The following is a 57,671-nucleotide window of genomic DNA, read 5'->3' on the forward strand; positions in this document are numbered from 1 at the left end:
GGCGCGGCGGGACCGGTGGCGCCCGACCCGCGCAATCGAACGGGTTGAGGGGTCCTAAGGGGGCATGGCGGATCCGACTCGTTCGATTGAACGGGTTGGTGGGCCCTGAGGGGTCGGGCCGGCGCCGACTCGTTCGATTGCACGAGTTGACCCCGGACTTAAAGTCAGGCTTGACTGTTTGTTGATCGGTGCGGCATCGTCGAGGACGTGACCACCGTCCCGACCACCCGCGTCCCGCAGGAGGAGCGCACCCGGGCAATGCGGGCGCGGCTGCTCGAGGCGACCGTCGACTGCCTGGTCGAGCGCGGCTTCACCGGTACGTCGACCACGCTGGTCTCCGAGCGGGCCGGGGTGAGTCGGGGTGCGCAGCTGCACCACTTCCCGAGCAAGAACGCCCTGGTGCTGGCCGCCGTCGAGCACCTCACGGTGGTGCGCGGCGCCGAGCTGGCCGCCGCCGCCGCGCGGCTGCCGACCGGCGCGACCCGCACCCGGGCGGTCCTCGAGATGCTGGGCGACCACTTCGCCTCGCCGGTGTTCTTCGCCGCGCTCGAGCTGTGGGTCGCCGCCCGCACCGACGAGGCCCTGCTGGCCGCGGTCGCCCCGCTCGAGCAGCGGGTCGGGCGCGAGGCACACCGGCTGGTCGTCGACGCCCTCGGTGCCGACGAGGCGCAGCCCGGCGTCCGCGAGCTGGTGCAGGCCACCCTCGACCTGGTCCGCGGCCTCGGCCTGGCGACCACCATCACCGACGACGCCAAGCGCCGCGGTCGCATCCTCGACCAGTGGGCCCTGGTGCTCGACACCCATCTCCAGGGGAGCCCGTCATGACGCTGCTCGACGACCTGCTCGCCGACCTCGACGCCGAGGGCGACCGCCTGCGTGAGGTCGTCGCCGTCCTCGACGCCGACGGGTGGGCCACGCCGACGCTGGCGGAGGGTTGGACCGTCGCCACCCAGGTCGCCCACCTGCTCTGGACCGACGAGGCCGCCACCGCCGCCGCCCGCGCCCACCTCGAGCCCGAGCCCTGGGACGCGATCGTGCGGGCCGGCGCGGCCGACATCGACCACTTCGTCGACGACGGCGCCCACGAGCTCGCCGCCCTCGCCCCGATCGAGCTGCTCACCGGCTGGGACGCCGCCCGCGTCGCCCTGGCCGACGCCCTGCGCGCGGTGCCCGCGGGGCAGAAGATGCCGTGGTTCGGTCCGCCGATGTCGGCGGCCTCGATGGTCACCGCACGGTTCATGGAGACCTGGGCCCACGCGCTCGACGTCCACGCCGCCCTGGGGCTCGAGGCCGAGCAGACCGACCGGATCCGCCACGTCGCCCACCTCGGCGTACGCACCCGCGGGTTCTCCTTCGTCAACCGCGGCCTCGACGTGCCGCCGGCCGACGTACGCGTCGTGCTGACCGCGCCGAGCGGCGACACCTGGGAGTGGGGCGACGCCGACGCGGCCGAGTCGGTGACCGGCAGCGCGCTCGACTTCTGCGCCCTGGTCACCCAGCGGGTCCACCGCGGCGACACCGACCTCGTCGCCGTCGGTCCCGGCGCCGACGCGTGGCTCGACGTCGCCCAGGCCTTCGCCGGGCCACCCGGACCCGGCCGTGTGTCTCGACAGGCTCGACAGCCGAGGGAGTCATCGTGAGCGTCCTGCGCATCGGCAACTGCTCCGGCTTCTACGGCGACCGCCTGTCGGCGATGCGCGAGATGCTGGAGGGGAGCGTCGACGGCCAGGGCCTCGACGTCCTCACCGGCGACTACCTCGCCGAGCTGACCATGCTGATCCTCGGCAAGGACACGATGAAGGACCCGAGCCTCGGCTACGCGCGCACCTTCGTCCGTCAGGTCGAGGACACCCTGGGCCTGGCCCTCGAGCGTGGTGTCCGCATCGTCAGCAACGCCGGGGGGCTCAACCCCGCCGGGCTCGCCGAGCGGCTGCGCGAGGTGGCCCGCGGCCTCGGCCTCGACCCCGCGATCGCCCACGTCGAGGGCGACGACGTCCGGTCGCTCTCGTTTGACGGCGCCCTGACCGCCAACGCCTACCTCGGCGGGTTCGGCATCGCCGCAGCGCTGCGCGCCGGCGCCGACATCGTGGTCACCGGCCGCGTCACCGACGCCTCGCTCGTCGTGGGCCCGGCCGTCGCCCACCACGGCTGGACCGACACGTCGTACGACGAGCTCGCCGGCGCGGTGGTCGCGGGGCACGTCCTCGAGTGCGGCACCCAGGCCACCGGCGGCAACTTCTCCGGCTTCAAGGACCTGCCCCTCGACGGCCGGCCGCTGGGCTTCCCGCTGGCCGAGATCGCCGCCGACGGGTCGTTCGTGGTGACCAAGCACGACGACACCGGCGGCGCCGTCACCGTCGACACCGTCACCGCCCAGCTGGTCTACGAGATCCAGACGACGCGCTACCTCGGACCCGACGTCACCACCCACCTCGACACGATCCGTCTCGCACCGGCCGGGCCCGACCGGGTGCGCGTCGACGGCGTCCGCGGCGAGGCCCCGCCCGAGCGGCTCAAGGTCTGCGTCAACACCCTGGGTGGGTTCCGCAACACCATGGAGCTCGTCCTCACCGGCCTCGACATCGACGCCAAGGCCGACTGGGTGCGCTCGCAGGTAGACGGCGCCCTCACCGCCGCCACCGTCAGCTGGACCCGTACCGCCCTCCCGACCCCAGGTGCCGACACCGAGGAGGGCTCGTCCTGCCTGCTGCGCGTCACCGCGATGGACGCCGAGGCCGGCCCGGTCGGCAAGGCGTTCACCGGTCCGCTCGTCGAGCTCGCGCTCGGCTCCTACCCCGGCTTCACGATGACCGCGCCGCCCGGCCCGCCGACCCCCTACGGCGTCTACCGCCCCGAGTACGTCGACCGCGCGGCCGTCACCCACACCGTCGTCCACGCCGACGGCACCCGCGAGGTCGTGGCCGACCCCCCGGCGTACGCCGTCGTCGACGAGAGCATCGGCCGCCGACCCTCGCCCTTCCCGGCCCCGCACGACACCGTCACCCGTCGGGTCCCGTTCGGGTCGTTCGTGCACGCGCGCTCCGGCGACAAGGGCGGCGACGCCAACCTCGGGCTGTGGGTCGCCCACGGGGTCTCGACAGGCTCGACCACCGAGGACGGCTCGACCACCGAGGACGGCTCGACCACCGAGGACGGCTCGACCACCGAGGACGGCGCCCTGTACGCCGCCCGCGTGACCTGGCTGTCCAAGTTCGTCACCGCGCGCCGCGTGCGCGAGCTGGTGCCGGAGGCCGCCGACCTCGAGGTCGAGGTCTACCTGCTGCCCAACCTCGGCGCCGTCAACGTGCTGATCCGCGGCCTCCTCGGCGAGGGCGTGGCCGCCTCCACCCGCTTCGACCCCCAGGCCAAGGGCCTGGGCGAGTGGGTCCGCTCGCGCTCCGTCCACATCCAAGAGGGGTTGCTGTGATGCCAGGTCGTCCCACGTCGGTCGAGGTGCGAGGAGCGCTGGCTCCGAGCCTCGAGACCGCGGCAGGAGCACACCGGCTCGACCATGACGCTGCGGTGGTCTCGAGGCTCGGCCGCGGGCGGCCTCGCACCTCGACCGACGTCGGGAAGGACCTGGCATGAGCGATCTCCACGACCTCGGCGCCGAGTTCACCCGTCGCGAGGTGCTGCCCCACCTCGACCGGTGGGAGGACGACGGCACCCTGCCGCGCGAGCTGCACCAGGCCGCGGCCAGGCAGGGCCTGCTCGGTGTCGGGTTCCCCGAGGAGGTCGGCGGCGGCGGGGGAGACCTGCTCGACACCACCGACCTGCAGGAGGGCATGTTCGCCGCGGGGGCGTCGTCCGGGCTGATGGCGGGGCTGTTCACCCACGGCATCGCGCTGCCCCATGTCGTCTCGGCGGCGATGAAGTCCGGTGACCACGACCTCGTCGACCGGTTCGTGCGCCCGACCCTGGCCGGTGAGCTGATCGGCTCGCTGGCCGTCACCGAGCCGGGTGGCGGGTCCGACGTCGCCGCCGTACGGACGACGGCCGTGCGCGGCGGCGACCACTACGTCGTCAACGGCGCCAAGACCTTCATCACCTCCGGCACCCGCGCCGACTACGTGACGACCGCCGTACGCACCGGAGGCCCGGGTCATGCCGGCCTCTCGCTGCTGGTCGTCGAGACGGACACGCCCGGCTTCACCGTCGACCGCAGTCTGCGCAAGATGGGCTGGCACTGCTCCGACACCGCCGAGCTGTCCTACGTCGACGTCCGGGTCCCGGTCGCCAACCTGGTCGGGGTGGAGGGCCACGGCTTCTACCAGATCGCCGAGCAGTTCGTCGTGGAGCGACTCGGGCTCGCGACCCACGCCTACGGCATCGCCGGCCGCGCGCTCGAGCTCACCGCGGCGTACGCCCGCCAGCGCGAGACCTTCGGCAAGCCGCTCGTCGCCAACCAGGTCGTGCGACACAAGCTGGTCGAGATGCGCCGCCAGGTCGAGGTCGCCCGGGTCTACGCCCGCGAGGTCGCGCGCCGCCACGTCGCCGGCGAGAGCGTCATCGCCGAGGCGTGCCTGGCCAAGCAGACCGCGTGCGACGCGGCGACGTACGTCGTTGACCAGGCCGTCCAGCTGCACGGCGGCGCGGGATACATGCACGGCACCGAGGTGGAGCGGCACTACCGCGACGCCCGCATCCTGCCCATCGGCGGCGGTGCGACCGAGGTCCTCACCGACCTGGCGGCCAAGCTCATGGGCTACGCGTCGTGAGGCAACGGGGTCTCGAGGCTCGCTCCGCTCGCACCTCGACCGCCGTTGCGTCCACCACTGCAGTGAACGGGGATCAGAAGCATGAGTGACAACAGAGCAGCGATCCTGGACAAGATCAGTGCTCTCGATGCCGAGCACGCCAAGGCGGTCGCGGGCGGCGGGGAGCGCAGCGTGCAGCGCCACCACGCCCGCGGCAAGCTGATGCCGCGCGAGCGCATCGAGCTGCTCGTCGACGAGGGGTCGGCGTTCCTCGAGCTGAGCCCGTTGGCGGGCTGGGGCTCCGACTTCACGGTCGGGGCCTCGGTGGTGACGGGCATCGGCGTCGTCGAGGGCGTCGAGTGCATGATCACCGCCAACGACCCGTCGGTGAAGGGTGGCGCGAGCAACCCCTGGACCGTCAAGAAGATCTTCCGCGCCTCCCAGATCGCCGCCGAGAACGGGCTCCCGACGATCTCCCTCGTCGAGTCGGGCGGTGCCGACCTGCCGACGCAGAAGGAGATCTTCATCCCCGGGGGCAAGCTGTTCCGCGACATCACCCGCGCCTCGGCGGCCAAGACGCCGACGATCGCGCTGGTCTTCGGCAACTCCACCGCCGGCGGCGCCTACGTGCCCGGCATGAGCGACTACACCGTGATGGTCAAGGAGCGCGCCAAGGTGTTCCTCGGCGGTCCGCCCCTCGTCAAGATGGCCACCGGCGAGGAGTCCGACGACGAGTCGCTGGGTGGCGCCGAGATGCACGCCCGCACCTCCGGCCTGGCCGACTACCTCGCCGACGACGAGCGCGACGCGATCCGCATCGGCCGCCGCATCGTGGCGCGCCTCAACTGGCGGGTCCCGACAGGCTCGACCGCCGCGGGGCGGTCGACCGCGTCGTACGCCGAGCCGGCGCTCGACCCCGACGACCTGCTCGACCTGATCCCCGCCGACCTCAAGGTGCCGTTCGACCCGCGCGACGTCATCGCGCACCTCGTCGACGGGGTGTCACCGACCAACGGCGCGGTGTTCGACGAGTTCAAGCCGCTCTACGGCACGTCGCTGGTCACCGGGTGGGCGCGGATCCACGGGCGCCCGGTCGGCATCCTCGCCAACGCCCAGGGCGTGCTGTTCAGCGAGGACGCGCAGAAGGCGACGCAGTTCGTCCAGCTCGCCAACCAGACCGACACGCCGCTGCTGTTCCTGCACAACACGACCGGCTACATGGTCGGCAAGGACTACGAGCAGGGCGGCATCATCAAGCACGGCGCGATGATGATCAACGCCATCAGCAACTCCACCGTCCCGCACCTGACCGTGATCCTCGGGGCGTCGTACGGCGCCGGCAACTACGGCATGAACGGGCGGGCCTTCGACCCGCGCTTCCTCTTCACCTGGCCCAGCGCCAAGTCGGCCGTGATGGGCCCGGCCCAGCTCGCCGGGGTGCTCGAGATCGTCGCCGAGCAGTCGGCGGCCTCCAAGGGGGAGCCGTTCGACCGCGAGGGCTTCGCCGGGATCAAGGCGGTGGTCGAGGCCCAGGTCGAGGAGCAGTCCCTGCCCTACTTCCTGTCCGGGATGCTCTACGACGACGGCGTCATCGACCCCCGCGACACCCGCACCGTCCTGGGCATCTGCCTGTCGGTGATCGACAACAAGGCCTTCGCCGGCACCGACCGTTTCGGGGTGTTCCGCCCGTGATGAGTCGCGATGGGGTGGTTTCGAGGCTCGTCGCTAGCGCTCCTCGCACCTCAACCACCGTTGCCGTTGCTCCGCCGGTCGAGGTGCGAGCGAAGCGAGCCTCGAGACCAGGGAGCTCCCGATGATCCAGCGCCTCCTCGTCGCCAACCGGGCCGAGATCGCGTCCCGGGTGTTCCGCACCTGTCGCGACCTCGGCATCGAGACCGTCGCCGTCCACTCCGACGCCGACGCCGAGCTGCCCTACGTCGGCGAGGCCGACCTCGCGGTGCACCTGGCGGGCACCGCACCGGCCGACACCTACCTGCGCGCCGACCTGATCGTCCAGGCGGCGATCGACAGCGGTGCCGACGCGCTCCACCCCGGCTACGGCTTCCTGTCCGAGAACGCCGACTTCGCCCGCGCCGTCATCGCCGCCGGCCTCACCTGGGTCGGCCCGCAGCCCGAGGCGATCGACGCGATGGGCTCCAAGATCGAGGCCAAGCGCCTGATGGAGGCGGCCGGCGTACCCGTGCTGACCAACCTCGACGCCGCGACCGCCACCGAGGCCGACCTGCCGCTCATCGTCAAGGCGAGTGCCGGCGGCGGCGGCCGCGGCATGCGGATCGTGCGCGACCTCGCCGACCTCCCCCGTGAGATCGAGATCGCCGGCGACGAGGCGCTGTCGGCGTTCGGCGACGGCACCGTGTTCGTCGAGACCTACGTCGAGCGCGGCCGCCACGTCGAGGTGCAGGTCTGGGGCGACGCGGCGGGCCGCATCGCGGTCCTGGGCGAGCGCGACTGCTCCTTGCAGCGACGCCACCAGAAGGTCGTCGAGGAGGCGCCGGCGCCCGGCACCTTCACCTCCTCGACGCGGACGGCGATGCACCGCGCGGCCCGCCTCGCGGCCGAGGCCATCGGCTACCAGGGGGCGGGCACGGTCGAGTTCCTCTACGACGAGGCCGGCGAGCGCTTCTTCTTCCTCGAGATGAACACCCGGCTCCAGGTCGAGCACCCGGTCACCGAGCTGGTCTTCGGCACGGACCTCGTCGAGCTCCAGCTGCGCGCGGCGCAGGGCGAGACGTCCGACGTGACCTACCCCGCCGAGCCCGACGGGCACGCGATCGAGGTCCGGCTCTACGCCGAGGACCCCGACCAGGACTACCAGCCCCAGAGCGGGCTGCTGCGGCGCTTCGAGATCCCGACCGGGCCCGGCGTCCGCGTCGACTCGGGGTTCGCCACGGGGACGACCGTCTCGACGCACTACGACGCGATGCTGGCCAAGGTGATCGCCCACGGCCGGACCCGCGACGAGGCGGCGCGGCGTCTTGCCGGCACCCTGCGCCGCGCCCGCATCCACGGCGTCACCACCAACCGCGACCAGCTGCTGACGATCCTCGCCGACCCGCGGTTCCTGGCCGGCGAGGTCAGCACCGCCTTCCTCGACGAGATGCCGTCGCGCCCCGTGGCCGCCGGTCACCCCGAGGTCGCGGCGACGATCGCGATCGCCGAGGCGGCGCGGCTGGCGCGCACTGTCCAACGCGGTACGCCCGTCGCCTGGCGCAACGTGGTGAGCCAGCCGCAGCGCACCGAGTTCGAGGTCTCGACAAGCTCGACCACCGAGGGCGGCTCGACCGTCGTCGAGTGGTACGGCGGCCGCGACGGCTACCGCGTCGTCGACGGTCCGCTCGTGGTGGCGGCGTCCCCGACGAGCGTGACGTTGGAGTCCGAGGGCGTCCGGACGTCATACGAGGTGGCGCTCGGGGCCACCGGTTCGTATGACGCCCCCGTCGTCGACGTCGACTGGCCCGGCGGCCACCGCGCGCTGCGGCGTACCCCCCGCTTCATCGACCCTGCCGACGCCGTCGCCAGCGGCAGCCTGCTCGCGCCGATGCCCGGCACCGTCGTGCGGGTCGCCGTCGAGGCGGGTCAGTCCGTGGTCCAGGGCGACACCGTCCTGGTCCTGGAGGCCATGAAGATGCAGCACACCGTGAGCGCGCCGACCGCCGGCACCGTCACCGCGGTCCACGTCCGACCCGGGTCCCAGGTGGCCTCGGGAGAAGTCCTCGCCGTCGTCGAAGGAGAAGACGCATGACCACCAGCCTGTTCAGCGAGACCGAGGAGCGCCAGGAGCTCCGCACGCAGGTCGCCAAGCTCGCCGGCAAGTACGGCCGCGAGTGGTTCACCGCCAAGGCCCGCGCCGGGGAGAAGACGACCGAGCTGTGGCTCGAGCTGGGCAAGAACGGCTACCTCGGCATCAACGTGCCCGAGGAGTACGGCGGCGGCGGCGGTGGCATCGGCGACATCGCCGCGGTGTGCGAGGAGCTGGCGGCGCAGGGCTGCCCGATGCTGCTGATGGTCGTCAGCCCGGCGATCTGCGGCACCGTGATCACCAAGTACGGCACCGAGGCGCAGAAGCAGCGCTGGCTGCCCGGCCTGTGCGACGGCACCTCGACGATGGCCTTCGCCATCACCGAGCCCGACGCCGGCACCAACACCCACAACATCACCACGACCGCGCGCCGCGACGGCGACGAGTGGGTGCTCAGCGGCCAGAAGATCTGGATCTCCGGCGTCGACGAGGCCGACCACGTGCTCGTCGTGGCGCGCACCGAGGACGCCCGGACGGGCAAGGTCAAGCCGGTCCTGCTCGTCGTGCCGACCGACGCGAAGGGCTTCGAGTTCCACCACATCCCGGTCGAGATGGTCTCGCCCGAGAAGCAGTTCCAGGTGTTCATCGACGACGTCCGGCTGCCCGCCGACGCGCTCGTCGGCGACGAGAACGGGGGCCTGGTCCAGCTGTTCGCCGGGCTCAACCCCGAGCGCATCATGGCCGCCTCGTTCAGCACCGGGCTGGCCCGCTACGCGCTGCGGCAGGCCACGGCGTACGCGAAGGAGCGCACGGTGTTCAAGGCGCCCATCGGCAGCCACCAGGCCATCGCCCACCCCCTCGCCCAGAGCCACATCGAGATCGAGATGGCGCGGCTGATGACCCAGAAGGCCGCCGCCCTCTACGACGACGGCGACGAGGCCGCCGCCGGCGAGGCCGCCAACATGGCCAAGTACGCCGCCGCCGAGGCCGCCTGCGACGCCGTCGACCGCGCGGTGCAGACCCACGGTGGCTACGGCGCGTCGCAGGAGTACGGCATGGCCGGCCTCCTCGTCGCCGTCCGGGTCGGGCGGATCGCCCCGGTGAGCCGCGAGATGATCCTCAACTTCGTGGCCATGCACTCCCTGGGGCTGCCGAAGAGCTACTGAGGCGCTCCTGGCGAGGGCTAGGCTCGCGACCATGTCCGATCCGTGGATCGTCGGCGGTGCGATGGCCCTGCAGGAGCACGCGCCGGCGGCGGCGGCCGCGCTCGGCCGGCTCGTCTCGCTGTGGCCCGAGCAGGTCGACGAGGAGCAGCTGGCCGCCATTCGCTCGGTCACCGCCGAGGGTCTCGGCCTGACCCCGCTGAGCACGCCGCCGACGTCGTCGTCGGCCGGTCCGGACCCCGCGGTGATGGCGTTCGCCGAGCAGTTCGCGGTCGACGTGTCGGTGCTCGACGACGAGCTGCGCACCGACTGGTGCGCGGCCCTCGGCCCGGCGACGTACGACGCCACGCTGGTCGCCTGGGTCGCCGACTACGTGCCCCGGGTCCGGGTCACCCTCGACGCGCTCTTCGGTGCCGACTCCTGGTTCGACGAGGCGCTGTCCCCGGCCCGGCACGCCCGGCTGGTGCGGGACGACTACCTGCGCGAGGTCGCCCTGCTCCGCAGTCTCGACCCCGTGACGACCGAGCTGGTGCGCCTGCGCGGCGCCCGCCACCACACCTGCCGCGCCGGCATGTCGCGGCGCAGCCTCGCGGCGATGGAGGCGGGGGCCGACGCCGCGACCTTCCAGGCCGTCGACCACTATCGCGCCAGCGACCTCGACCCCGCCCAGCAGGCCGCGCTGGCCCTCACCGACGCCATCACCTGGATGCCCGCCCACCTCCGCGCGCAGGACCTCGCGGGCGTCCGCGCGCACCTCGCCCCCGTCCAGGCGGTCGAGGTCGTCCTCGACGTGATGCGCAACGCGGTCGACAAGATCGCGGTGGCCCTGGGCGCCGACGCCGCCGAGGTCGAGGGCATCCAGCTCTTCGAGATCGACGAGGCGGGCGACCTGCACTTCCCCTAGGGCGTGGCTCCGATCTCGGACGACCCGCACTGGGCGTCGCCGGCTCCACCCCTGATGGCGAGACCCGCCCGGATCGGCGGCGGGTAGGTTCACCGCATGAGCGCCGTGGGTCGGGTCGACCGGACCCAGCGTCGCTTCACCGTGTTCGGGTTCCCGCTGGCGGTGATCTACAAGTTCTTCGACGACCAGGGCAACTACCTGGCGGCCGCGATCAGCTACTACGCGTTCATCGCGATCTTCCCGCTGCTGCTGCTGGCCTCGTCGATCTTCGGCTTCATCCTGCAGGGCAACCCCGGCCTGCAGGACCAGGTGCTCAACTCGGCGCTCGCCCAGTTCCCGATCGTCGGGCAGGAGCTCGGCCGGCCGCAGGGTCTGCGGGGCTCGACGGGCGCGGTCGTCGCCGGTGCCCTCGCGGCGGCGTACGGCTCACTGGGTCTGGGCCAGGCCATCCAGAACCTGATGGCGACGGCGTGGGCGATCCCGCGCAACAGCCGCCCCAACCCGGTGCTGCTGCGCGCCAAGAGCCTGCTGCTCCTGCTCTTCGCCGGCATCGCCGTGGTCGGCGTCTCGGTGCTCTCGGCGCTGGGCAGCAACACCGAGGTCTTCGGCGACGGCGTCAACGCGACCATCCGGCTGCTGATCCAGGTCGCGACGGTGCTCGTCGTCGGCCTGGTCCTCACCGTGCTGATGCGCTTCGCCTCGGCCCGCAGCCACCGAATCACCCGCGCCGCGCCGGGCGCGTTCACGGTGGCTGTGCTGTGGCAGCTGCTGCAGTACCTCGGCACGTTCTACGTCGAGAAGGTCCTCACCGGGCCGACCTCGCTCAACCAGACGTTCGGCTTCGTCCTCGGGCTCATCGGGCTGCTCTACATCGCCTCGGTGATGGCGATCCTCGGCGTCGAGGTCAACGTCGTCCTGGCCCGCCGGCTCTGGCCCCGGGCCCTGCTCACGCCGTTCACCGACGCCGTCGACCTCACCGAGGCCGACCGCCGCGCCTACGCGATGTACGCCCAGATGCAGCGCCACAAGGGCTTCGAGACCGTCGTGGTGCGCTTCGACGGCCGCGACGGCGACACCCACGAGATCGTCCTCGAGCCCGACAAGAAGCAGCCCGACCTGCACGGCTCGGTCGACCCGACGCCCCACCCGGACGCACCGCCGACCTCGGCGCCCCAGCACCATCGCGGTGAGGGGCGCGTCACCTAGCCCGTCGGGTCAGTGACTCAGAACGGGTTGTCGGTGTCCCACGGTGCCTCGAAGGTGTCGGTGTCGACGCCCTGCGCGGTGAGGTGGTCGACGGCCGCGTCGACGCTCGCGAACGTCGTACGGCGCAGCTCGACGAGGTCCTCGGGGGCCAGGAACGTGTCGGGGTAGACCTCGTCGATCGACTCGACCTCGATGAGCACCACGCCGTCGCCCTCGGCGGGCTCGAGCATCATCCACGCGCGCCGGTCGGGGACCGAGGGCGTCACCTCGGCGGTGACCATGCTGTCGAGCACGGTGACGCGGTCGCGGATCTCGGGGCGCATCCCCCGAGCATGACCTACGCGACGAGCCGCCGCCGCAGGGCCTCGCGCAGGTCGTCGGTCAGGCCGAGCCCGTCGCGCAGGTAGCCGTCGACCGATCCGTACGACGCCACCGCCTGCTCCAGACCGGCGTGGAGGTAGGCGAGGTCGGCGACCATGGTCGGCTCGAACGTCGGGACCCGGTCGGCGCCGAGGTGCTCGGCGACGAGGCCGAGGTACTTGTCGCGGGTGCCGGCGGAGCGGTCGTTGGTCAGCAGGTAGTCGGCCTCGACGACGTCGTCGGCGACCCCCGCGACGTGCAGGACGAGCGCGGCGACCCAGCCGGTGCGGTCCTTGCCGGCGGTGCAGTGGAAGAGCTGGGGGGTGCTCGAGGTGGCCAGCGAGGCGATCAGGGTGCCGAACGAGCGGCGGGCGTCGGCGTCGGTCACGAACCCCCGGTAGATGTCGAGCATCGTCTCGACCGCCGCCGCCGCGTCGGGCAGCTGCGCCCCGGCGCCCGGGGGGATGCCGACGACCTCGACATGACGCCAGGTCGCGCCCGGCACCTCGACGTCGGGGTGGGCCTCGACCTCGTCGGTGCTGCGCAGGTCGAAGACGGCCGTGATGCCGAGGGAGGCGAGGGTCGCGGCGTCCTCGTCGAGCAGCTGCAGCTCGTTGGAGCGCCAGAACACGCCGGCGGTGAGCGGCTCGCCCGCCGCGGTCCGGTAGCCCGGGCCGGTCACGTCGCGGAAGTTGTCGGCCGACGCCAGGCGCGTCAGCTCCTCGCCCCAGCGGGCGTCGTCGGCGGTCACGGCCTCACCCTACGAGTCGTCTAGTCACATCGGACCAGCCCGGGCGGGCCCTTCCGGATGAACATCCGGGGTGCCAGGATCTCCCCGGCGGCACTGGGGAGAGTCGCCAACCGCAAGGGAGGGAGGTCCGCCCCCGCAGGCATGCGGCGGCGCGGAGCTCCAGCATCTGGCCCCCGGAGGCATCCGGGGTCCGGGACAGCACGCCGGCTCGGGCCGGTGTCTCTGGCCTGCCTTCCGGTGGTCGAGGAAGGCGCGCTGGCGCCTGTCTCGAGACCACACGACCGCAGCCGATCAGCCCGGTCCCACGAGCACCCTGACCCGGTCACCCAGCGCCCGCAGCCGCGGGACGAGGTCGACCGGGTCGCCGTTGCCCAGGCCGGCGTACGCCGCCACCCGCGACGACCCCGTGACCAGCCCGATGTCGCACCGCACGTCGCTGTCGGTCCCGGTCTTGTTCACCAGCCCCGCGTCCCCGACCAGGGGGTCCAGGCCGCCGAGCCCGAACGCCGAGGCGACCAGCGAGTGGTCCACCCCGGCCGCCAGCCAGCCCAGGACCCGCTCGGAGACCGCCGCCGACACCCACGTACGCCGGTGCAGCGCGACCAGCACCCCGACCCACTCACGCGCGGTCCCCGTGCTGAGCGTGGGCGGGTCGCCGGGGCCGCGGTGGTCGCGGACGACGTCGTGGAGGGCGGTGTGCTGCAGACCGAACGCGTTGACGGCGTCGAGCCCGAGCCGCGCCACGAGCACGTTGGTCGCCCAGTTGTCGCTGACCGCGCCGACGAGCAGCGCCACGTCGCCCACCGGCAGCTCCGCGACCGCCATCCGGTGCCAGAGCCCGGAGTCGGCGACCGGGGGAGCGACCGTGCGCGACAGCACCTCCTCGCTCCCGACCTCGCCCGCCTCGAGGGCGCGCGCCAGGGCCGACAGCACCAGGACCTTGGCCACGCTGGCGGTGCGCAGCACCCGGTCGGGCTCGTGGGACGCCAGCTCCTCGCCGGTGTCGGCGTCGACGACGAGGTAGGAGACGTCAGCCACGACGACGCGGCGGCCGCGGGAAGAACAACGGCACGCGCTCGGCGTACTCGGGGAAGCCGGGGCGCTGCATCATCGTCTTCTCGAGCAGCTTGGCGCCGGTGACGTTGCGGATGAAGACGGTCATCGCGATCGGCGACAGGACCGTGGCGAGACCGACGACCCAGCCCGACCCCAGGCCGCCGACGAGCCAGAGCCCCCACCAGACGGTCGCGTCGCCGAAGTAGTTGGGGTGGCGCGTCCAGGCCCACAGCCCGGTCTCCATCACCTGGGGGCGCTGGCCCTTGGGCGTCGCCTTGTAGGCCGCGAGCTGTCGGTCGCCGACGGTCTCGAAGAAGAGCCCCACGGCCCACACGACCACGCCGAGCGCGACGGCGGGCCACCAGTCGCCGACGGTGAAGAACGCGCCGACGGCCACCGGGATCGCGATGAACCACTGCGCCACACCTTGCACCAGCAGCACCCGGCGTACGACGGTCGCGAGGCCGACCTCGGAGACCGAGCCGCCGAGCATCTCGGCGTAGCGCGGGTCCTCCTTGCCGCCGTGGTCGCCGACGGCGCGACCGCGGACGTGCCACGCGAGCCGCCCGCCCCACACCGCCACGAGGGCGACCAGCAGCCACGCGTGCCAGGCGTCGCCCTCGTCGCTCAGGGTCGCGACGACGGCTGCGACCAGCGCGACCAGCACGAAACCGGCGCCCCACGTCACGTCGACGACGGCCGCCTTGTCGAGCTGCTTGATGCGGACGGCGGTCACCGACATCGCGACCACGACCGTCAGCAGGGAGGCGCCCAGGGCGACCAGCACGTTGTCCATGGCTGCAGTCTCCCGTACGCCGCCTCACCCTTCTCGTCCGCCGACGCCCGATGTCTGGCACCGTGGAGGGGTGGAGCCCCTCGATCCCGTCGCCGACCCCACCGGCGCGGTGGCCGCCGAGTGGATGGTGCGCGCCCTGCCCGACGGGCTGTGGATGTTCGACGCGGACGGGGTGACGACGTACGCCAACGCCGCCCTGCTCAGCATGCTGGCGCGCGATGCCCCTGGGGCGGACGCCTTCACCGTCTTCGACGTGCTCGACGAGCAGGGGCAGGACGACTTCGCCCGCCACCTCGCCGCCCGCGACCGCGAGGAGGGGCCGGATCACGACCTCGAGTGCTGCCTGCACCGGGCGGACGGGTCGGAGTTCTGGGCGCTGGTCAGCCACGTGCCGCTGCTCGACGACGACGGTGAGCGGCGGGGCTGGCTCTACCGCGTGCGCGACCACTCCCGGCAGCGCACCCTGCTCGACGACCTGGTGCGACGCGAGCAGCAGGCCGCCGAGGCCCAGGTCATCGCCGGGGTCGGCAGCTGGGAGCGCAACGTGGCCACCGGGGTGGTCGACTGGTCGGAGCAGGCCTACCGGCTGTGCCGCGTCGACCCGGCGACCTTCGTGCCCAACAGGGACTCCTTCATGAGCCTGATGGACCCCCGCGACCTCGAGCTCATCCTGCCCCTCTACATCGAGATGCTCGACGGCGGCGAGCCGCTCGACGTCGAGTGCCGGCTCGCCGGTGAGCCCGAGACGTGGCTGCGGGTCCGGGGTCGCGTCGTCGTCGACGGGGCCGGCGAGGTGGTCCGCATCGGCGGAACCCTGCAGGACGTCACCGAGTCCAAGCGCAACCGGCAGGGGCTGGAGTTCCTCACCGCGATGGGGAGGGCGGCCAACGAGTCGACGACCCTGCGCGAGGTGCTGATCAGCTCGGAGTCGCTGGTCCGGCCCTACGCACGGTGGCCCGCGGTCCTGGTCGCGGCACCCGAGTCGCCCGAACCCGGGGCCGACCTCTTCTACATCGACATGGCCTGGTCCCACACCGACGAGGGCGACCGGCAGTTCGCCCGTGACCTCGCGCGCGAGGCAGTGACGCATCGCGGGGCCCTGCAGCGTCGCGGGCCCGGCGGGAGCGTGCTGGTCGCCGGTGCGGTGCGCGTGGGCGAGCGCCTGGCTTGTGTGATCGTCTCGGACAGCGAGGTGCCGGAGCCGGCCTCGGGGGGCGACCTGGTGTACTTCGAGCAGATGCTGGCCCTGCTGGCCCATGTCGCCGAGCGGGAGTGGACCGGCGAGGAGCTCGCCGCCGCCCGCGACCAGGCACTGAGCGCCTCGCGCGCCAAGTCGGACTTCCTGGCCACGATGAGCCACGAGATCCGCACCCCGCTCAACGGCGTCATCGGGTTGAGCGAGCTGCTGCGTCGTACCGAGCTGACGACCCACCAGCAGCGTCTCGCCGAGGGCGTCGACCAGGCGGGCCGCACGCTGCTCGCCCTGGTCAACGACATCCTCGACCTGTCCAAGATCGAGGCCGGTCGGCTCGACCTCGAGGAGGTCGACTTCGACCCGCGCACCGTCGTCGAGCAGAGCGCCGGGCTGGTCGCCGACGCCGCGCGCGAGAAGGGCCTCGAGCTGGTGGTCTCGAGCGCGGTCGACATCCCGCCGCTGGTGCGCGGCGACCCGGTGCGCTTCGGACAGGTGATCACCAACCTGGCCGCCAACGCGGTCAAGTTCACCGCCAAGGGAGAGGTCGTGATCCGGGCCGAGCGCGACGGTGCGCAGGTGCGGGTGTCGGTACGCGACACCGGCCTCGGCATCGCCCCCGAGGCGCAGGCGCGACTCTTCGACGCCTTCACCCAGGCCGACAGCTCGACCACCCGCGAGTACGGCGGGACCGGGCTCGGCCTGGCCATCAGCAAACGCATCGTGGCCGCCATGGACGGCGACATCGGGGTGCAGAGCGCCCCCGGCGTGGGCAGCACGTTCTGGTTCACCGTCACGTTCGGCACGGCCCTCGAGGGCCGGCCCTCGGGCCAGGAGGGCGTGCGCGAGAGCGCCGTCGCCGGGCTGCGGGTGCTGGTCGTCGACGACAACGCCACCAATCGCTTCATCCTCACCGAGCAGCTCACCGGCTGGGCGATCGACGTGACGGCGGTCGAGTCGGCGTACGAGGCCCTGGTCGAGCTCGACACCTCGGTGCGCCACGGCACGCCGTACGACGTGGTGCTGCTCGACTACATGATGCCGGGCGCCGACGGCGAGCAGCTGGCCCGCATCGTGCGCGCGGAGTCGCGCCACGACGAGACCCGGCTCGTGCTGCTGTCCTCGGCCACCGAGCCGGCTGCGGGCTGGCTCGACGACGCGGGCATCGACAGCTTCCTCAGCAAGCCCGTGCTCGCCTCGCGCCTGCTCGACACCCTGGCCACGCTGGTCGGTCACTGGGAGGCCGTGGTCGAGCAGGCCGGCGTCGCCGTCGCCTCGCCCGCCGACCGGGGCCGGATCCTCGTCGTCGAGGACAACGCGATCAACCAGCTCGTGGCCGAGGGCGTGCTGCGCCGGCTCGGCTTCGAGGTGCAGCTGGCCGACAACGGCGCTGCCGGGGTGGCCGCCGTCGCCGACCAGCCGGAGGGCTTCGCCGCCATCCTGATGGACTGCCAGATGCCGGTGATGGACGGCTTCGACGCCACCCGCGCCGTCCGCGCGATCCAGCACGGCGGCACCCGCACCCCGATCATCGCGATGACCGCGGCCGCCGTACGCGGCGAGCGGGAGCGCTGTCTCGAGGCCGGGATGGACGACTTCCTGCCCAAGCCCGTCGACGTCCGCCTGCTGGGCAAGATGCTCGACCGGTGGGTGGCGCCCCGCCCGCTGCCCGTCACGCAGGCGCGCGAGGTGCCCGACGCCCCCGGGCCGCCGGTGCCCGCGACCACTGCCCGGCTCGCCGAGCTGCTCGAGGACGGCATCGGGCTCACCTTCGTCGCCCAGATGGTCGGTCGCTTCGAGGCCGGTGCCGTCGACCTCCTGGCGGCGCTCACCCGCTCGGCGCGCGAGGGCGACGCTCGCGAGACGGGCCTGCAGGCCCACGCCCTGCGCGGCAGCGCCAGCAACCTCGGCCTCGCCTGGCTCGCCGACCAGTGCGCCCAGATCGAGCACGCGGCCCGCGATGGGCAACTCCCCCCGGACGCCGTCCTCGACGGGCTGCGGGTCGCGATCACCGACGGCGCGCGCGACCTGGCGGCGTTCGTCCACGCGCAGGCGCCCGACGCCTGACGGCGCGGACACGGCTCACAGGCCCGCGTCAGGCAGGGCCCAGGTCGCCGGCAGCGGAGGTCTGACCGGTGTCCGAGTCGACGCGCAGGAGCGTGCCGCTCCGGTGCAGCACCACGGACGCCGGGCCCAGGCCGACGAACGACAGGTGCAGGGTGGCGTCGCCGCAGTCGGGATCGGCATGGATGGTCAGGTTTCGCACAGCGGGTCTGTGGTGCACGTCCACCGAGACCGTCATCTCCTCCTGCCACACCGTCCTGGGCTTTCGGCATCGCTCCGGCCCCTCCTGGGTCATGGTGAGGACCACCCGCGCGACGGCGTCCCGACGAGTGCTGTTCCCGGGGGTGCAGGCGTTGCGGTTCACGCTGACGTCGAAGGACCCGGACGGAGACGTGCAGGACGTCAGGTAGGTGGCCAGCACGACCTGAAGCTCTCCGTTCGATCCGGTCTCGAGGACAGCGAAGTCCTTCGCCCGTTCGCCCGCCCCGACGACGGGCGATGCCAGGTCAGGTCGAAAGACCTCTGTCAGGCTCGGCGACGCGGCCTGGACGGTCAGCTGTGACTCGCGCTCGACCGTGACGAGGTTGGTCTCGTCAGGCCCCTCGTAGGCGCGCGGGCGCCCGGTGCGGATTGTGACGGTGCATCGCTGGGTGCCGGCTCGCTCGGCGGTGTAGATCAGCGAGGCCGCGACCTCACGGGTCCCACCGCGCGCCACGTTGCGGGCGGTGGTCCACGAAGGCGCCGGGGTGTCTCCGGCGTGGCGGCAGGCGAGCATGTTGACCACGACCAGATGCGGATCGCTCGCCGTCGGGTCGATCGAGACGACCAACGACGCGTTCACCAGCACCCGCTCCCCGGCCGCCGCCGCGAACTCCACCTCGAAGACCGTCCCCTGGCCGTACTTCCACGCCTTCCACGTCCGGCGAGCAGGGGTACGGTCGACCGCGACCAGTCCCGCCGTACCCACGACCGGCCGTGCGAACTGGGTCGGCCCGACGACGACGTCGGTCGGTCCCACCTCGCGGGTCTCCCAGGAGCACCCGGAGGCGACAACCGCGAGGGCCACCAGGATCACGAGGATCGCGCGTCGGGCTGACGTGTATCTGGTCAAGGCGGGGTCCTCGTCGCTGGCTCGGTGGCTCGGTGGGGAGCGCACTTCGGGAGGTGAACTCGTGCGTCAGCAGAGTGAGTACTTGGGTGGGCTGACGGGTTCCCTTCCGCGTCCACCGACTCGGCGCGCTGGGCCACGGCCGCGCGAGCTGGAGTTGCGTCACGAGGCTCGCAACGGGATCGCTCACGACGACGCGACTAAGGTGAGCGCCGTCGTTGCTGCGGGATGGCCGCTCGGTCGATGTCGGACAGCAGACCGATTCCTACGCAACGGCCGTCAACTTGCTGACGCGATGGATACGGCTGTTGGCACAACACGCGGCCTGTTGGAGCGGTGGCGAGCCACTACGTGAGGGGTGGTCGCAGTCGCGGGCTTGTGTCGCGCGCCGAACCTCTCTAAGCCCTCGGCGCGGTGCAGCCCGACTATGGGCTACGTCCGGGCAGGTTGCCTGTCCTAGAGGCGGCGGAAAGACGCATCGCGTTCCTTGCTGACCCCGTCGCGTGGGCGCCGCGAACGCGGCCCCAGCGGGCTCGGGCACTACGCCCTCAGTCCGCCTTGTCCCGCAGACTAAATCGCTCAAAATCTAGGGTGCGTCCCGATTGGGTGGTACGTCTTCGGTTTGAGAGGCGGGGACGTCCCTGATTCCCGCATCGATCTGACCGTCAGATCTGCTCTGCGATAAGCCCGGTGAATCGAGCTCTGCGCGAGTCGACGCTGAGCCAGCTCAGCCGTCGCTAGGGTTCGACTGATCGTCGTATAGAGCCAGGGCGTGCACGCTGTCGTCTGGTGCTTGGTCATGCAGGCGGTCACTGGTGCGAAGCCGAGGACGGGGCGGGCGAAATACGTTACCTTGCCGAGGAGGGGCCACGCGTTCGATTACACGAGGGGGAACGGATGGAACGGGAAGAACTGCAGGCTCAGATCGATGAGTTGATGCGCCAGTACGGCGCCGGTGAGATCGACGGTGAGACCTACCAGCGCAGGATGATGGAGTTGACCTCCTCTGCGCGGGAGTGAATGTTGGAAGTCGGCCCGGCTCTCGCCAGAGCGCGCTGCGGGTTGGGCCTAGTCTTCGGAACCGGACCAAGTCGTTGGCCCGGTGAGTCGCGCCTTTCGTGAGCACGTTGACCCGTTAGGGCCGTACCGAGCGACTCAGGCAAGGATGTGTCACTTGCGGTGCGTGCACGGCCCGTTACGAGATACTCGATAGATGCCGTTCCCGACTGTCGGACCCACGAGTCCAGTAGATGACGATCTTGTCGAGTTCTATCGGTCGCTCCCCAAGAGCGCAGATGCACCGAAGGATCTGTGGTTTCACCAAGGTGAGATCGTGCGGTCCTACGCACCAGCACACCTCAAGTCCGCGGATGTAGCGCTCGAGTTGCCGCCGGGTGCCGGCAAAACGCTCGTGGGTGGCACGATCGCTGAATGGCGCCGCAGAAGGCTCGGGGAACGGGCGGTATACGCCTGCGCAACAAGGGGGCTGGCCCACCAAACGCACGCGAAACTGTCGAGCTACGGCGTCAGGTCAGTGCTATTGATCGGCAGCAATCATGACTGGTTGGATGCCGATCGCCTTCGCTATACGAGCGCACAGGCGGTCGCAGTCACCACGTACTGGTCGATCTTCAACTCGAATCCACCACTGTCAGACGCCCAACTGCTGATTCTCGACGACGCACACGCCGCCGAAAACGCTGTGGCAGGACCGTGGTCGATCACGATCGACAGGCGCGACGACGCCTACATGCCGATCGTAGAGGCGCTAGCTCCGACTCTTGAGTCGCTAGTCGTTGCCCGACTTACCGATCCCGCCGCAGGCAAGTACGCTAATGACATTTACATGGCGTCGGTTGTCGGGGTAGCAGCTCAGGCCGCCGACCTGGCGGACCTGCTAAGGCGTGCGGTATCTGCTAGGGCTGTTAACAAGAGCACGAAGTACGTCATGCGACTGGTTGAGTCGCACTTCGACCGAATGCTGGTGTACGTCAGCAGGCGGGCGATCGTATTCCGACCCTTCATTCCACCGACCTCGACACTCGCAGCTTTCGACGGCGCGCAGCAGCGCTTGTACATGAGCGCCACTCTTGGCGAAGGTGGCGAGCTGGAACGGACTTTTGGTCGCCCGAAGATTGCGAGGCTTCCAGTCCCTAGCGGGTGGGACCGCCGTGGCAACGGGCGTAGGTTTTTTGCGTTCCCTGAGTCGACGAAGGACCTGGCTGCCGCACCCGAGGTGCGGCAGGCGTACATCCAAAAGGTCATCGCCAAATTCGGTCGTGCAGTCGTACTGGCCCCTGACAACTCCAGTATGGAGGCGTTTCTTTCGGATTGGGTTCCTGCTGAGGCTGCCGTATTCCGGCCGGACGACGTTGAAGATTCACTGGCAAGCTTCGCATCAGCGCCCCTGGCGGTGCTCGGCATGGCCAATCGCTACGACGGACTCGATCTGCCCGACGACGCGTGCAGGTTGGTCATCATCGCGGGTCTGCCAGCGCGAGGGGACCTGCAAGAGCGGTTCCTGGCGAAGGGGCTGGGAGCGATCGAAGTGCTACAGGAACGGATCCGGGCCAGGATCACCCAGGGCGCCGGACGAGCAACCCGCAACCCCACCGACTTTGCTGCAGTACTGATGCTTGGAACCGACCTCGCATCCTTCGCAGGGCGTCTCGATGTTCAAGAGGCTCTCCACCCAGAACTGCATGCAGAGCTCAAGTTCGGACTCATGGCTTCCCTAGAGAACTCGTCTGCCGAACTACTCGACCTCCTTGATCACTTCGCAAACCAGACGCCGGAATGGGCCGGAGCGGACGCAACAATTCGCTCGATGCGTGACTCGTATACGCAAAAAGTCCCTCCGGGGACGAAGGAACTCAGCGACGCGGCGTCACACGAGGTCGCGGCCTGGCAGTTCTTGTGGCAAGGCGAATGGAATCGCGCGAGGGAGAGTGCGCGGAGCGCGGCAGACACCGTGAGGGGAAGCAGGGGTAGCCAACGCTACGCCGCGCTTTGGAACTACCTGTTGGGGAGCTGGACGCTCATCGCAGGCGGCTCTGGCATCCCGCGCGCCGATGCCGACGTAGCTGCGGCAGCCTTCAACGCTGCCCGTGCCGGTGCGAGGGGTACGACCTGGTTGTCGCACTTGGCCTCTCCCGCTGACCTCGCAGCAATGGAGAAGCAAGTCCTCGAGGTTGACGCCTTGGACGGGGCCGCCGTCGCCCAGGCCGTCGTTGCATTTGATCGACTCCGCCGTCCGGCGATCTACGCACCGCTCGCTGACCAAATTCGGGCCGGCATTGCGGGAACGGCGGCCGTCCCGTTTGAGGGTGCGTTGGTGCGGCTTGGCGAGTTGGCAGGCGCTAGTTCGTTTGTTGGTGATGGGGGAGGCACAGCAAAGCCTGACGCGTCGTGGGACTACTCAGGTGTCCTGTGGGTGACGTGGGAGGCCAAGAGCGAGGCTAGAGCCGATACCGAGGTTAATGTCTCGAGCGTCGACCAAACGAACCGACACCTTCGTAGCATGGCTGATCGGCTAGGTCAGTCCATTCCTTCGGGATCGGTGTCGATTTTGGTGACGCCGCAGAATTCGTTCGACGCTGCCGCTCCCGGCATCGCCGAGGATCATTCGTTCTGGGTCAACATCCAATACGTTCAAGACTTGGCTGCAAGACTCGACGGCGCCTGGCGCACCATCAGAACAACGCTGGCACCAGATTCCGAGCAGGAGCGAAAGCGTCAAGTTATATTGGAGGTTTTCCATACCGCTGGGGTGCTACCCACGCAGTGGATGGCGCAACTTAATGGTATTCAGCGCGACGTCGGGTAGTGGACCGGATGACTCGGTGGCCAACTACCGGACCCGGCACAGGGCCGGCGCGACGGACGCTGAGTTGTTGGAAAGCGAGCCATCTTGAGCCGAGACTCACAAGTGCTCGGCAGGGGTAAGGCTGAAGCGGCGCCGGGCGCCGAGCCCAACTGCGAGGCGCGCCTGCACAGTCAACGTGAGGACCTGCCGAGCATCTGTATCTGTTCTTCGTTCAAGATCTTGACCGCCCGCGTCGTTGAGGGTCATCTAACGAACCCGGCCTGGGCAGAGAGCTCGATGTCACTCGATTGAGGTCGAGTCCCCACGCTCGCAGCCTCCCGCGGAGATTCCAGGTAGTTACGGCCTTACGCTTAGTGAAGCCCGTGTCCAAGAAAGGGGTCCTACCAGGAGAGGCGACTTTGAGTCATGACGGGACGCTTCGTCATCACGGCCTTATCGCCTCTCGCTGGACAAGGCGACGGCCTTGGTGGAAGGTTCTCGTCGTGGCCAAGACAACGACTGTTCATGTGACCGATGACATGAACGGAGACCCCGACGCTCAGACCTACTCGTTTAGCTGGGCAAACCAGGATTACGAGATTCACCTGGTCGACCGAAGCCTCGTCAAGCTGGAAAAGGCACTTGCTCCCTTCATCGAGAAGGCTACGAGGGTCTCAGGCCGTAGGGCCGCGGGGGGGAAGACCTCGAAGGGCGGGGCTCGCTCCGATCTTGCCGAGGCTCGTGCGTGGCTGCAGTCCGAGGGTCACCCTGTTGCTGACCGCGGCCGTATCGGTGCTGAGCTGCTTGCCCTCTACGACGACGCCAGGTAGGCGTTCAGCGTGAACCTCGCCCCGGACGACCCTTTCTGCAAAATGCACGGGTGGATGGCGCACGTCTTCGTCCACGAGGCCGCCCACGCGGTTGCGGCTGTCGACAAAGGCATCGAATTCACGCACCTCGAAATCACCAGCCCGTACGATTGGCAGGTTCGAAAAGGCAACGAGGTCACGCTTGGTGGACTCCACCTGTCGGGCCCTCCTTCGTGGCCCGAGACGCCTGCCGCAGTTGCTGCGCTGGAGATGGCAATGGCGGGCGTCCTGGCCGAAACGGTCTTCTACGACCATCAGCTCGCTGGCGACTCGGGAACGGGCGATATGCGTATGTGGATGAACGGAGCGGGGCTAATCGGCCACCCTGAGGGTCCTGCTGCGATCGAAAAGTTGCTGGACACCTCCGTCGCTAGTCTCACCGCTCGCACGAAGGCATGGGTCTACGAGGAGCAACGTCGTATCAGGGCAGTAGCCACTGCTCTCTCCGGCACTAACGACGGCCCCAATGTTCGGCTAGTCCCTTACTCCAACGGCCCGTGGAGGCTGGAGGCAGACGACGTGAGATCGGCCGCAGGCAGCCCGCTATAGACCACGGGAGCTTCTCGGCCTGCGGTGCGGGTGTGCCTGACTCGCTTGTCGACTAATTCGTCAAGCCGGATCGCGGGCTGGGACAGGTTGAAGTCGGACCCGCCGTGCGGTTGACAGGTGGTCCGCTAGTCGCCCTGGCAACGGCCACCGGACCAGGCGCTGCGCCGTCGTTCAGCCCAACTTCGACGCAACGTCCCGGGTGGGGACTACGGTCCTAGTGTGCAAGAGAAGCTCGAGGAGGTCCTGCTGCTGCAGATGGACTACACGTCCCTAAACACGCCCGCCATGGCCCGCCGCGGTGCACTCATCCGGCGCGAAATTGCTGAAGAGTTGCGGGAATGGCTTCCTGGTCTCGAGACGGTGGCAGGGATTGGGCCACTCGCAGTAGAGGGGCGAGACGCTACAGGTCCGAAGTCGTTGATTCCATGGACCCGCGTCTACTCGTCGCAGCGCTCGCCTAGCGCAACCGTCGGCTGGTACGTCGTCTACCTCTTCAGCGCACACGGAGACCGTGTCTGTCTCAGCCTTAATCAAGGCACGACTACATGGAACGGCGGTGCGTACGTCCCGCGCGCCGTCCCTGGGTTGCTGAGGCGCGTTGACTGGGCGCGTGGACTTCTTAGTCTTCCGGAAGCCGATACAGAAGGATGGACGAAGACGATCCAACTTGACGGCGGCGCAAACAAACTTGGGCTGGGATACCAGACGGGCAATGTCATGGCACGCGAGTACGCGTTGGACGCGATACCAGCGGACGATGTGCTTGAGGCAGACCTCCGCCGCGCCGTGGCCTGGCTGGGAAGCGTCTACCGCGCGATGGACTCTGCTCTTAACGTGCCTGGGGAGGCTGGGCCCGAGGTCGCCGATGCCGAGCTGGCGGTGGATATCAGCGCCGGCAACCGTCGTCGGCGCACCGGCAATGGGTTCCGGCTCACCACAGAGGAGAAGAACGCGATTGAGCTCCGGGCGGTGTCGGTGGCTACCGACCAACTGATCAGGGACGGCTATACGGTCAGGGACGTCGGCGCGACGAGGGCATACGACCTTCACGCGAGGAGGGGGGATGAAAACCTTGTGGTCGAGGTGAAGGGGACTACTTCCCCCGGAGAGATCATCATCCTGACGCGGAACGAGGTGACATTGCACCTTGAGAGATACCCCAATAACGCGCTGGCTGTAGTGCACTCGATCAAACTGGATCGGAATGCTAGGCCGCCTGTGGCTTCCGATGGTGTGTTGGTCTACGAACACCCTTGGGCGGTGGACGAGGAGAGGCTGACGCCAATTTCGTACCGCTACGAGACGGGCCTGGGGGACTGAACCAACTGCCAAGGGAAGTGGTTGCGGCCCTTCAGCCGACGAGGAGGCATCAAAGGCTCTCGAGCGCCTGGGTACCTGACCATCAGTCCGACGTTGAGTTCCCTCAGCCTGAGGATGTGTGTCGTGTGCCCAGCCCGGACCCACTCGTGCCTGGTGAGTACCCGGCGGGCTCCTCCCATCAAGCGGGCTGCTTAGCGCCAGGGTCCTCGACGGAAACTCGTTTGAGAAATGTAAGAATGGTCTCGGACCGCATGCGCAGGTCGAGGGTCGCGCTCCCACCTGTGGGAGGAGGCAGGTACCGGCTCTGTGCCGGTAGCAACCGCTGCACACGGGCGGTCTCAACAAGGTCGGCATTAGCGCCAATCACCGACAGGGCATCGTCGATCATAATGGCGGTGCCGGAATGGTTCGAGTTGGCGACTACGAATGTGACGGTTCCGCCTGGTGCAGTCACGCGAGCCAGCTCCTTGACCAGCAACTCGACGTCGATCAGATAGCGGTTAATCACCCGTTCGCGACGTGGCGGAACTGTGCCCTTCACGGCTGCAGAAAAGGCGGTGTCCAAGTGCTCGGGACGGGTGGCGCCGCGTTCGCTACCGATGTTCTCCCCACGGAGTGACCGGAGATCCTTTAGGGCGTGGCCCATCCATACAAGGCTGAGCCGGTGACCTCGAAGATAGTCAATGGCCGTCAGGTATGGAGGGCTAGTTACAATTGCCCCGACCGACTCGTTACGCATAGGCAGCCGACGCGCGTCCCCCCGCAGCAGCGTCAGACGGGTGCGCTCACTTGCGGAAAATCCTGCGCGCTTGCGGATGACGTCCTCGACGGAGGACGTGAAGCGCTCGATCGGGTCTATCGCCGCGAGTTCACGAACGACATGAGGACGTGAATGCGAAACGTCGCGTGCTCGCGATGCTCCCTGGGTCTTGGTGACTATCAGGCGGGAGAAGGCGCACCAGAGGGTATCCCTGGTCTCTGTAGGCGCGTCCTTGATGCCGACCGCTAGGCGGGTGAGCTTGTCCCTCGCCTCAGGATCAAACCAGTAGTCAATGAAATCGAGGGTCTCCTCATCAACATCGAGGTCGTTGATCGTGGTCGCAGGTGTACCTAGTACGGCCACACATGCATGACGGATTGATTTCGCGGACGCGTCTGAGGCGGCCGCAGCAGTGATAAGGACAGCCAGGGGATCACTGTCAATTCCGATACACTCGTACCCGTCCTTGATCGCCTCGATGACGAAACTCCCGGACCCCATCATGGGGTCGAGCAGAAGGACCTCGCGGGGCAGCGACCCAAGCTGGGAGGTGACAAGGTCCGGTGCCATACGGGCGGGGAATGGGTGGACAGAGACGCGGCCAACCACTACTTCAATCCTTCGATTTCCGTAGGGTCGTCGTCCGTTGGGACCGTGCTGAGGTAGTCCTCAGCAAGGTTGGGGTCGAAGTGGTCGAGCGTTTCTCGGATCTCGGCGAACAATGCGGTCGGAGAAGCGTTGAGCGCGACTAGCCGATCATCGATGTAGATCGACCTCGGGGCTAGTGCGGCAAGACCGCGAAGGAGGGCATCGACTTCGGCGGAGTCGAGCTCGACGCCAACGTTGTCGAGCCAGGATCCGACTGCATCCCGGCTAGCAGGCCGCTTGGCCTCGCTTCTCTTTACGAGAACGTCGACCAACTGTCCGACAGGCGGCTTGGGGACGCGGGCAGCCTTCTCGCGCGCTTCAATCCAGGCCCTCGTGTCTTCTGGTTTGTGCAGTTCGAACAGGCCGGCCATATCTGCTGGCGTGAAGCCCTGGAGCGCAAAGAGCTCGACTAACCTAGCGAGGTCGCCGACCCTGATCGCCGTGATCCCGTCGTTTTCGCATACCGCGTTAATGAGACCTAGCTCGGCCACGGCCCCCTGGTAGTCCGGGGCGATGAGAAGCGTGTACTTAGGCTCGACCGTCAACTCATGGGCCTCGAGCGCTCGCTGCCGGTGAACTTTTAGGATCGACGTACGAGCCGTGTCGGCCCGGATTTTCCCAGGTGCGTCGAACTCGATCGCGGGTTTTCCATCTTCCGCCTCGGTCAGCTTCTTCTTGGCGTTCGCGGTTGACTTGGCATCGTAAGTGAGCGCGTAACTGATGCTGCTGGCATCGCTGCGCCAACCGAGGTGAGCAGTGGCAATGCCGTCCACCCCGTGGCTAGCACCCCCGAACCGCTCGACTTCGAAACCGAGTAGCTCCAAGGCGTCACCGACGGCATCTTCCAACGCATTCTCATTGTTGGTGGCGTCGCGCAGATGCTGAGCGATCACGTCCGCTGAGCGCGGATACCGGTTAGCCAGCGCCCGTAGAAAGCCATCACGTCGCTTAACGACACGTGCAACCGAATCAGATGGAACGTTCTCATCGAGTAAATAGGCCTGACCCAGAATCTCGGTTAGCCCCAACAACTTGATAGGTTCCGCCGACCCTTTGACCAGTGCGTAGTTAGCGACAAACGGGTGGTTTTGGTTCAAGACTGCGGCGCGACGCGCGGGGTCATAGACAACGAATGGCTTGTCGGCCGCCACCGTTTCGAGAAGCACGCTCTCAACGAGTTCCTTGTCATCCGCAAGGGCAGAATCAACTGACTCGGACGAGCCTTCGCCGAAGCCTAGGATCTCCTGGACGCTCCGGTCGCCCGCGGCTGCGCGCTGGAGCATCCGGCGCAGTGGACCTTGACTAAGACCGGGCGGAGGATCCGACAAACGGCCAGCCTTGGAAAGCCGTGTGATCGAGTCGCCCTCGTCTTGAGCCGTCGAGATTGCGCGCGCTCGGTTGAATACCGCAAGCATATAGTTCTTCAGTTGTTCTAGTGCGGCCGATTCCTTCAAGGATTCGCGAGCGCTGGCGACCTGTTCATCGAGATCATCAGCGTTGATTTCCATACGGAACCGGGTGAGCGTTCCATGGCGTAGCTCGGGTCCGACCTCGAAGTCCTCGGAATTCAGGTTTATGAGACGGCCACGGACTCGCACAAAGTACCCGTGGCTCCGAGCGAGGTTCTCGCTCTTACCACGTTCGAGCGGCTGGTCGTACATGTAGGCGGTGCCGTAAACGACGCCCGCGTCCTTCAGCTTCAACGCGGGAATATCGGTCGGCACCAGACTTCCGTCGTCCTGACCTTCGGCGGGAGGCTGCTCGACCTCCGTTTCAAAGGTCGTCGCCGTTCCCGGCTTCCATGGCCGATCCGGGTTATCAACGAGTTCGGCTTCGTCCTTGCCGATCACGAATTTCCAACTCGGCTCAACCGACTCTTTAGACGAGCGAATGCGGGTATCGTTAAGCCAGAGCGCGAAACCGGGATTCAGCGGAAGGGCCGTACTGAGTACCCACCGTAGCCGCGGAATGCTTATGCGCTGAGCAGTGGGCTTCAAGTTGGTCAGGATTGCGGCAGTCCAGTGCCCAGTGCCCAGTTTGGCAAGTTCTTTCTCGGCAAGGCTATTGGTGTCGCTAAACTGCACCATTGCGTCACGGACGGCCTTCAGTGCCGTCTCTTCTGTCAGCTCCACAACCTCAAGAGAAAGGTTTGTCGTGGACATAAACTCGTCACCCTCGGCAACCTTGGCATAATCCATTGTGACCGCTAGATACCGCGCCCCATGATGAACTATGAAGGTAAGTCGCTCGGCCAGTACGTAGGTCGCCAGCTTCCCAATGCCGAACTTGCCAACTGGCCGCTTTCGGCCTGCGGGACGGTTGTCTGATCGCTTCTGAGACTCCCCGATTCGCCAAAGATTCTTCAGACCGTCGAGGTCCATGCTCTCGCCGTCGTCAATGACCACAAGTGACGCGTTACTGGCTTTAAAATCGTTCGGCAGATAGACCCAGACTCGTCCGGCCCCTGCGTCATACGAGTTGGTGACGAGTTCCTCGAATGTTTTGACCGGGGAGCTGTAGAGCCCCTCCGAGAAGCGCTCAATAATTCCATATGAAATGTGGACCGGGACGATCGCCACGCTGTTGCCAGCCGCCGCGAACGTCTCGACAGCGATGGGTTCAGACTCGTCTTCCGGCGCCACCGTCGAGTCGGTGGTAGACGCGGTGGTGGTGGACTCCGCCGCCATGTTGCCTCCTGGTGTGGTGCGCGGAAGCCTAGCGGCTCGAGACGGTTGTGGCCGCCAATCCCACCATGGTGGCGATAGTCCCGGAGTCGCCGCGGCTCAGTGCACCTGAACGCCGGATTCAGCGGTCGAACGGCGTCTGAGGTTGAGGCAGCAGAGTCGTTCTCCACCGGGGCCTGGTTGAACCATCACGCAGTGAAGCACCACTTCCTGATCGTGACGGCGGAGGCCGTGCCGGGGCACGCAAGACCGCGCGTCATCGTGGCGCAAAGGTGCGCCTCACGTAGTGGCTATGAGCAGGACGCCGTACACCGGCGAGCCCCAGCCGGCCCCACCTCAGAAGGCGCGCACCAAGGGCAGGTCGTGCGGCCCGCCAGGACGCACCATCAGGATCTGGTCGACGCCCATCCGGCCGTCGCGGAAGGCCATGGAGCCGCCGACGAGGTAGAGCTCCCAGACGCGGTAGGTCTCCTCGTCGGTGAGCTCGATCAGGCGGTCGCGGTTGGCGTGGAAGCGCTCGAGCCAGCCGGCGACCGTGAGCACGTAGTGCTCGCGCAGGCCGTGGACGTCGCGGACCTCGAGGCCCGCCTTCTCGAGGAAGGCGACGGTCTCGCCGACGGGGCGCATGTACATGTCGGGGGCGATGAAGGACTCGATGAAGGGGCCGCCGCCCGGCCACTTGCCGGTGCGCGACATCTGCTGGATCAGCACGCGACCGCCGGGCTTGACCGAGCGGTGCAGGACCGAGGCGTACGTCGGGTAGTTGCGCTGGCCGACGTGCTCGCCCATCTCGATCGAGGAGACGGCGTCGAAGTGGTCGCGCTCGGGGACCTCGCGGTAGTCCTGCAGGCGGATCTCGACCCGGTCGCCCAGGCCGCGCTCGGCGATGCGGGCGTCGATGAACTTCTTCTGCTCCGCAGCGATGGTCACGCCGACGACCCGGGCGCCGAACTTCTCCGCGGCGCGCAGCGACATCGAGCCCCAGCCGCAGCCGACGTCGAGCAGCGTCGAGCCCTCGGTGACGCCGAGCTTGGTGAGGACCAGGTCGAGCTTGGCCTCCTGGGCCTCCCGCAGCGGCTGGTCGGGCGAGGAGTGGTAGCCCGAGGAGTAGGCCATGTGGGGCTCGAGGATCAGCGAGTAGAACTCGTTGGAGAGGTCGTAGTGGTGGCTGATCGCGCGGCGGTCGCGAAGCGCGCTGTGCAGCCGGCCCTTGATGTTGGCCTGCGAGGCGGGGGCGGCCGGGGGGCGACTGATCGCCTTGAGGTCGAGCGCAGCGCGTACGGCGGCGATGATCGCCGACGGCGAGGGGCGTACGCCGGACAGGCCGCGCTCCTTGGCGACAGCGAAGGCGTAGGTCAGCGCCTTGTCGAGGTCCCAGCCGTCGACCTCGGGCACGTCGAGCTCACCGGTGACGTAGGCCTGCGCGGCGCCGAGCTCGCCAGGGTGCCAGAGCAGACGGCGTACGGCGTCGATCGAGTGGAGCACGACGAGCGGCCCGTCGGGGGACCCGGCCTCGGAGCCGTCCCAGGCGCGCAGCCGCACCGGCAGCTCGCCGCCGACGAACGGTGCGACGGCGTCGGCCAGGCGCTGGGCGATGCCGGTGGTCTCGAGACGGCCGTGGCCGGCCTCCTCGACCAACGTGTGGGGGTTGGTGGTCATGGCGATCAGTCCCTCGTGAAGGTCAGCTGGTTGACGTCGATGTAGCCGGCGGCGAAGCCCGCACGGCTGTACTCGAGGTAGAAGTGCCACATCCGCAGGAACGTCTCGTCGAAGCCGAGCGCGAGCACCTCCTGGGCGTGGGCGAGGAACGCCTGGTCCCACAGCGTGAGGGTGCGCGCGTAGTGCTGACCCATCGAGTACGCCGGGGACATCTGCAGCGTGGTGTGGTCGCGGGTGATCTCGTCGATGACCTGCACCGACGGCAGGAACCCGCCGGGGAAGATGTACTTGTTGATCCAGGTGTAGGTGTTGCGGGTCGCCAGCATCCGGTCGTGGGGCATGGTGATCGCCTGGATCGCGACCTTGCCGCCGGGGGCGAGCACCCGGTCGATCGTCTCGAAGTAGGTGCGCCAGAACTGCCAGCCGACGGCCTCGATCATCTCGACCGACACGATCGCGTCGTAGGTGCCGGTGACGTCGCGGTAGTCACGGATCTCCACGCTGCACCGGTCCGAGAACCCGGCCTCGGCGATCCGCTGGTCCGCGAGCGCCTTCTGCTCCACTGACAGCGTGAGCGAGGTGATGGTGGCGCCGCGACGAGCGGCGCGGATGCACAGCTCGCCCCAGCCGGACCCGATCTCGAGCACGCGGGTGCCCTCGCCGACGCCGGCCTCGTCGAGCAGTCGCTCGATCTTGCGCCCCTGGGCCGCCTCGAGGTCCGCCGCGGTCGCCTCGAGCGGCTCGCCCTCGAACAGGGCCGAGGAGTAGCTCAGCGTCGGGTCGAGGAACAGCCGGAAGAGGTCGTTGGAGAGGTCGTAGTGGTGCGCGATGTTGGAGCGGGAGTTCTTGGTGCTGCTCTTCTGGGTGCGCGGGGGCCGCTTGACGACCAGCCCGCGCAGCTTCTGCAGCCGCGGCGGCACGAGGTTCTGCATCTCGGCGGCCAGCACCTGCAGGAACCCGCCGAGGTCCTCGGCGTCCCACGCCCCGGTGAGGTAGGCCTCGCCGAACCCGATCAGCTGGTGCCGGCCGATGCGGAGGTAGAACTCCTCGGGCCGGGTGATCACCATCGTCGGGCCGCCCTTGCCGAAGACCTCGCCGTCGGCCATCACGGTCACGTCGAGGCGGCTGATGGCAGCACGGAAGAGACGCTTGGCGATCCGCGCGGAGACCTGCGACCGCGGGCCGGACGGTACGACGTCGAGCCCGGGCCAGTGGTTGGCGCTGACGCGCTCCTGCTCGATCGTCATCACTGAACCCCGTCCTGGGTGTGGGCCGTGCGCGGGCGCACGGGAAGGCGGCGGAGCCACAGCCAGATGCCGTGGGCCCGGATGAGTGCGGAGCCGCGGATCGCGGCAGGCGCGGCGCGCAGCGGCGTGGTGCCGCTGCGGGTGCCGGTCATGGAAGCGGTGAAGCGGTGGTCGCCGTCGCTGGTGAGCTCGACGACCACGGACAGTCGCGGGGTGGGTCCGACGGGCGGTGGCACGACGAGGTCGTAGCTGCCGTCGGTGCCGTGGAACGGCGAGACGTACATCGCCTTGTCGGTCGTGGCCCGGCCCCGGTCGTCGGCGTGCACGAGGTAGGCGTGCCGGTCGCCGTAGGTGTTGTGGACCTCGACGACGGTCGCAGCGAGAGCGCCGCCCTCGTCGTAGCACCAGAACACCGAGATCGGGTTGAAGCAGTAGCCCAGGGCGCGGGCCTGGGCGGCCATGAAGATCTTGCCGGTGCCGATCGCGACGTCGTGGCGCTCGAGGAACGAGACCACGTTGGCGCGGATCGACGTGTCGGGCTGTCCGAGGTGGTCACGGGCCTCGAACCGGCCCAGCACGCCGTGATCGGGCAGGTCGTCGAGGTCGACGACCCAGGTGTGGGAGCGCAGGGTGAAGCGGCGCTTGAACGGCGCCCGGCGGGTGTGGCTGATGGTGGTGTCGTAGACGCCGGTGGCGACCTGCGGGGTCGTGGCGTGCACGACCAGGGGCCAGTCGAGGCCGAGGCGCGTGGCGGCGGCCAGGCCCGAGCGGGCGCCGTCCTCGTGGAAGCCCCACCCGTGGTAGGCCCCGGCGAAGACGACCCGGTCGGTGTCGATCTCGGGCAGCCGCGCCTGGGCGGCGACCGACGTGGGGTTGTAGAGCGGGTGCTCGTACTCCATCCGGTCGATCACCGTCGCGGGGTCGACGAGGTCGGTGCCGCCGAGGGTGACCAGGTAGTGGGTGTCGGTGTCGAGGCGCTGCAGCCGGGTCAGGTCGTAGGTGACCACCACGCCGTCGTCCGTCGGGCGGGCCACGTCGGCCCCCGGGCGCCGGAAGTTCCAGGCCGCCCACGCATCGCCGGCGGCCGGCAGCAGCGAGGTGTCGGTGTGCAGCAGCGCGGTGTTGGGGGAGTAGGGCATGGCCGTCAGCAGCTCGCGCTGCAGCGGGGTCGGCTCGGCCAGCATCGACAGCGCGTGGCTCGGGTGGGTCGCGATCACGACGGCGTCGTACGTCGCCACGTCGCCCGACCCGTCGGTCACCTCGACGCCGCCGGCGGTCTCGAGCACCGAGGTGACCTTGGCTCCGAGGCGGACCTGCTGGATCGCGGCGCCGATCTTGTCGACGTAGGAGCGCGAGCCACCGGTGACGGTGCGCCACTGGGGCGAGCCGAAGATGCCGAGCATGCCGTGGTGCTCGAGGAAGGTGAAGAGGTAGCGCGCGGGGTAGTCGAGCGACACGTCGGGCTCGCACGACCACACGCACGCCACGACCGGCTCCATGAAGTGCCGCACGAAGTAGGACGAGTAGTGCCCGTCGGCCAGGAAGTCGCGCAGCGTGCGGGTGTCGGACTCGACCGCGAGCAGGGCCTTGGCCTGGCGGTGGAACCGCGGGATCTCGGCCAGCATCGCGAGGTAGCGCGGCTTGCGGAGGTTGGCCGAGGTCGGGAACAGCCCGGTGCGGCCCAGCGCGCCGGCCCACTCGAGGTCGCTGTCGTCGTCGCGGATCGACATCGACATCTCCGACGGCTGCGTGGCCACCCCCAGCTCGGCGAACAGCCGCAGCAGCACCGGGTAGGTGCGCGGGTTGTGGACGATGAACCCGGTGTCGATGCGCAGCTCGCGGGTCTGGCCGGTGATCCCGTCGACCGTCTCGTGGACCAGGTGGGTGTCGGCGTGCCCGCCGAGCCGGTCGTCGGCCTCGTAGAGGGTCACGTGGGCGGTGCGCGAGGCGACGTAGGCCGCGCTGAGACCCGCGACGCCGGAACCGACGACCGCGATGTGCTGGACGTTCACGCCTGCTCGAAACCGATCACGTCGACCACGTCGTCGCTCGGCTTGGTCGGCTGCTTGCCTGCGACCTCGACCGTGATGCCGACCCCGTCGGCGGCGGAGGCGTCGCCCTTGAGCAGCACCGTGTTGGTGCCGCCGGCGATCTGCCCGGCCGGGACCATCACGTCGCCACGCTGGAGCCACAGCTCGTAGGTGTGCAGGCTGGGTGCGTCCGGCATGTCCTCGGTCATGATCACGGCCTGCTTGAGGCTGGGTGAGCGCACCACGGTCGCCTTGCCGCCCCCGGCCATCGCCTTGGTGGCCGACTGGGCGTCGGACGCCTGGAGCACCCGGTCGGCGGGGCTCAGCGCCTCCTGCGTGGTGTCGTCGTCGTTGGCGCGGTCGATCGCGACGGCCCCGACACCACCCACGACGATCAGTGCAGCAGCTGCTGCGACCAGAGCCGGAAATCGTCGTCGGGTCGACCGCCCTCGCTCGGACGCGGCCACCAGGACCGGGGGGAGGGGGCGGACGGTCTGGATGCCGGCGAGCACCGAGTCGCGTAGCGACGCAGGCGGCTCGACCGCCGACGTCTCGCTGATCAGCGCGGCGGTCTCACGCAGGGAGTCGACCTCGGCGCGGCAGGACTCGCAGCCGGAGAGGTGACGCTCGAACTGGGCCCGCTCGAACTCGTCGACCGCGTCCACGGCGTACGCGCCGGAGAGTGCGTGGATGTCAACGCTCATGAGGGCACTCCCATCTTGTCGCGCAGCCGGATCAGGCCGTCTCGGATTCTTGTCTTGGCGGTACCGACGGGAAGGTCGAGGAGACCCGCCACCTCGGTGTGGGTGTAGCCACCGAAGTAGGCGAGCTCGATCGCCTCGCGCTGTGCGTCGGTGAGACCCTTCAACGCGCTGCGGACCCGCTGGGCCTCCATGGAGGCCTGGGCGGCGTCGGACGTGGTGTCGGAGTCGATGGTCTGGTTGTGCTGGGTGTAGCTGGTGTCGCGTCGCGTGGACGCCTCGGCCGACCGCACCCGGTCGACCGCCTTGCGGTGGCAGATGGTCATCAGCCAGGACAGTGCGCTGCCCCGCTCGGGGTCGAACCGTGACGAGGTCTTCCAGACGTCGAGGAAGGCCTCCTGGACGACCTCCTCGGCCTGGGCCGGGTCGCGTACGACGCGCAGGGCGAGGCCGAAGATGCGGGACGAGGTGGCGTCGTACAGCTCGGCGAAGGCCTGCTGGTCACCCCGGGCGGACCGGCTGAGCAGGTCGGTGAGGACGTCGCCCGGTGCCACCGGCACCCCCTGAGGAGTGCCGGTGGGCTCCGGCGTCAGACGCGTCATGATCTCAGTCTGCCGTGTCCGGGTTTTGCTCGTCGACCGACGGTCAGGCCGGCTTGGCGTTGGTCATGACCTTGGAGATCACGTAGACCGTCGCGTTGGCCGTGGGGATGCCGCCGCAGAGCACGTCGGCGGTGACCTTGCCGTCGGTGACCTGCATGCCGGACTCGGCGTCGCCGGTCACGGTGAGCTTGTCGCCGATGAGCGTCGTCTGGTCGCCGACGACGGCCTCGGGGTCCAGGCGCTCGGGCAGCACGTGGTGCTGCAGGATCGTGGCGAGGTCGGAGTCGACGCCGTCCTTGGCCGCACCGTCGGTGAGGGCCTTGAGGTCGGCCTCGGGGATCTCGGCGAACGCGTCGTTGTAGGGCGCGAAGACGGTGATCGCCGGGGCGTCGTTGAGGACGCCGGCCAGACCGTCGACGGCACCGACGGCGCCGACGAGCGAGGTGAGCAGCGGGTTGGTGCCGGCGGCCGTCGCGACCGGGTCGACGACCATGCCGGTCAGCGAGCCGGGCTCGCCGTCGGCCGGGAGCTGGTCGCACGCGGGGCCGAAGACGGCGTCGATGTCACCGGCGGCGGCGGAGGAGGTCTCCTCCTCGGCGGGGGCCGAGGACCCGGTGTCGGACGGGGCGGCGCTCTCCGAGGTGTTGTCCGAGGTGGTGTCGGAGCTGGCCGAGTCGTCGTCCTCGCCACAGGCGGCGAGACCGAGGGAGAGGGTCAGGATCGCGGCGGCGGCGGTGCCACGACGGAGCGTCTGGAGCTTCATGGGAGGTGGGGCCTTCCGGTAGGGGACTTACGAGGGTTGTTCGGTGCTGGTGCGGGACCGGATGGGTCCGAATCTGAGGAACTGCTGATCGAGCGCGATCCGTGCCTCGGGGTCGGCTCGGCTCAGGCGACGTTGAAGAAGAGCGAGTGGATGCCGCTGGAGCCGCCGGGGAAGGGCTGCGCCTTCGCGTCGGTCTGGGTGTCGCCGTCGCCGTCGACGACCCGGGCGGCGACCGTGTGGCGGCCCTTGTCGAGCTCGACCTCGAGGTACCACTGGCGCCAGTAGACGTTGTTGACGTCGGCGCCGGTCCGGGCGTCGGTCCACTCGCCGCCGTCGACCTTGACCTGCACCTTGGAGACGCCGCCGTCGTTCTGGGCCCAGGCCACGCCGCCGACGAGGACCTTGCCGGCGTCGACGGTGGCCAGGCCGCGAGGCGTGTCGATGCGCGCCGACGGCTTGATCGGGGCCACGGTGTCCCAGCCGCGCTCGGTCCAGTAGGCCTCGGTGTCGGCGTACGTCGTGAAGGTCAGCCTCGTGACCCACTTGGTCGCGCTGATGAAGCCGTAGAGGCCGGGGACGACGATCCGGGCCGGGAAGCCGTGCTCGCGGGGCAGCGCCTCGCCGTTCATCCCGACCGCCAGGAGGGCCTCGCGGCCGTCGGTGAGCAGGTCGAACGGGGTGCCGATCGTCATCCCGTCGAAGTCGGTGGCGACCATCTGGTCGACGCCGCTGCCGGGCTTGGCCCGGTCGATGAGCGTCTTCAGGGGTACGCCGAGCCAGCGGGCCCCGCCGACGTACTTGCCGCCGACGCTGTTGGACACGCAGGTCAGGGTGATGTCGCGCTCGACCATCGGCATGTCGAGGAGCTCGTCGAAGCTGATCTCGAACTCGTTCTCGACGTCGCCGTCGACCGTGAGGGTCCAGCCGTCCGAGGGCACCACGGGGGTGTCGAGGCGGGTGTCGACCCGGTAGAAGTCGTCGTTGGACACCTGGAGCGGGGAGATGCCGGGGACCTTGTCGCGCAGGTCGGCCGGCAGGGCCGGGGCGGCCTCGCCGGCGGCCGGCTGCGGCAGCGCGATGTCCTCGGCCCGGGCGCGCAGCCGGCCGATCCACCTGCCGGCGCCGCCGAGCACGGCCGCGGTCGCGGCCAGCACGCCGCCGGCGACCAGGACGCCGCGGCGGCTGGGGCGGGGCTGGGTGGTGGTGGAGCCGGCCGAGCCGGCGCCGGGGGCGATGACGACCTCGTCGTGGTCGCCGTCGTACGCCGGCGTCGCGGCCGCCGAGGCGCCCTCGGCCTTGGCGATCTCGACGGTCGAGCGGGCCCGCGGGTCGAGCGGCAGGCCGCGGGCGGTGCGGTCGAGCCACCACAGGCTGGCGACCCCGGCGACGGCGGTGAGGAGCGCCGGGACGAGGTCGACGACCTCGAAGAGCGGCCGGTCGATCACCGCGCCGGCGGCCACCGCGACCAGCACGACCAGCATCGCGGCCCCGAGGGCGAACCGGACGCGGGTGAGCAGGCCCGCCACGAGCGCGAGCACGGCCACCCCGAGGAAGACCGACCCGATCAGCACGACCTTGTCGTAGTTGCCGGCACCGAAGTCGAACGGTCCGACGCTGAAGCCCTCCTCGGACTCGAACCTCTTGATCGCCCACTCCTTCATCGACACCGGGGTGCGGTCGATGACGCCGGAGCCGACGGCCAGGACGGGGGAGGAGTCGGGGTGCAGCAGGGCCGCCGAGAAGTGCCCCACTGCCACGCCGACGAGGGTCGAGAGGAGGCCGAAGAAGGCATAGAGACGTCGGGACACCATGGGACTGGTTCGTCGCGGGGCCTGCCCCGGATGGGTGCGGCAGGATGGCGGCATGGTCGACGACGCCCCTGCGCCCCCGCTCCCGTCCACTGCTGTCACCCCGCTGGTGCACCTCTCGGTCGAGGGTCCGGTGGCCACGATCACGCTCGACTCGCCGCACAACCGCAACGCCCTCTCGCGCCAGCTGGTCACCGAGCTCGCGGACCGCCTCGAGCGCGCCGAGTCCGACGCCGACGTGCGGGTGGTCGTGGTCACCTCGGCCGACCGGGTCTTCTGCTCGGGCGCCGACCTGTCCGAGGCCTCGGCCGACGGGATGTCGGTCGGCACCCAGGCCATCGTGGGTCTCCAGCGCTACGTCGTCGGCATGTCCAAGCCGGTGGTGGCCGTGGTCCGCGGCCCCGTGCGCGCCGGTGGCATCGGCATCGTGGCGGCCTGCGACATCGTGCTGACAGCCGAGGAGGCGACCTACGCGCTGACCGAGGTCAAGCTCGGGCTCGCGCCCGCCGTCATCTCGCTGACCGTGCTGCCCCGGTTGACGTCGCGCGCGGCGGCGTACGCGTGCCTGAGCGGAGCGACCTTCACCGGCACCGAGGCCGTGGCCATGGGCCTGGTCACCCGGGCCGTGCCGGCCGCCGACCTCGACGCGGCCGCGGCCGACCTGTGCGCCGAGCTGGCCACCGGGGCGCCCCAGGGCTTGCGCGAGACCAAGGCCCTGCTCGCCCGCGACCTGCTGGACCGGATCGACGCGCGTGCCGACGAGATGGCGGCCCTGTCGGCGCGGCTGTTCGGCTCCGACGCGGCGCGGGAGGCGATGGCGGCGTTCTTGTCGCGGCCCAAGCGCTGAGCCAGCCGGGTCCCACCCGAGCCCGAACCGTCCGCGCCGACGGCGTCCGCTGAACAATCCGCCGATGTCCTCGTAGACTGGCCGACTGCCGGTTTGTCGGCGCAGAGTGGAGGCACAACCGCGTGACTGAAGAGCTCGTCGAGCAGGAGATCGCTGCCGAACAGGAGTTCGTCGACCGCGTCCACCGCCAGCTGGCGGACGCCGGCAAGGCGGCCCAGGAGCTGGCCCGTGAGGGTCACGAGCGCGGCCGGCTCGGCCACGAGGGTGGCCTGGTCGAGCGCGACGCGATGGTGTTCCAGGCCGCCAAGCGGCTGGCTCAGCTCGACGCCGCCCACGAGGGCCTCGTCTTCGGGCGCCTCGACCTGCGGCCCGACCTCGACCCCGACCCGCGCTACGTCGGCCGCATCGGGCTGCGCGACGACAACCGCGACTCCCTGCTCATCGACTGGCGCGCCCCCGCCGCCGCGGTGTTCTACCAGGCGACCGCGGCCGAGCCGCAGAACGTCGTACGCCGTCGGGTGCTGCGCTCGCAGGGCACCACCGTGGTCAGCGTCGAGGACGAGCTGCTCGACGCCGAGGGCAACGTCGACGACCTGCCGATCCTCGGCGAGGGGGCCCTGATGGCCCAGCTGTCGCGCGCCCGCGACCGCACCATGCACTCCATCGTCGCGACCATCCAGGCCGAGCAGGACAAGGCGATCCGGGCGCCCTCGCGGGGCGTCACGACCATCTCCGGTGGTCCCGGCGTCGGCAAGACCGTCGTCGCGCTGCACCGCGCGGCCTACCTGCTCTACAACGAGCGCCGCCGCTACGAGACCGGCGGCGTGCTCGTCGTGGGGCCCAGCGGCGTCTTCATGCGCTACATCGAGCGGGTGCTGCCCTCGCTCGGCGAGACCGCCGTCGCGCTCCGCTCGCTCGGCGAGGTCGTCGACGGGGTCCGCTCGACGCGCCACGACGAGCCGACGGTCGCCGACGTCAAGGGCTCGGCCCGGATGGCCGAGCTGATGCGCCGCGCCGCGCGGCAGCAGGCGCCCGGCAGCCCGGCGGAGTTCCGGCTCTACTGGTACGACAACAACCTGGTCCTCGACCGCGGGCTCCTGGGCCGCACCCGGCGCCAGCTGATGTCGCAGGGTCGCCGCAACCAGCAGCTCCCGCGGGTCGGCCGCACCCTGCTCGACTCCCTGTGGCGCCAGGTGCGCAGCGAGCGGGGCCGGGACCGGGGGCGCGAGCTCTTCGAGGACGACCTGCTCGGCAACGACGACTTCCTCGACTTCGTCGCCGCCTGGTGGCCTCCGCTCGCGGCCATCGACGTGCTGACCTGGCTGCGCGACCCCGAGCTGCTCGGACGCATCGGCGACGGGGTGCTGAACCCCGAGGAGCAGCGCCTGCTGCTCAAGTCGTGGTCGGGTCGCACCGACCCCAAGGACCTGTCTATCGAGGACGTCGCGCTGCTCGACGAGCTGCGCTACGCCATCGGCGACGTCCCCGCCCGCACCGACGACGAGCGCGACGACCCGCTGACCGAGCTCGAGGGCAACGTCAACGTGCAGGAGCTGATGACGGCCTCCGACCGCGAGTACGCCCCGTCCGGTCGCGCCTGGGCCCCGCCCACCCACTCCATCGAGGACGACGGGTTCGCCCACGTGCTCGTCGACGAGGCGCAGGACCTCACCCCGATGCAGTGGCGGATGGTCGGTCGTCGCGGCCGCGCGGCCTCCTGGACCATCGTCGGCGACCCCGCGCAGTCCTCCTGGCCGATCCCCGCCGAGTCGGCGGCAGCGCGCGCCGAGGCGCTGGCGGGCAAGGCGCTCCACGAGTTCCACCTGTCGACCAACTACCGCAACAGCTCCGAGATCTACGCCTTCGCGGCGTCGTACGCCGAGCGCGTCGGGCTCGACGCCGACCTGCCCACCGCGGTGCGCTCGACCGGGGTCGAGCCGCGCGTCGTGGGCCCGGTCGCCGACCTCGAGGCCGCCGTGCGCGAGGCGGTCGTCGAGGTCGCCGGCCAGGTCGGCGGCACCATCGGCGTCGTGGTGCCCGTGGCCCGGCGCTCCGACGTCAACGCCTGGCTGGCCTCCTGGCCCGAGCTCGCCGACGACGCACCCTCCGCTCGCGCCGCGGTCGACTCCTCGGTCGCGCCGTCCGGCGAGGACCGGGTGGTCGTGCTCACCGGCCTCGACACCAAGGGCCTGGAGTTCGACGCGATCGTCGTCGTCCGGCCCCAGGAGATCGAGGACGAGTCGGCCACCGGTCGCTCGACGCTCTACGTCGTGCTCACGCGCGCCACGCAGCTGCTCACCACGGTCAGCTGAGCGGCCCGAGCAGCCCGGACGGGGTCGTCCCGTCCCACGGTCCGTCGAGGTCCCTGCACAACTGATGAACAGACCTCCACGGCGGTCGGGCTGCGCCCCGCCGTGGCGGGGTCGCGGTTTGTAGCACGTGTTGTTGCTTCAGTAGTTGCGCGGGAGCCCAGGCGCCGGCGTACGGCATGGGCGAGGGAGAGCGGACCGCCCACAACTAGGCTGCGCGCATGACTGAAGACCTCGCCGCCCGGGACGCCATCGCCGCGCTCCAGGGGCACGAGGCGTGGGCGATCATCCGGCGCTCGACGCGAGCGGGTGACCGCGACACCGTCGGCCTGATCGGCGGTCGGCGCAGCGAGGTCGCCTCGATCCTCGACGTACCCCTCGAGGAGGGGACGCCCCAGCCCGGACACATCGCCGACCGGCTGGTGGCGGTGCCGTTCCGGCAGGTCGCCGAGCGCGGGTTCGAGGCCCACGACGACGGCACCCCGCTGGTCGTCGTCGACATCGAGACCGAGCGGGAGTTCTCCGTCGCCGAGGTCGTCGAGGCCATCGACGAGGTGCCGGTGGAGTTCTCCGACCGTGGCGGGTTCGAGACCGACGACGAGGAGTACGGCGGTCTGGTCAAGACGATCATCGAGGACGAGATCGGTCAGGGCGAGGGCGCCAACCTCGTCGTCGGGCGCCACTACCGCGCGACCGTCGCCGACTGGGGCGCCGACAAGGCGCTCGCCGTCTTCCGTCGCCTGCTCGAGCGCGAGCGCGGTGCCTACTGGACCTACGTCTTCTTCACCGGCGACCGCTTCCTCATCGGCGCCAGCCCCGAGCGCCACGTCAGCGTGCACAACGGCGACGTCCGGATGAACCCGATCTCGGGCACCTTCCGGGTCTCGACAGGCTCGACCACCGAGGGCGGCTCGACCACCGAGGGCGGCTCGACCACCGAGGGCGGCTCGACCACCGAGGGCGGCTCGACCACCGAGGGCGGCTCGACCACCGAGAGCGGCTCGACCACCGAGGGCGGCTCGACCACCGAGGACGGCGCCAACGTCCGCGCGCGCCTCCTCGACTTCCTCCACGACGAGAAGGAGATCTACGAGCTCTTCATGGTCGTCGACGAGGAGCTCAAGATGATGTGCGACATCTGCCACGAGGGCGGGCAGGTGCTCGGGCCGTTCCTCAAGCCGATGAGCCGTCTCGTGCACACCGAGTACCTCCTCGCGGGACGCACCGACCGTGACCCGCGCGAGGTCCTGCGCGACACGATGTACGCCGCCACCGTCACCGGCAGCCCCGTCGAGAACGCCTGCCGGCTGATCAAGAAGTACGAGTCCGTGGGCCGCGGCTACTACGGCGCCGCGCTGGCGATCCTGGGCCGCGACCCCGAGGGCGGGCCGGTGCTCGACAGCCCGATCGTCATCCGCACCGCCGACGTCAGGCCCGACGGCAGCCTCACCGTGACCGCCGGCGCCACGCTGGTGCGCGACTCCGACGCGGCGTACGAGGTGGCCGAGACGCACGCCAAGGCCGGCGGCATCCTCTCGGCGTTCGGGCTGGTGCCCCCCGCGCCGGTGCCCGACGTGGCGCTCGCCGAGCTGGTGCTCGACGAGGACGTGCTGCTCGCGCTCAACGCCCGCAACCAGCGGCTGAGCTCGTTCTGGCTGCGCGACCAGATGGGCTCGCCGCCCGACCCGCGCCTGGCCGGCAAGAGCGTCGTGATCCTCGACAACGAGGACGACTTCGTCAACATGCTCCGCCACGTGCTCGGCGTCCTCGGCCTGACCTCGACGGTCGTACGTCACGAGGACTGGGAGCCCGGCGCGCTCGACGGCCACGACCTCGTCATCGTCGGGCCCGGGCCCGGCGACCCGCGCGACGGCGACGACGCCAAGATCTCGCAGGTACGCCGTGCGGTCGACGAGCTGCTGGCCTCGGGCCAGACGTTCCTGGCCGTGTGCCTGGGCCACCAGACGCTGTGCGGTCAGCTCGGGATCCCCCTGTCCTACAAGGACATCGTGTTCCAGGGCACCCAGTCGGCGATCCCCTACGACGGCCGCACCGAGCGGGTGGGGTTCTACAACACGTTCGTTGGACGGGTCGGTGGCGACGACGCGCTGCCCGAGGGCGTGACCGTCGACGTCGACGAGGCGACCGGCGACGTGCACCACGTGCGCGGTCCGCACTACCGCGGCATCCAGTTCCACGCCGAGTCGATCCTCACCGAGCGCGGCTACGACCTGCTGCACGAGCTCGTCGCCGACCTGCTGCTGGACTGACGACCCCCTATGACGACCAGCCGATGACGGTCGACGTGGTGGTGGTCGACCACCACGACTCCTACACGTGGAACCTCGTGCACCTGGTCGCCTCGGTGACCGGCGTGCTGCCGGCCGTCGTGCAGCACGACGAGGTGTCGGCGGCCGACGTGCTCGCCCACACCCACGTCGTCCTCTCCCCGGGGCCCGGCTCGCCCGACGTCCTGGCGGACTTCGCGGTCGGGCGGGCCGTGCTGCGCGACGGTGGCCGGCCCGTGCTGGGGGTCTGCCTCGGCATGCAGGGCCTGGTCACGGCGTACGGCGGGGAGGTGGGTCGCGTGCTGCCGGCGCACGGCACCGTGGCGCGGGTGACCCACGACGGCCGGGGCGTCTTCGCGGGGGTGGTCGACGGGTTCGAGGCGGTGCGCTACCACTCGCTCGCGGCGCTCACGGTGCCTGACGAGCTCGAGGTGTCGGCCCGCTCCGAGGACGGCGTCGTGATGGGCGTGCGGCACCGGACCCTCCCGCTCGAGGGCGTGCAGTTCCACCCCGAGTCGATCCTGTCCGAGCACGGTGCGGCGCTGGTCGCCAACTTCCTCGGTGGCGCGCGATGACGGACGCGACCGGCGTCGAGGACCTCTTCGCCTCGGTCGCTTCCCGCCACCCCCGCTGCTTCTGGCTCGACGGCGGCGGCGCGCGGGCGTGGTCGGGGCGCCGGTCGATCCTCGGCTGGCTCGACCCCTCCGACGTGTCGCTGACCTACTCCGCCGCGTCGCGCGAGGTGACCCGATGGACCGACGGGCGCGGCGAGGCCGTCGGTGACGACGTGTTCGCGGTGCTCGAGGCCGAGCTGGCCCGCGACACCGGGGGCGGTCGCGGCCAGTGGTTCGGCTACCTCGGGTACGCCGCCCGCCCCGACCTGCCCGCCGCCTCCGACGGCTGGCTGCCCGACGCGGTGTGGATGCGGCCGTCGCACGTGCGGCGGGTCGACCACGGGCCGGGGGAGGTCGGGACGTCGGTGGGCGGGCCGTCGGCGGGCGGGCCGGTCGACGGTCGTGTGCCCGAGGCCGGTGCCTGGACCGGCGCGGGTCACACGACCCCCGCACCCGACTACGCGGCGGCGTACGACCGTGTGCAGGATCGCCTCCACGCCGGCGACAGCTACGAGGTCAACCTGACCTACCGCGTCGCGCGCGACTCCACGGCCGACCCCGCGGCGACGTACCTGCGGTTGCGCGACCTCAACCCCGCGCCGTACGCCGGGTTCCTGCAGCACGACGTCGCGGGCGCGCGGGCGTGGCTGCTCAGCTCGAGCCCCGAGCGCTACGCGCTGGTCGGCGCCGACCGCACCATCGAGACCAAGCCGATCAAGGGCACCACGCCGCGGGGCGCCACCCCGGCCGACGACGAGGCGCAACGCCGGCGGCTGGCGCAGGACCCGAAGTTCCGCGCCGAGAACCTGATGATCGTCGACCTGCTGCGCAACGACCTGGCGCAGGTCTGCGAGGTCGGCAGCGTCGAGGTGCCCGAGCTGATGGCGGTGGAGTCCTACGCGACCGTGCACCAGCTCGTCTCCACCGTGCGCGGGCGGCTGCGCGACGACGTGACCACGGTGGGGGCGCTGCGCGCGCTCTTCCCGGCCGGGTCGATGACCGGGGCGCCCAAGCTGCGCACGATGCAGGTCGTCGAGGAGGTCGAGTCGACCCCCCGCGGCCCGTACGCCGGCGCCTTCGGCTGGGTGTCGGCCGACGGCCGGGCCGACCTCGGCGTGGTGATCCGCAGCCTGATGACCGCCGGCGACGGCGCCTGGCGCCTCGGCACCGGCGGCGGCATCACCGTGCTCTCCGACCTCGCCGAGGAGTGGGCCGAGTCGCAGGTCAAGGCCGAGCGGGTCCTCCGGGCGCTGCGATAGTCACCCACCCACGGGTATCCCGTCCGTGGGGGGCCGTCTCAGCGAGTGAGGCCGGAGTCGGCGGCTCCGGCGGCGAGGTCGGCCATCAACGACGTCACGTCCTTCGTCAGGGCCGTGCGGTCGAAGGGCGCCGGGTCGATCGCGTCGACGGTCTGGACCAGCAGGCCGTTGCGGACGAAGCCGGTGATCGCGAGGGTGTCGTTGCTGACGTCGACGATGAGGCGGGCGTCGCTGGCCCCCGGCACCCGGGGCGTCGTGACCGACGTACGGCCGGGCTGCTCGGTCTGGCCGAACGTCTTCAGCAGCTCGGTCAGCGAGCTCGCGATGGTCTGGTAGTTGACGGTGACCGCCGGGTCGCCGTCAGCCTGCGGGACGAAGATGCACGTCGGCTCGTCCGGCGTGCCCCGCCGCACCGAGTACGCCGCCCCGAGGCGCTTGATGACGGCGTCGGCGTCGAGGCTGCTGCACGGGTTCCAGGCGGGCTCGACGGGCGCGGCCGAGGTCGGGTCGGGGCTCGGCGGCTCGGGGTCGCCCGAGCAGCCGGTGAGCACCAGCCCCAGGACGGCCAGACCGACGAACGCGCTACGCATCGTGCCTCCCGGGCAGCTCGAGGACCAGGCGTGCCCCGCCGCCGGGAGCGGTGAAGGCGCCGACCCGGCCCGAGTGTCGCTCGACGACCTGACGCACGATCGACAGCCCGAGGCCGGAGCCCGGCATCGCACGGGACTCCTCGGCGCGCCAGAAGCGGTCGAACACGTTCTCGCGGTCGGCCTCGGCGATGCCCGGACCCTGGTCGTCGACGGTGAGCCGGCCGATCCCGCCGAGCGCCTCGAGGCGGACCGTGACCTGGCTGCCGGGCGGGCCCCACTTGGCCGCGTTGTCGAGCAGGTTGGTGACCGCGCGCTCCAGGGAGGGTGCCTCGCCGTAGACCACCCACGACTCGGTCACGACGTCGAAGGTCTTGTCGGGGGCGCGGCGGCGCACGCGGGCCACCGACACGTCGACGATCTCGCTCAGGTCGACCACCCCGAGGACGGGAGCCAACGGCTCGTCGCGGGCCAGCTCGGTGAGGTCGCCGATGAGGGTGGTGAGCTCGTCGGTCTGCGCGCGGATGTCCTCGAGCAGCTCGGCGCGGGCGGTCGGGTCGATCGCGATCTGGTCCTGGTCGGACTGCACCAGCAGGTCGACGTTGGTGCGCAGCGACGTCAGCGGCGTGCGCAGCTCGTGCCCGGCGTCGGTGACCAGCTGACGCTGCCGGTCGCGCGAGGCGGACAGCGCGGTGAGCATCTCGTTGAACGCCGCGGCGAGTCGCGCCACCTCGTCGTCGCCCTCCACGGGCAGCGCGTCGAGCTGCTCGGTGCGGGCGATGGTCTCGACCGAGGTGGTCAGGCGGCGCACGGGACGCAGGCCGTTGCGGGCGACGCCCCAACCGGCGGCCCCGGCACCGAGCACCCCGAGGAGCCCGAAGACCAGGCTGACCACGCCGAGCCGGGACAGCACGGCGTCCTGGTTCTCCAGGGAGCGGGCCAGCACGACCGCCTGGCCACGGGAGACCGACGGCACGGCGATCACGCGGTAGCGGTCACCGTCGGAGAGCCGCACCGTGCGCATCGACTCCGACCTCTTGCCCTGGGCGACCGCAGCCTCGGGCCTCCCGACGATCTCGGTGTTGGTCGTGCCGTCCTTGGCCACGCCGTAGGCCTGGCCGTCCCTGATGACGGCCAGGGCGATGCGGACGTCGGAGGCACCGACGGTGTAGAGCGTCGGGGCCACGATGGCGTCGAAGATGTTGGTGGTCTCGGCGATCTTGGTGGCCCGCGAGCGCAGGTCGTCGTCGAGCTGGGCCTGCAGCTGCGCGCGCGCCGTGACGTAGACGCCGACGGACAAGAACGCGACCGACAACCCCACCGCGAACGTCGTGAGCAGGGTGACCCGGCTGGCGAGCGAGCGCCGGTAGTGCCAGCGCCGCTCGACCTGACCCGCCGAGCCGTCGCCCGCCGAGCCCTGGCCCGCCGAGCCCCGGGTCTGCTCCGGCCAGGGGGAGCCGCTCATGACTCCTTGAGCACGTAGCCCACGCCCCGCACCGTGTGCAGCAACCGCGCCTCGGCCTCGGCCTCGGTCTTGCGACGCAGGTAGCCGACGTAGACCTCGAGGGAGTTGGCGGTCGTGGGGAAGTCGTAGCCCCAGACCTCCTCGAGGATGAACGAGCGGTCCAGCACCCGCCGCGGGCGACGCAGGAACAGCTCGAGCAGGTTGAACTCGGTGCGGGTCAGCTCGATCGGCCGGCTGCCGCGCCGGACCTCGCGGGTCGTGACGTTCATCGTGAGGTCGGAGAACGACAGCGTCTCCTCGGTGTCGTCCTCGGTGGGTACGGCGCGCCTCAGCAGCGCTCGGAGCCGGGCGAGCAGCTCGGGCAGCGCGAACGGCTTGGTGAGGTAGTCGTCGGCCCCGGCGTCGAGCCCGTCGACCCGGTCGCCGACCGCGTCGCGCGCGGTCAGCACGATGATCGGTACGTCGTTGCCGGCGGTGCGCAGGGCGCGCGTCGTCTCGAGACCGTCGAGGCGCGGCATCATCACGTCCATCACGACGACGTCGGGCGCGACCGCGGCGATGCCGGCGAGCGCCTCGGCGCCGTCACCGGCGAGGTGGACGTCGTACCCGTTGAACTCCAGGGACCGGCGCAGGGACTCGCGGACCGCCTTGTCGTCGTCGACGACGAGCACGCGGGGCTTGAGTGGTGCGGACACGCGCTCACTCTGCCATCTCGCCCTGAGTCCCGTCTGAGAACGTACGCTGCGCTCGACGGGCGCACGGGCGTCCGGTCGTTCTCTGGGGGGAGACGCATGACCCACCTCGCCGCGCGCGTCGGCGCGCTGCTGCTGTCGGTCGCGCTGCTCGCGCCGACCGGGGCCAGTGCCCACGACGACGGCCACGACCACGACCCCCCGTCCGGCCCGTCCGGCCCGACCGCCGAGGCCTTCCCGGGGGCCGTGCTGCCCGAGGGCTTCCGCGACGACGTCGTCCTGGGCGGCCTCGACCAGCCCACGGCCGCCGAGCAGGCCGACGACGGCCGGGTCTTCGTGCTCGAGAAGACCGGACGCCTGCTCGTGCTCGACGACCTCGACGACCCCACCCCGCAGGTCGCCCTCGAGATCCGGACCGAGGTGCACAACTACTACGACCGCGGCGCTCTCGGCTTCACCCTCGACCCCGACTTCGCGACCAACGGCTACGTCTACCTGCTCTACGCCTACGACCACCGCCTCGGCGACCCCGCGCCCGCGCCGTTGTGGGGCAACCCCGCCGACCCCTACTACGACGAGTGCCCGCAGCCCAACGAGGGATGCGTGATGAGCACCCGGCTGGTCCGCTACACGATGTCGGGCGACACCGCCGGCGACCCGTGGGTCATGGTCGAGGACTGGTGCCAGCAGTTCGGCAGCCACTCCGCGGGGGCGCTCGAGTTCGACGCCGCGGGCTACCTCTACGCCAGTGGCGGCGACGGCGCCAACTACGACCGGCCCGACTGGGGCCAGCTCGGGGGCAACCCCTGCGGTGACCCGACCGACGAGGGCGGTCGGCTCCGCGCCCAGGACGTGCGCACGACCGACGACCCGACCGGGTTGTCGGGGTCGGTGATCCGGATCAACCCCACGACCGGCGCGGGCTCGTCGACCAACCCGCTCGGCGGCTCGTCCGACGCCAACGCCCGGCGGCTGGTGGCCCACGGCTTCCGCAACCCGTTCCGCTTCGCCCTGCGGCCGGGCACCAGCGACCTCTACGTCGGTGACGTGGGCGAGGGGGCGGCCGAGGAGATCGACCACGTCGGCGCCGACCGGTCGGTGCTCCCCAACTTCGGCTGGCCCTGCTTCGAGGGCCGCGCCCGCTACCCGTTCGACAAGCCGCTGTGCACCGGCCTGTCCGCCGAGCAGACGCGGATGCCCTACTTCCAGTACAGCCGCGACGTCGACGTCGTCGAGGGCGAGCGCTGCAAGAAGGGCACGGCGTCGGTCTCGGCGCTCGCCTTCGTCGAGTCGACGTCCTACCCGGCCGACTACCGCGGGGCGCTCGCGTTCGGCGACTACGCCCGCGACTGCATCTGGTTCCTGCCGGCGCGGCCCGACGGCACCCCGGACCCCGCCGACCCGGGCCTGCTGGTCTCGGGCGCCGGCAACCCCGTCGACCTGTTCACCGGCAAGGACGGCGACCTGTTCTACGTCGACATCGGCCTCGACGAGCAGGGCAACCGCACCGAGGGCGGCGGCAAGCTGCACCACATCGTCTACGAGCCGGGGCTCCCGGTCGCCCGGATCACCTCGTCGGCGCCGTACGGCGTGCTGCCGCTCGTCGTCGACCTGGACGCCACGTCCTCGTCCGACCCCGACGGCGACGAGCTCGCCTACGCCTGGGACCTCGACGGCGACGGCGAGGTCGACTCCACCTCGCCGACCGCGTCGTTCACCTACACCGAGGCGCGCGACTACGACGTCCGCCTCACGGTCACCGACCCGACGGGTCACAGCGACGCCGCGACCGTGCGGATCTCGGCCGGCAACCGGCCGCCCTCGGTGCGGATCGCCGCGCCCGCCGGCTCGCTGACGTGGTCGGTCGACCAGGAGGTCCCGTTCTCCGGCTCGGCCACCGACCCCGACGAGGGCGACCTGCCCGGCACCGCCCTCGACTGGTCACTGACGATGCAGCACTGCCCGGGCGACTGCCACGCGCACCCCATCGCGAGCTGGGAGGACCGCGACTCCGACACCTTCCGGACCATCGACCACGAGCTGCCGTCCCACCTCGTGCTGACCGCCACCGCGACCGACGCCCGCGGGCTCTCCACCTCGGTCAGCCGCACGATCTACCCGCGCGAGGTCGTGGAGACGTTCAGCACCCGGCCGGCGGGCCTCCGCTTCCGCGTCGACGGAGCCGAGCGGCGGGCCGGGCTGACCCGGCGGGGGATCGCGGGGGAGCAGGTGAGCCTCTCGGCGCGTGGTCCGCAGAGGCTCGACGGGCGCCTCTGGGCGTTCCGCTCGTGGTCGACCGGGTGGGGCACCTCGCCGACGGTGACGGTGCCGCGGGCCGGGCGGGCGGCGTACGTCGCGACGTTCGTGCCGGTGCTGCGGTCGGTGCGGGTGCGGACCTCGGTGCCGGGCCTGCGGGTCCGGGTCGGCGGTGTGCTGCACCGCTCCTTCACCAAGGGCTACCAGGTCGGTGCCCGGCTCTCGCTGTCGGCGCCGACGCGCCAGCGGTACGACGGACGCGACTACGCGTTCGTGCGCTGGTCCGACGGTGGTCGCAGCGCCCACCGCTTCGTCGTGCCCGACCGGACGGCCACGGTGACCGCGGTCTACCGCCGGCTGTGAGCCGCCCCGACTCGCTGAGTCGGGTCGGGACTCAGCGGTAGCGGCGGGCGATCGCGGTCGCCCGGGCGCCGTAGCCGCCGCCGAACAGGCACGCGTGCACCAGCAGCGGGAAGAGCTGGAACAGCCCGATCCGGTCCTGCCAGCCGTCGGCGAGCGGCGCGACCTCGGCGTAGGCGTCGAGGGTGCGCGGCAGGTGCGGCAGTCCGAACAGCGTGAGCATGGCCAGGTCGGTCTCGCGGTGGCCGCCGTGGGCCGCGGGGTCGACGAGTGCGGCGCGGCCGTCGGTGTCCCAGAGCACGTTGCCGTTCCAGAGGTCGCCGTGCAGCCGGGACGGCGGCTCCTCGGGGACCAGCTCGCCGATGCGGGCGGCGAGCCCGTCGAGCACCGCGGCGTCGGCGGGCTCGAGGGCCCCCCGGTCGACGGCCAGCCGCACGAACGGCAGCAGCCGCCGGCGGGCGTGGAACTCGGCCCAGGTGTCGGTGGGGCCCTGCGGGAGCGGGAGCCGGCCGATGAAGCCGTCGCGCCCGGCGCCGTACGACGGGGCGCCGGCGGCGTGGGTGGCCGCGAGGCTGCGCCCCAGCGCGGCCGCGTCGTCGCCCGAGGGGCGCCCCGGCTCGACCCAGGCGAGGACCAGGCAGTCGGCCTCGACCGCGAGCACCTCGGGCACCCGGACGCCGCCCTCGGCGGTGGCCTCGGCGAGCCAGCGCAGACCCCACGCCTCGCACTCGAAGAAGCCGGGCGGCGCCTGGGTCATGGTCTTCATCAAGGCGGTGGTGCCGTTGCCGAGACGCAGCTTGGTCGCGATCGAGACGTCGCCGCCCGCCACGGGGGCGGTCGCGACGACCGCCGAGCCGAGCAGCTGCTCGGCCCGTCGCGCGAGCCCCGGTTGGCGGGTCATCGCTGGCTCATCGCTGGCTCATCGCTGGCTCATCGGACGGGCAGCGCGGTGAGCTCGTCGACCAGCACGTCGCAGGATCGTTCGACCATGGCCAGCACCTCCAGGAATCCTTGCGTGCCACCGTAGTACGGGTCGGGCACGTCGCCGCTGCCCTCGGGGTCGAGGTCGCGGAGCAGGCGCACCCGGTCGGAGGGTCCGCCGACGTCGTCGAGGTTGCTGCGGTCCATCGCCAGCAGCAGGTCGTGGTCGTCGAGCCAGGTGTGCGCGAACTGCTGGGCGCGGTGGGCGCTGCCGTCGTAGCCGGCCTCGCGCAGGGTGTCGGCCGCGCGGTCGTCCATCGGGTGGCCGACGTGCCACCCGCCGGTGCCGCAGCTGTCGACCGTGACGACGTCGTCGAGCCCGGCGGCCGCGACCTTGGCCCGCAGGACGACGTCGGCCATCGGCGAGCGGCAGATGTTGCCGAGGCACACCATGCCGACGCGGTAGTGGCCTGGCTCGCGCGGGGTCGGGAGCACGCCTAGTCCCGCTCGGGCTCGCCGACGAGCCCGTCGACGACCCAGGTGACGACGGTGATGACGATCGAGCCGCCGACGGCCGTCCAGAACCCGTCGACGCGGAACCGGATGTCGAGCGCGTCGGCCAGGGCGCCGGTCAGCATCAGCATCGCGGCGTTGATCACCAGCAGGAACAGCCCGAGCGTCAGGATGATCAGCGGGATCGACAGGAACGTCAGCACCGGCTTCACGAGCGAGGTGACCAGGCCGAGGATGGCCGCGACCAGGATCAGGGGGACCAGGTCGTACCGGATGCCCTCCCATCCCGAGCTCGGCCCGCCGGGGAAGGCGATGCCGTCGAGCAGCCAGGCGGCCACGCCCAGGCCGAGGGCGGTCGTGAGGAGCCGGAGGATGATCCGCATGCCGTCAGTCTGGCAGGCAGTCACGTCGGTCGAGGTGCGAAGGCCGCTGGCACGTCGGTCGAGGTGCGAAGGCCGCCAGGCCTGAGCCTCGAGACCTGGTGAGGGTCGCCGCCCAGGCCGCGTGGTGCCGTCGGCGCGTCGGCGCGTCGGCTCGATGGTCTCGAGGCTCGGCCGCGGGCGGCCTCGCACCTCGACCGGCGAGTGGACCGACCTACAACCCCAGCGCCCCGATGATCTCGGTCTCGGCGTCGGCGAGGTGGGCCTGCAGGAAGGTCATGGCCGCGTCGACGTCGTCGGCCTCGAGCAGGTCGACGAGGGCGACGTGGGTGTCGGCCTCGTCGTGGGCGTTGCGGGCGATCCGCTCGACCTGGGCCAGCGCGAGCTTGAGCTCGAGGACGAGGTTGTCGGCCATCGAGACCAGGCGCGGGCTGCCGGTGAGGCCGACGAGCGAGACGTGGAAGGCGAGGTGGAGGGTGTTGAGGTCCTGGTAGCTGCCCTCGGCGCGGACGGCGTCGGTGTAGTCGCGCAGCGCGGTGCGGACGTGGTCGCGCTGGGTCTCGTCGGCCTCGCGCCAGCGGCTGACCCCGGCGCCCTCGAGGACCCAGCGGGCGGCGCAGACGTCGCGGACCGACTCGGCCTCGGGGATCGCCACGTGCACCCCGCGGTGCGGCTCGCGGGTCGCCAGGCCCTCGGCGACGATCACCGCGAGGGCCTCGCGGATGGTCGGTCGGGACACGCCGAGCGAGTCGGCCAGGGCGACCTCGCGCAGCGCCGTACCGCTCTCGATCTCGCCCTCGAAGATCGCCCGGCGGAGCTCCTCGGCGGCGCGCTCGACGGTGGAGGTGTGCTCGACGCGGAGGGTCGCGAACGGCCCCGCGGCCTCGGTGAGGGGGGTCCCGGGAGCCGTCATGGGGCCCATCATGCCGACACTTCGGCCGTCGTACGTCGCTCGGCTTGATCTGGGGGCCCGGGTAGGTCACCATGGGTGTGTCAGATTGTCTGACAATAAAGCATCTGGAGGTCGCGTTGTCCGAGCTGGGTTGGGGTCACCACTACATCGCCGTCGTGCCGACACACTTCCGCATCGACTACGTCATCAACCCGTTCATGGACACCGCCGTCCAGCCCGACGGCCCGACCGCGTGGCGCCAGTGGCACGACATGGTCGAGACCCTGCGCGGCCTGGGCGCCCGGGTCGACGTGATCCCGCAGCGCTCCGACGCCCCCGACATGGTCTACGCGATGAACCTCGGCCTCGGGGTCGTGCGCGCCGACGGCACGCCCTCGGTCGTGATGTCCCACATGCGCTACCCGCAGCGCCGGATGGAGACCCGGTCCGCGCAGCCCTGGTTCGCCGAGCACGGCTACGCGACGTCGTACGTCGGCCGCGACGGCGTGGGAGCCCACCTCGAGGCCGGCGACGCGTTCGCGTGGCGCGACCACCTCGTCGTGGGCTACGGACCCCGCACCGAGGAGCTCGGGCTCAAGCACCTCGCCAGCGATCTCGGCGTCCGCGTGCACGGCGTCCGGATCACCCACCCCGGCATGTACCACCTCGACCTGGCCTTCTGCCCCCTCGACGACCGCCGCGCGATGGTCTGCCCCACCGCGCTCGACGCCGAGTCCGCCGAGGCGCTGCTCGCGCTCGTGCCCGAGCCGCTCGTGCTCACCGAGGAGGAGGCGCTGACCACCTTCTGCGCCAACTCGGTCGTCGTCGGCCGCACCGTCGTGATGCCCGCCTGCCCCGACCGCGTGCGCGCCCAGCTCGAGGACTGGGGCTTCGAGGTCGTCGTCGTCGACGTGTCCGAGTTCCACAAGGGCGGCGGCTCGATCCGCTGCCTGACCAACCCGGTCGACCTCACCATCGGCCGCGACCTGCTCGCCGTGCCCGGCGGCGAGGTGCTGCTGCCGCGGGTGTGATCCGCGGGGGCCGCGCACAGGCCCCCACGGCCTCCCCCACGCCCGGCCACACCGGCTCGCTAGCCTCGGGACGGTGTTCCCGGTCGGTGGCGTGGGCGTCATGCTCGTGTGCGTCGCGCTGTCGGGGGTCCTCTGCGCGTTCCTCGCGATGCTGCTGCGACCGCGCACCGGGACGGTGAGCGCGCTGGCGATCGCCGCGCTGCTCTGGTCGGTGGTGGTGATCGGCGTCGTCACCCTCCTCCCCGCCAACGGCGCGCCCGGGGTCGTCTACGCCGAGGGTCGGCTGGCGACCTGCTCGTGGGACATCGGGGGGCCCGCGCCCGACGGGTTCTGGATCTTCTCCGGCGGCCAGCGGCTGCTCAACGTCGTCGTGTTCGTGCCGTCGGGGGCGCTGCTCGTGGTCGCGGCCGCCCGGTGGGGGAGGTGGGCCGTGGCGACCGTCCCGATCGGGATCGCCCTGCTGGCGGCGTACTCGGTCGGCATCGAGTGGACCCAGCTCGAGCTGGCCCGCATCGACCGGGCCTGCGACGTCACCGACGTCATCGACAACGTCACCGGGGCCCTGATCGGGGTGCCGGTCGGACTGGCCCTGGCGATGATCGTGCGACCCTGGCGTGGCCGGTCGTCCCGTAGCCACTACTAGCCTGAGCCGCATGGCCCACCCTCAGCCGCGTCCCAACGTCCTGCAGATCCCGACCTACGTGCCCGGCAAGCCGCCGACGGTGCGGCCGGGCATGACGGCCTACAAGCTCTCGAGCAACGAGAACCCCTACCCGCCGCTGCCGGGTGTGGTCGAGGCGGCGACCCGGGCGGTCGCGGTGATGAACCGCTACCCCGACATGGGCTCCACCGCCCTGTACGACGCCCTGGCGGCCCGGCTCGGCGTGCCGGCCACCGACCTGACCGTGGCGACCGGCAGCGTCGCGCTGATCTACCAGCTCGTCGGCGCGTTCTGCGACCCCGGCGACGAGGTCGTCTACGCCTGGCGCTCGTTCGAGGCCTACCCGATCGCCGTCACGACGGCGGGCGCGACGTCGGTGCAGGTGCCGGTGACGGCCGAGGGTCGCCACGACCTGGCGGCCATGCTGGCCGCGATCACCGAGCGCACCAAGATCGTGATGGTCTGCACGCCCAACAACCCCACCGGGCCCGCGGTCACCCAGTCCGAGCTCGACGGCTTCATCGCCGCCGTACCCGACCACGTGGTGGTCGTCGTCGACGAGGCCTACCTCGAGTTCGTCCGCATGGACGACGCGGTCGACGGGCTCGCGACCTACCGCGCCCACCCCAACGTGGTGCTGTTCCGCACCTTCTCCAAGGCCTACGGGCTGGCCGGCTTCCGGGTCGGGTACGCCGTCGCGCAGGGTCCCGTCGCGGCTGCGCTCCGCGCGGTGTCGCTGCCGTTCGGCGTCTCGGCCGTGGCCCAGGCCGCGGCCATCGCCTCGCTGGAGGCCGAGGACGAGCTGCTCGAGCGGGTCGAGGCCCTGGCGGTCGAGCGCGCCCGCGTCCACGCCGCGCTCCTCGAGATGGGCTGGGTGATCCCCGAGCCCCAGGGCAACTTCGTCTGGTTCGCGCTGGGCGAGCGCACCGCCGACTTCGCCGCCGCCGCCGACGAGGCGGGCATCGTCGTACGCCCGTTCGCCGGCGAGGGCGCCCGGGTGTCCATCGGCGAGACCGAGGGCAACGACCGGCTGCTCACGGTGGCCAAGGCCTTCCTCGCTAGCTGACCCCTGCGGCGGCCGGGTCCGACGACTTCCCCGGTCGGTCGTCCATCGCCCGCCAGCGCGGGTCGACCGCCGGCAGCATGGTGGCGACGAAGTAGGCCACGCCGGTGACCGCCATCGCGATCGCCAGGCTGCCGCCGTCGACGAGCAGGCCGCCGAGCAGGCCGCCGAGCGGCATCAGTGCGAAGCACATGGCCGTCGTGAGCGACGACACCCGTCCCACGAGAGGTGCGGGGATGCGCTCGAAGATCACCGCACCGAGCACCGGGTTGAGGAACCCCGACGCGAAGCCGCCGGCGACGAACACCGCGACGATGCCGGCCAGGGGCGTGTCGACCACGAAGACCGCGAACCGCGGCACCCCGGCCACCAGGAACGCGACCAGGTAGACCTTGAAGCGCGGCAGCCGCACCGCCCACACCGCGGCGCACACCGCGCCCAGCGCCGAGGCGCCCGAGAAGACCGCGAACAGCAGGCCCAGCGCCGCAGCCCCGCGGCCCGACTCCACCGACCACACCGGCATCAGCACCGACGACCACGCGGCGTCGAACAGGTTGGTCACGGCGACCATCACCGAGATGCCCAGGAGCAGCGGGTCGCGGCGCAGGAAGTCCCAGCCCTCCCGCAGCTGCTCGACGTACGGCGCCCCGTCGGCCCCGTCGTCGACAGCAGCCGCCGAGCCGATGCCGACGGTCGCCCAGGCGAGCACCAGCGCCGACAGCCCGAAGCTGGCCGCGTCGACGAGCAGCGCGTTCTGGGCGCCGAGCGTGGCGACGAGCACGCCGGCCACGCCCGCGCCGAGCATCGAGGCGGTCCGCTCGACGGTGGAGCCCAGGCCGGTGGCGCGCTCCATCGGGACCCCGGCCGCCTCGACCAGGGCCGGGACCATCGCGTGCTTGGCGCCGTCGCCGGGTCCGCGCAGGGCGCCGGCGACGGCCACGAGCGCGAGGAAGGCGGGGAACGACAGCAGGCCGGCGTCGTAGAGCAGGGGGATCGACGCCACCACGAACAACGACGCCACGTCGCAGGTG

47 protein-coding genes (2 of these 47 only partly in view) are annotated in these 57,671 nt (G+C 70.7%); 25 read left to right on the top strand and 22 right to left on the bottom strand.

Annotated features, from left to right (window positions below):
• From FJQ56_RS11155 to FJQ56_RS11200, 10 genes are all read left to right on the top strand, one after another.
• Positions 1-58, top strand: the 3' end of a protein-coding gene (locus FJQ56_RS11155; protein WP_140009466.1) for a DoxX family protein. 377 nt of this gene lie to the left of the window's left edge; the window shows 58 of its 435 coding nt (coding positions 378-435); its start codon lies beyond the left edge, outside the window; it ends in the stop codon at positions 56-58.
• 149 nt (positions 59-207) lie between these two features.
• Positions 208-825, top strand: coding sequence for a TetR/AcrR family transcriptional regulator (locus FJQ56_RS11160; protein WP_342776436.1), 618 nt, complete (start codon positions 208-210; stop codon positions 823-825).
• Positions 822-1,640 (top strand): TIGR03084 family metal-binding protein, encoded by an 819-nt coding sequence (locus tag FJQ56_RS11165; RefSeq protein ID WP_140009467.1) that lies wholly within the window; start codon positions 822-824, stop codon positions 1,638-1,640. Before FJQ56_RS11160 ends, FJQ56_RS11165 begins: the two co-directional genes overlap by 4 nt.
• On the top strand, positions 1,637-3,427 hold the full coding sequence (locus FJQ56_RS11170; RefSeq protein WP_246084083.1) for an acyclic terpene utilization AtuA family protein: 1,791 nt from the start codon (positions 1,637-1,639) through the stop codon (positions 3,425-3,427). The genes FJQ56_RS11165 and FJQ56_RS11170 overlap by 4 nt, the downstream gene beginning before the upstream one ends.
• 157 nt (positions 3,428-3,584) lie before the next feature.
• Complete coding sequence (locus tag FJQ56_RS11175) at positions 3,585-4,718, top strand: acyl-CoA dehydrogenase family protein (RefSeq protein ID WP_140009468.1); 1,134 nt, start codon at positions 3,585-3,587, stop codon at positions 4,716-4,718.
• Positions 4,719-4,799: 81 nt separating this feature from the next.
• Positions 4,800-6,389, top strand: a complete 1,590-nt coding sequence (locus FJQ56_RS11180; protein ID WP_140009469.1) for an acyl-CoA carboxylase subunit beta — start codon at positions 4,800-4,802, stop codon at positions 6,387-6,389.
• 121 nt (positions 6,390-6,510) lie between these two features.
• Entirely contained in the window at positions 6,511-8,460 is a 1,950-nt protein-coding gene (locus FJQ56_RS11185) for an ATP-binding protein (protein WP_140009470.1), read from the top strand.
• Positions 8,457-9,623 carry an acyl-CoA dehydrogenase family protein gene (locus FJQ56_RS11190; protein ID WP_140009471.1) on the top strand — a complete coding sequence of 389 codons (1,167 nt, stop codon included), beginning with the start codon at positions 8,457-8,459 and terminating at the stop codon, positions 9,621-9,623. The genes FJQ56_RS11185 and FJQ56_RS11190 overlap by 4 nt, the downstream gene beginning before the upstream one ends.
• Positions 9,624-9,654: 31 nt before the next feature.
• A complete protein-coding gene (locus tag FJQ56_RS11195; protein WP_140009472.1) occupies positions 9,655-10,524 on the top strand; it encodes a carboxymuconolactone decarboxylase family protein in 870 nt (289 codons plus the stop codon).
• Between the two features lie 96 nt (positions 10,525-10,620).
• The gene (locus tag FJQ56_RS11200; RefSeq protein WP_140009473.1) at positions 10,621-11,730 is read left to right on the top strand and encodes a YihY/virulence factor BrkB family protein; all 1,110 of its coding nucleotides are present in this window, start codon (positions 10,621-10,623) and stop codon (positions 11,728-11,730) included.
• 17 nt (positions 11,731-11,747) lie between these two features.
• On the opposite strand, the gene FJQ56_RS11205 is transcribed toward FJQ56_RS11200, so the two are convergent.
• The 4 genes from FJQ56_RS11205 to FJQ56_RS11220 form a co-directional block, all read right to left on the bottom strand.
• Positions 11,748-12,053, bottom strand: coding sequence for a hypothetical protein (locus FJQ56_RS11205; RefSeq protein ID WP_140009474.1), 306 nt, complete (start codon positions 12,051-12,053; stop codon positions 11,748-11,750).
• A 14-nt stretch (positions 12,054-12,067) separates the two neighbouring features.
• Entirely contained in the window at positions 12,068-12,841 is a 774-nt protein-coding gene (locus FJQ56_RS11210; RefSeq protein ID WP_140009475.1) for a tyrosine-protein phosphatase, read from the bottom strand.
• A 291-nt stretch (positions 12,842-13,132) separates the two neighbouring features.
• Positions 13,133-13,879: a serine hydrolase gene (locus FJQ56_RS11215; RefSeq protein WP_140009476.1), complete on the bottom strand. Its 747-nt coding sequence runs from the start codon at positions 13,877-13,879 to the stop codon at positions 13,133-13,135.
• On the bottom strand, positions 13,872-14,693 hold the full coding sequence (locus tag FJQ56_RS11220) for a DUF1295 domain-containing protein (protein ID WP_140009477.1): 822 nt from the start codon (positions 14,691-14,693) through the stop codon (positions 13,872-13,874). Before FJQ56_RS11220 ends, FJQ56_RS11215 begins: the two co-directional genes overlap by 8 nt.
• A gap of 70 nt (positions 14,694-14,763) precedes the next feature.
• Here FJQ56_RS11220 and FJQ56_RS11225 point away from each other — a divergent pair, with 70 nt between their 5' ends.
• Complete coding sequence (locus tag FJQ56_RS11225) at positions 14,764-17,952, top strand: response regulator (RefSeq protein WP_170215346.1); 3,189 nt, start codon at positions 14,764-14,766, stop codon at positions 17,950-17,952.
• Positions 17,953-17,980: 28 nt separating this feature from the next.
• Here the strand turns inward: FJQ56_RS11225 and FJQ56_RS11230 are convergent, their stop codons facing one another.
• Positions 17,981-18,826 (bottom strand): hypothetical protein, encoded by an 846-nt coding sequence (locus tag FJQ56_RS11230; RefSeq protein WP_140009479.1) that lies wholly within the window; start codon positions 18,824-18,826, stop codon positions 17,981-17,983.
• Between the two features lie 1,128 nt (positions 18,827-19,954).
• Here FJQ56_RS11230 and FJQ56_RS22920 point away from each other — a divergent pair.
• From FJQ56_RS22920 to FJQ56_RS11250, 5 genes are all read left to right on the top strand, one after another.
• On the top strand, positions 19,955-20,077 hold the full coding sequence (locus tag FJQ56_RS22920; RefSeq protein ID WP_281284669.1) for a hypothetical protein: 123 nt from the start codon (positions 19,955-19,957) through the stop codon (positions 20,075-20,077).
• 193 nt (positions 20,078-20,270) lie between these two features.
• A complete protein-coding gene (locus tag FJQ56_RS11235; RefSeq protein WP_140009480.1) occupies positions 20,271-22,883 on the top strand; it encodes a DEAD/DEAH box helicase in 2,613 nt (870 codons plus the stop codon).
• Between the two features lie 482 nt (positions 22,884-23,365).
• Positions 23,366-23,692 (top strand): histone-like nucleoid-structuring protein Lsr2, encoded by a 327-nt coding sequence (locus FJQ56_RS11240; RefSeq protein WP_140009481.1) that lies wholly within the window; start codon positions 23,366-23,368, stop codon positions 23,690-23,692.
• A gap of 9 nt (positions 23,693-23,701) precedes the next feature.
• On the top strand, positions 23,702-24,280 hold the full coding sequence (locus FJQ56_RS11245; RefSeq protein ID WP_140009482.1) for a hypothetical protein: 579 nt from the start codon (positions 23,702-23,704) through the stop codon (positions 24,278-24,280).
• A gap of 219 nt (positions 24,281-24,499) precedes the next feature.
• The gene (locus FJQ56_RS11250) at positions 24,500-25,600 is read left to right on the top strand and encodes an MrcB family domain-containing protein (protein WP_140009483.1); all 1,101 of its coding nucleotides are present in this window, start codon (positions 24,500-24,502) and stop codon (positions 25,598-25,600) included.
• 178 nt (positions 25,601-25,778) lie between these two features.
• Here FJQ56_RS11250 and FJQ56_RS11255 read toward each other — a convergent pair whose 3' ends face one another.
• From FJQ56_RS11255 to FJQ56_RS11295, 9 genes are all read right to left on the bottom strand, one after another.
• Positions 25,779-26,969 carry a TRM11 family methyltransferase gene (locus FJQ56_RS11255; RefSeq protein ID WP_140009484.1) on the bottom strand — a complete coding sequence of 397 codons (1,191 nt, stop codon included), beginning with the start codon at positions 26,967-26,969 and terminating at the stop codon, positions 25,779-25,781.
• A complete protein-coding gene (locus FJQ56_RS11260) occupies positions 26,969-29,695 on the bottom strand; it encodes an ATP-binding protein (protein ID WP_140009485.1) in 2,727 nt (908 codons plus the stop codon). Before FJQ56_RS11260 ends, FJQ56_RS11255 begins: the two co-directional genes overlap by 1 nt.
• A gap of 333 nt (positions 29,696-30,028) precedes the next feature.
• Positions 30,029-31,351 carry an SAM-dependent methyltransferase gene (locus tag FJQ56_RS11265; protein ID WP_140009486.1) on the bottom strand — a complete coding sequence of 441 codons (1,323 nt, stop codon included), beginning with the start codon at positions 31,349-31,351 and terminating at the stop codon, positions 30,029-30,031.
• A 5-nt stretch (positions 31,352-31,356) separates the two neighbouring features.
• A complete protein-coding gene (locus FJQ56_RS11270) occupies positions 31,357-32,598 on the bottom strand; it encodes an SAM-dependent methyltransferase (RefSeq protein WP_140009487.1) in 1,242 nt (413 codons plus the stop codon).
• Complete coding sequence (locus FJQ56_RS11275) at positions 32,598-34,610, bottom strand: FAD-dependent oxidoreductase (RefSeq protein WP_211350843.1); 2,013 nt, start codon at positions 34,608-34,610, stop codon at positions 32,598-32,600. The genes FJQ56_RS11270 and FJQ56_RS11275 overlap by 1 nt, the downstream gene beginning before the upstream one ends.
• Entirely contained in the window at positions 34,607-35,332 is a 726-nt protein-coding gene (locus FJQ56_RS11280) for an anti-sigma factor (RefSeq protein ID WP_140009488.1), read from the bottom strand. The genes FJQ56_RS11275 and FJQ56_RS11280 overlap by 4 nt, the downstream gene beginning before the upstream one ends.
• Positions 35,329-35,931, bottom strand: coding sequence for an ECF RNA polymerase sigma factor SigK (gene sigK / locus FJQ56_RS11285; protein ID WP_140009489.1), 603 nt, complete (start codon positions 35,929-35,931; stop codon positions 35,329-35,331). Before sigK ends, FJQ56_RS11280 begins: the two co-directional genes overlap by 4 nt.
• Positions 35,932-35,974: 43 nt before the next feature.
• Positions 35,975-36,694 carry a fasciclin domain-containing protein gene (locus tag FJQ56_RS11290; protein WP_140009490.1) on the bottom strand — a complete coding sequence of 240 codons (720 nt, stop codon included), beginning with the start codon at positions 36,692-36,694 and terminating at the stop codon, positions 35,975-35,977.
• Between the two features lie 122 nt (positions 36,695-36,816).
• Positions 36,817-38,505: a molybdopterin-dependent oxidoreductase gene (locus FJQ56_RS11295; RefSeq protein WP_140009491.1), complete on the bottom strand. Its 1,689-nt coding sequence runs from the start codon at positions 38,503-38,505 to the stop codon at positions 36,817-36,819.
• A gap of 52 nt (positions 38,506-38,557) precedes the next feature.
• Here FJQ56_RS11295 and FJQ56_RS11300 point away from each other — a divergent pair, with 52 nt between their 5' ends.
• The 5 genes from FJQ56_RS11300 to FJQ56_RS11320 all read left to right on the top strand — a co-directional run bounded on the left by FJQ56_RS11300 (position 38,558) and on the right by FJQ56_RS11320 (position 45,819).
• Positions 38,558-39,349, top strand: coding sequence for an enoyl-CoA hydratase-related protein (locus tag FJQ56_RS11300; RefSeq protein WP_140009492.1), 792 nt, complete (start codon positions 38,558-38,560; stop codon positions 39,347-39,349).
• 122 nt (positions 39,350-39,471) lie between these two features.
• Positions 39,472-41,661, top strand: coding sequence for a HelD family protein (locus FJQ56_RS11305; RefSeq protein WP_140009493.1), 2,190 nt, complete (start codon positions 39,472-39,474; stop codon positions 41,659-41,661).
• 218 nt (positions 41,662-41,879) lie between these two features.
• Positions 41,880-43,928 carry an anthranilate synthase family protein gene (locus FJQ56_RS11310; protein ID WP_140009494.1) on the top strand — a complete coding sequence of 683 codons (2,049 nt, stop codon included), beginning with the start codon at positions 41,880-41,882 and terminating at the stop codon, positions 43,926-43,928.
• A 23-nt stretch (positions 43,929-43,951) separates the two neighbouring features.
• The gene (locus FJQ56_RS11315; protein WP_140009495.1) at positions 43,952-44,521 is read left to right on the top strand and encodes an anthranilate synthase component II; all 570 of its coding nucleotides are present in this window, start codon (positions 43,952-43,954) and stop codon (positions 44,519-44,521) included.
• Positions 44,518-45,819, top strand: a complete 1,302-nt coding sequence (locus FJQ56_RS11320) for an anthranilate synthase component I family protein (RefSeq protein ID WP_140009496.1) — start codon at positions 44,518-44,520, stop codon at positions 45,817-45,819. The genes FJQ56_RS11315 and FJQ56_RS11320 overlap by 4 nt, the downstream gene beginning before the upstream one ends.
• A gap of 38 nt (positions 45,820-45,857) precedes the next feature.
• On the opposite strand, the gene FJQ56_RS11325 is transcribed toward FJQ56_RS11320, so the two are convergent.
• The 3 genes from FJQ56_RS11325 to FJQ56_RS11335 are packed head-to-tail and all read right to left on the bottom strand — an operon-like array spanning position 45,858 to position 48,566.
• Positions 45,858-46,409, bottom strand: coding sequence for a hypothetical protein (locus FJQ56_RS11325; RefSeq protein WP_140009497.1), 552 nt, complete (start codon positions 46,407-46,409; stop codon positions 45,858-45,860).
• A complete protein-coding gene (locus FJQ56_RS11330) occupies positions 46,402-47,871 on the bottom strand; it encodes a sensor histidine kinase (RefSeq protein WP_140009498.1) in 1,470 nt (489 codons plus the stop codon). Before FJQ56_RS11330 ends, FJQ56_RS11325 begins: the two co-directional genes overlap by 8 nt.
• Entirely contained in the window at positions 47,868-48,566 is a 699-nt protein-coding gene (locus FJQ56_RS11335) for a response regulator transcription factor (RefSeq protein ID WP_170215347.1), read from the bottom strand. The genes FJQ56_RS11330 and FJQ56_RS11335 overlap by 4 nt, the downstream gene beginning before the upstream one ends.
• A 96-nt stretch (positions 48,567-48,662) precedes the next feature.
• Between FJQ56_RS11335 and FJQ56_RS11340 the strand changes: the two genes are divergently transcribed.
• Entirely contained in the window at positions 48,663-51,182 is a 2,520-nt protein-coding gene (locus FJQ56_RS11340; RefSeq protein ID WP_140009499.1) for a PQQ-dependent sugar dehydrogenase, read from the top strand.
• Positions 51,183-51,213: 31 nt separating this feature from the next.
• On the opposite strand, the gene FJQ56_RS11345 is transcribed toward FJQ56_RS11340, so the two are convergent.
• The 4 genes from FJQ56_RS11345 to FJQ56_RS11360 all read right to left on the bottom strand — a co-directional run bounded on the left by FJQ56_RS11345 (position 51,214) and on the right by FJQ56_RS11360 (position 53,906).
• Positions 51,214-52,080 carry a fructosamine kinase family protein gene (locus FJQ56_RS11345; protein ID WP_140009500.1) on the bottom strand — a complete coding sequence of 289 codons (867 nt, stop codon included), beginning with the start codon at positions 52,078-52,080 and terminating at the stop codon, positions 51,214-51,216.
• 29 nt (positions 52,081-52,109) lie between these two features.
• Entirely contained in the window at positions 52,110-52,595 is a 486-nt protein-coding gene (locus tag FJQ56_RS11350; RefSeq protein ID WP_246084084.1) for a low molecular weight protein-tyrosine-phosphatase, read from the bottom strand.
• A 2-nt stretch (positions 52,596-52,597) separates the two neighbouring features.
• The gene (locus FJQ56_RS11355) at positions 52,598-52,996 is read right to left on the bottom strand and encodes a phage holin family protein (RefSeq protein WP_140009501.1); all 399 of its coding nucleotides are present in this window, start codon (positions 52,994-52,996) and stop codon (positions 52,598-52,600) included.
• Positions 52,997-53,207: 211 nt separating this feature from the next.
• Positions 53,208-53,906 carry a GntR family transcriptional regulator gene (locus FJQ56_RS11360; protein ID WP_170215348.1) on the bottom strand — a complete coding sequence of 233 codons (699 nt, stop codon included), beginning with the start codon at positions 53,904-53,906 and terminating at the stop codon, positions 53,208-53,210.
• A 155-nt stretch (positions 53,907-54,061) separates the two neighbouring features.
• On the opposite strand from FJQ56_RS11360, the gene FJQ56_RS11365 reads away from it, so the two are divergent.
• The 3 genes from FJQ56_RS11365 (at position 54,062) to hisC (ending at position 56,643) form a co-directional block, all read left to right on the top strand.
• On the top strand, positions 54,062-54,916 hold the full coding sequence (locus tag FJQ56_RS11365) for a dimethylarginine dimethylaminohydrolase family protein (protein ID WP_246084085.1): 855 nt from the start codon (positions 54,062-54,064) through the stop codon (positions 54,914-54,916).
• A gap of 73 nt (positions 54,917-54,989) precedes the next feature.
• Complete coding sequence (locus FJQ56_RS11370; protein ID WP_140009504.1) at positions 54,990-55,559, top strand: VanZ family protein; 570 nt, start codon at positions 54,990-54,992, stop codon at positions 55,557-55,559.
• 10 nt (positions 55,560-55,569) lie between these two features.
• On the top strand, positions 55,570-56,643 hold the full coding sequence (hisC, locus tag FJQ56_RS11375) for a histidinol-phosphate transaminase (protein ID WP_140009505.1): 1,074 nt from the start codon (positions 55,570-55,572) through the stop codon (positions 56,641-56,643).
• On the opposite strand, the gene FJQ56_RS11380 is transcribed toward hisC, so the two are convergent.
• Positions 56,636-57,671: the 3' portion of an MFS transporter gene (locus FJQ56_RS11380; protein ID WP_211350844.1), read on the bottom strand. The gene runs 215 nt beyond the window's last position; 1,036 of the gene's 1,251 nt are visible here — the last part of the coding sequence; its start codon lies beyond the right edge, outside the window — the gene reads right to left on this strand; it ends in the stop codon at positions 56,636-56,638. The two genes, hisC and FJQ56_RS11380, sit on opposite strands and share 8 nt — an antisense overlap.

This window comes from Nocardioides plantarum (assembly GCF_006346395.1).
GTDB classification, from domain to species: Bacteria; Actinomycetota; Actinomycetes; order Propionibacteriales; family Nocardioidaceae; genus Nocardioides; species Nocardioides plantarum.

Excerpts from the sequence above, each read along its gene's own strand:
- FJQ56_RS11165 (WP_140009467.1), top strand. The coding sequence starts at position 822 with ATGACGCTGCTCGACGACCTGCTCGCCGACCTCGACGCCGAGGGCGAC.
- FJQ56_RS11175 (WP_140009468.1), top strand. The coding sequence starts at position 3,585 with ATGAGCGATCTCCACGACCTCGGCGCCGAGTTCACCCGTCGCGAGGTG.
- FJQ56_RS11180 (WP_140009469.1), top strand. The coding sequence starts at position 4,800 with ATGAGTGACAACAGAGCAGCGATCCTGGACAAGATCAGTGCTCTCGAT.
- FJQ56_RS11185 (WP_140009470.1), top strand. The coding sequence starts at position 6,511 with ATGATCCAGCGCCTCCTCGTCGCCAACCGGGCCGAGATCGCGTCCCGG.
- FJQ56_RS11190 (WP_140009471.1), top strand. The coding sequence starts at position 8,457 with ATGACCACCAGCCTGTTCAGCGAGACCGAGGAGCGCCAGGAGCTCCGC.
- FJQ56_RS11195 (WP_140009472.1), top strand. The coding sequence starts at position 9,655 with ATGTCCGATCCGTGGATCGTCGGCGGTGCGATGGCCCTGCAGGAGCAC.
- FJQ56_RS11200 (WP_140009473.1), top strand. The coding sequence starts at position 10,621 with ATGAGCGCCGTGGGTCGGGTCGACCGGACCCAGCGTCGCTTCACCGTG.
- FJQ56_RS11205 (WP_140009474.1), bottom strand. The coding sequence starts at position 12,053 with ATGCGCCCCGAGATCCGCGACCGCGTCACCGTGCTCGACAGCATGGTC.
- FJQ56_RS11220 (WP_140009477.1), bottom strand. The coding sequence starts at position 14,693 with ATGGACAACGTGCTGGTCGCCCTGGGCGCCTCCCTGCTGACGGTCGTG.
- FJQ56_RS22920 (WP_281284669.1), top strand. The coding sequence starts at position 19,955 with ATGGAACGGGAAGAACTGCAGGCTCAGATCGATGAGTTGATGCGCCAG.
- FJQ56_RS11235 (WP_140009480.1), top strand. The coding sequence starts at position 20,271 with ATGCCGTTCCCGACTGTCGGACCCACGAGTCCAGTAGATGACGATCTT.
- FJQ56_RS11260 (WP_140009485.1), bottom strand. The coding sequence starts at position 29,695 with ATGGCGGCGGAGTCCACCACCACCGCGTCTACCACCGACTCGACGGTG.
- FJQ56_RS11265 (WP_140009486.1), bottom strand. The coding sequence starts at position 31,351 with ATGACCACCAACCCCCACACGTTGGTCGAGGAGGCCGGCCACGGCCGT.
- FJQ56_RS11270 (WP_140009487.1), bottom strand. The coding sequence starts at position 32,598 with ATGACGATCGAGCAGGAGCGCGTCAGCGCCAACCACTGGCCCGGGCTC.
- FJQ56_RS11280 (WP_140009488.1), bottom strand. The coding sequence starts at position 35,332 with ATGAGCGTTGACATCCACGCACTCTCCGGCGCGTACGCCGTGGACGCG.
- sigK (WP_140009489.1), bottom strand. The coding sequence starts at position 35,931 with ATGACGCGTCTGACGCCGGAGCCCACCGGCACTCCTCAGGGGGTGCCG.
- FJQ56_RS11290 (WP_140009490.1), bottom strand. The coding sequence starts at position 36,694 with ATGAAGCTCCAGACGCTCCGTCGTGGCACCGCCGCCGCCGCGATCCTG.
- FJQ56_RS11295 (WP_140009491.1), bottom strand. The coding sequence starts at position 38,505 with ATGGTGTCCCGACGTCTCTATGCCTTCTTCGGCCTCCTCTCGACCCTC.
- FJQ56_RS11300 (WP_140009492.1), top strand. The coding sequence starts at position 38,558 with ATGGTCGACGACGCCCCTGCGCCCCCGCTCCCGTCCACTGCTGTCACC.
- FJQ56_RS11310 (WP_140009494.1), top strand. The coding sequence starts at position 41,880 with ATGACTGAAGACCTCGCCGCCCGGGACGCCATCGCCGCGCTCCAGGGG.
- FJQ56_RS11315 (WP_140009495.1), top strand. The coding sequence starts at position 43,952 with ATGACGGTCGACGTGGTGGTGGTCGACCACCACGACTCCTACACGTGG.
- FJQ56_RS11320 (WP_140009496.1), top strand. The coding sequence starts at position 44,518 with ATGACGGACGCGACCGGCGTCGAGGACCTCTTCGCCTCGGTCGCTTCC.
- FJQ56_RS11325 (WP_140009497.1), bottom strand. The coding sequence starts at position 46,409 with ATGCGTAGCGCGTTCGTCGGTCTGGCCGTCCTGGGGCTGGTGCTCACC.
- FJQ56_RS11330 (WP_140009498.1), bottom strand. The coding sequence starts at position 47,871 with ATGAGCGGCTCCCCCTGGCCGGAGCAGACCCGGGGCTCGGCGGGCCAG.
- FJQ56_RS11340 (WP_140009499.1), top strand. The coding sequence starts at position 48,663 with ATGACCCACCTCGCCGCGCGCGTCGGCGCGCTGCTGCTGTCGGTCGCG.
- FJQ56_RS11345 (WP_140009500.1), bottom strand. The coding sequence starts at position 52,080 with ATGACCCGCCAACCGGGGCTCGCGCGACGGGCCGAGCAGCTGCTCGGC.
- FJQ56_RS11355 (WP_140009501.1), bottom strand. The coding sequence starts at position 52,996 with ATGCGGATCATCCTCCGGCTCCTCACGACCGCCCTCGGCCTGGGCGTG.
- FJQ56_RS11360 (WP_170215348.1), bottom strand. The coding sequence starts at position 53,906 with ATGACGGCTCCCGGGACCCCCCTCACCGAGGCCGCGGGGCCGTTCGCG.
- hisC (WP_140009505.1), top strand. The coding sequence starts at position 55,570 with ATGGCCCACCCTCAGCCGCGTCCCAACGTCCTGCAGATCCCGACCTAC.